The sequence below is a fragment of the Anaerobutyricum soehngenii genome (genome assembly GCF_009697165.1).
In the GTDB taxonomy this organism is placed as follows: domain Bacteria; phylum Bacillota; class Clostridia; order Lachnospirales; family Lachnospiraceae; genus Anaerobutyricum; species Anaerobutyricum soehngenii.
Window position 1 is genome coordinate 1 of record NZ_VULP01000020.1, and the last position, 54,572, is coordinate 54,572.

Consider the following 54,572-nt stretch of genomic DNA (forward strand, 5'->3'; position numbering starts at 1 on the left):
CTTGATTTGGGATCAAGAGGCCGCAGGTTCGAATCCTGTCACCCCGATATCTGCGGGTGTAGTTCAATGGTAGAACACTAGCCTTCCAAGCTAGATACGTGGGTTCGATTCCCATCACCCGCTTCTGTGTCTGTAGCTCAGCTGGATAGAGCAACGGCCTTCTAAGCCGTGGGTCGGGGGTTCGAATCCCTCCAGGCACGTTTATCAGATGGTTCTGATATGGTGGGTGTGGCGCAGTTGGTTAGCGCGCCAGATTGTGGCTCTGGAGGCCGAGGGTTCGAATCCCTCTACCCACCTTGTAGTTCCATTTTTATAAATATTTATATGGCGGGATAGCTCAGTTGGCTAGAGCACGCGGTTCATACCCGCGGTGTCGTAGGTTCAAATCCTATTCCCGCTACTTACATGGGATCTTAGCTCAGCTGGGAGAGCATCTGCCTTACAAGCAGAGGGTCACAGGTTCAAGTCCTGTAGGTCCCATATATGCCGGCGTGGCGGAACTGGCAGACGCACAGGACTTAAAATCCTGCGGGACTTATACTCCCGTATCGGTTCGATTCCGATCGCCGGCATACTTTAAAGAATTTGTGGGCATAGCTCAGCTGGATAGAGCGTTTGGCTACGGACCAAAAGGTCGGGGGTTCGAATCCTCTTGCCCACGTTTAATTACATATCATAATATAGCGCTATCGCCAAATGGTAAGGCACTGGATTCTGATTCCAGCATTTCCAGGTTCGAATCCTGGTAGCGCTGTTTTAGTAAAAAGACACTTCATGTGTCTTTTTTTGTTTACAGGAAAGAAAACTGCGTTCTTATAAAGAAAAAACACTCTGCGAAAATACGCATGCTCATTCTTTGATTTTATATTGAAAAAAGATTTCGGGAATACATGGAGTATTCTTTTATATTAAAATTGTTGTTTCAAAAGTATATTTCTTGAAAAATAAAAATTTTTTTTATTTTAACAAAGTACCAGTTGGAAGTACGGTAGGTGCAGGAGACAGTGTTATTGCAGCACTGGCACTTTCAGAAGAAAAAGGGATGAGTTTAGAAGAAACCGTTCGTCTTTCTACAGCAACGGGTGCGGCAAATGTAATGTGCAGTGGAACACAAGCTGCAGAGTATGAAGTAATCAGTGAATTGATTTCAAAAGTAGCAATGCATACAATGTAGTAAAAATAAAAAATATATTGCAAAATACTATATTTATTCGCTATCATAGGAAGGAGAATTATTTATGAAAGCAAAAGGTGTAAGACTTCATGGAGCTAACGATCTTCGTCTGGAGGAATTTGAACTTTCGGAAATTACAGATGATGAAATTCTTGTAAAAGTTATTTCAGATAGTATCTGTATGTCTACCTATAAATGTGCTATTCTTGGTACAGAGCATAAACGTGTTCATGGGGATGTGGCAGAGCATCCGGCAATCATGGGACATGAATTTGCCGGTGATATCATAAAGGTATGAATCCTTTATAAAATCTACTGCAATGCATCAGTCAGATCAGGTGATTGTTCTGATGGATTCATCTAAAGTTGGTAAAAAATGTTCCTATAAAATATGTGATATTTCAGATGTGGATCTCATTATTTCCGATGGAAAATTACCAGAAGATCTTTTAGAAGAATGTCAGAAGAATCAGGTAATCGTTTTATAAAAAAGTAAAATACAGTAATTGAAACAGCTATAGGAAAAAAGATATGGAACAAACATGGAAATGCAGTGGAAATGATTTAAGAAAGATGCCCTTACAGATCTGGGAGGAAGATCTATCTATTCTTTCAAATGCAGAGGCAATGAAAAGAGTCTTACTTGTATGGAAACAGATAGAAAACAGAAAAGAAATTGTTGTACCTCTTGTTCAGAATATAGAGGGAGCTGTTCTTGGAGCCGGTATTATAAAGAGAAAAAACTTTTGGACAACAGGAGAGTATCCATTTTCCAGTTTAGAGGAAATAAAACCGGAACAGCTTACACTAATGAAAAATCCTCATATAAAAGCCGTTATAGAGGTTATAAAACAGTTAAAAAATGAAACAGTTATTCTTGAAGCAGAGGCGCCATTTTCTATAGTATCGGCACTCATTAACCCGATGGAACTATATGCATCGATGCAGACAAAAACAGAACATTTAAATCATATATTAGAAAAAATCGCATTTGAGGAAGCAAAGTATTTAGAAGCCGCCATCAATGCAGGCTGCCATATAATTTCTTTAGCAGAACCGGTAGGAACAGCAGATATGGTCGGGGAAAAGTATTTTAGAGAATGTAGTGGGAGAGCGGCAGTTTTACTTTTAAAAGAAAGTGAGAGATTTCTACAAAACAGCGTAGTGCATCTTTGTGGTAAGTTATCAAACTCTATGCTTGCTTTACAGATGGCAAAGGAAGAAGAATACCTCGTAACCCGGGAAGAATATCTTGAGAGTTTAACAGAAGCGGCACATAATCCCTCTATACATTTTGTGGGACAGCATTGTATTCATCAAAAGAAAAATAGTACAAAAAAAATTCATATTCTTACAATTTAATTAATTTAACAGGGGAACAGACGAAAAAGAATTTCCTGCTATAACAAATGTAAAGGTATTATAAGAGATAGCAAATGAGTGTTATACTAATATTTGCTCAGAGTTTACATTTAATGTAGCAGGAAATTCTTTTTTGTTTTATCTCAGTCGAGAAGACTCCCACATCTTTCGGGTGGTGAGTGACGGCTGCTCGACTTGAATAAATCTTGATGAAATAAATGAAAGAGAGAGATCTTATAAGCAGGAAGTAAATAGTAAAAATCAGGAAAGCCGTTGGGTTGAGTTTTTTGCAGAAGAGGAATAAAATAGCAAAAGTAATAAAAAAGAGATGCAATAGATAGTAAAGGATGATGAAAGATATGAAATGTAGTATGTCAAAGCTTTTTAGAAGCTTTTTTATTTTTGTGTTAATCTTGATTATTGTTTTCCCTGCCACAGGATTTGCCGCAAAGACGAAAAAAAGCTCTTCTGCAGATTTAAAAAGTAATAAGAATGTTCAAAATACAGATATGACGAAAAAATATAAGAAGCAGATGAATAATATATTAAAAGCAACACAGCTTTTTTACAGTGTTCGTTTAAATTACAGCATGAAGAGCGGAGAATCAAAAAAGATAAAGCTTACTTCTCTCGAAAAGCAGAATATTGCAGCAGGAAGACAGATTTTAGAAGGACAGAGCCGTATTACAAATTTTGCATTTTCACAGAGAGTGCAGGAACTTTTTGGTGCGAATGCGAGAATTGCTTCGCTGCCTTTTAAGACAGAGCCGGATGTCCCGGAAGAATTAGTGGTGCGTTGTAATTCAAATTATGTAAAACTGGCAGTAGGAGAATGGGGAGAAGAGTCACCAGTATATAAGTTAAAGTCTGTGACAAAGAAAGGGAAAAAGTGGAAGGTTGTCTTTAAAGTTAATATGTACGACTCTTATACAGATAGCATGCAGCCACTTGGCAAAGTAATTCTCACATTGAAGAAGAATAAAAAATCTGTGTATGGATTTAACATTAAAGGAATTATATTAAAGAAAATGTAACTTTTTTCTGTTTTTTGTGCTATAATAACATTGTTAAAGTATAATCAATGCACCGTAATAGGGGGAGACGGAATATGGGATTATTTAGTTTTGAGAGCAAACAGGTCAAAGAATGGAAGAAGCTTGCAAAGTCCGGTGATATGGATGCACAGTATCATTTGGCGAGAGCCTATGCGAACGGAAAAGGTGCCAGTCAGAATATGAAAAAGGCAGTAGAGTATTGTGTGCAGTCAGCGGAGCAGGAATATGCTCCGGCCCAGACCTTACTTGCTCATTTTTATGGCTATGGGAAAGGTGTGGAGAAAGATTATGGTGAAATGATTCACTGGGGAGAAAAGGCTGCATTGCAAGGCTATGCAAAAGCACAGTATAATATGGGACGCTGCTATGAGATGGGTAAAGGTACAGAAGCAGATATGGAAAAGGCAAGAAGATGGTATACATTGGCAGCAGAACAGGGCAGACCGGATGCCGCTTATAAATTAGGACAGTTTTATGAGCATGGTATCGGAGTAGAGGAAGATATGGAAAAAGCGGAAGAGTGGTATCAAAAAGCCGCTGAAGAAGATGTTGAGGAAGAAATTTCCATAATCGAAGAAGAGAAGAAAGATACCGCTACCATAAAACAAGAGGAAACATCTTTTACACAAACAGGAAATGTAAAGATATCAGATGTAGATCACCGCAGAAAGTATCGTTGCCTTTCCGAAATGAAAGTAGGAGAAGCAATCTTCCTAAAAGAAGACGAACTGTTAGAAAGTCCATTCATATTAATAAAGTCTGAAAATCATGAAACAGAACTAGGATGGGGGAAAGCAAGAGCAATCTGTAATACGGCAGCACTGGTAAGTCTTATTACAGGGAAAAACAAAACAGCGATACTTTATTGTAATAATGGAAGCATGAGTAAGGAAGCTTTAAAAAGTATACAGGCACAGGTCGAGGATGAATATAACCATGAAACAGTAGCCTGGAATGAGCCACATCCAAGAATTCCTGTTGTATTAAAAAATGTACAGTATACCCATAAGCATAATGAGATATATATAATGACAGATATAAAAACACAGGAAGAATATGAAATGATCCCACAAGGCTGGGCAGTACCGATTCTTGATAAACTAGAATATAATACCATTGTAACGATTGCATATTATGAAGGAAAGTGGGTATTTGTCAGCAAAAAAGAAACAAAAGATATCGGGAAGTATAAATTTGATATCAGATAAAATAGCCTGCAAATAAAAAACCATGCCCTTCTGGAGAATTCCCATTTTTACCAACTTTGGATTTAAATTAGACAGAAAAAAGAAAAAATACGATATCCCAGATGCGGCTTCGGAGCGTGTTTAAAATGCGGATGAGCATTTTAAGCACAGCGACTACAGAGCAGATGGGATATCGTATTTTTTCTTTTTTCGTCTACATAAAATCTACAGATCAGAATTCTTTTACCAAAAGTGTCATCAAATCAACCATTTAGACACACCCTATTGAATTTTGGTGAAGAAAATGATACGCTATTCTTAAAATAGCAAAGTCTATATTTTAGAGCATGTTTGAAAAATCATCCCTGCAATCCACACATATCAATTTGTATTCTTGAATTTACCTTCATTCGGTTGACGTAGCTCGCTACGCCGTCATCATTTAGGTAAAATCTTCCACAAATTGTAAAGGAATCTTACGGAAAACATTTTTCAAACACGTTTAAGGGGAAAGTGAGGAAAGTCTATGAAAAAACAACGGAAACACATCAACCTATCCCGCATAACAGCATTTATTTTATCGGTAGCAATGCTGGCAGGATTCTGTCCACAGGGAGTCAGTTTCGCGGATATCCCGGTAACCTTGCCAAAGGTCAATGCGGCAGAGAATATAAGCAACCCAAGAATCGTAAAAGATTCCTCCATGGATGCCGGACAGAAGGTTACCTGGGACTGTGTGTACTTTGGAAGTTATCCGCAAAGCGAAGTGACATCCAAAGATGGTAATATTTATAATGCATTGAAAAATGCAACAGGATGGGATGACAATAATGATATTACGATTGGGGGAACAAAGTATCGCAGATTAAAGGGGGAAGATGCGACGTATGCTACCAGTGATGATGAGGAACAATATAACTGGAATTATAATTATAAAACCTACCATTATTTTAAGTATGAATCAATCAAATGGCGTGTTTTAAACAGGAATGGAAGTGATGCACTTCTTCTTGCGGACATCGCTTTAGATGATCAGAAGTATAATACGGATTATGCAAAAGTGACATGGGAAACGAGCAGTATGCGAAGCTGGCTGAATGGTTACGGAACATCTGTTAACCAGCCGGGGACGGACTACAGCAGAAAGAACTTTATTAATTCTGCTTTCACGTCTACGCAAAGAAGTGCCATAAAAACAACCAGTGTTGTAAATAACAATAATATTAATTACGGAACAGCCGGTGGAAAGAATACCTCGGATAAAGTATTCCTTCTCTCTGAATCAGAAGTCTATAACACAGCTACGGCAGCAGGCTATGGATTTGTAAAGGACTATGATACATATGATGAAGCGAGAAGAAGCCGATGTAGTACCTATGCTTATGCGATGGGGACGTGGAGACGTTATGATACAGATGCGGAGTATACAAAATACAATGAAAATATTTGGTGGTGTCTCCGTTCGCCGGGCAGTTATAATAGTGGTGCGGCCGCGATGGGCAGTATTGGCTGGGTCGATAGGAATGGTGAAGATGTCAACGATGATGATGACGGTATGCGTCCCGCTTTGCATTTGAATCTCTCATCCTCTAATCTCTACTCTTACGCCGGAACGGTATGCTCTGATGCTATGAAATCCGGGGAGAGCGGAACAGATAATCCAGTAAAACCAAGTGAACCAGGTGAACCCGATACTCCCGATGCCCCAGACCAGCCATCACAGCCCGACAAACCAGGAACGGCCACAGGAACCAGAACAGAGGAGAGTAATGTAGATATTGAGATTGACGGTGGTGTAGAATTTACGATTCCAGAGAATATTCCAATCCTTGGTGGTGGGGATATTTCTCTTGATTATGGAACGATTCCAGTTACTTTTAAGAGGGAGGACAATACATATCGAATTGGAATCGGTGTTCAGGATATGAATAAGGAGGACTGGACAACGTTTAAAAAGTTTGTGGAAACGCAAAATGAATCCTATAGAAAAGGAATTAACTCTCTTTTGGCCTCTAAGTTTGGAACCGCGTCTATGGGGATGAGCGTAGAACCGGAAATGAAGGCTTATGGATATGTGGAAGGAACAATCACGAAGACAAACGGAGTCGAATCTGCAGGAGGAAAGCTAGTTGTTGAAATAAAAGGAACGGCAAGCCAGGAATGGCAGACGGTTGTGGTGGTTGTTCCGGTAGTGATTAAAGTAAAGGGAACGGCTGGTGCTAAAGCGGATTTTTCTGTAGGATTTGATTTTAATAAGAGTAAAGTGTATACCAAAGGGGAAGTAGAGCTTACTATTCCGAGTGTACGTCTTACGGGAGGTATCGGTGTTTCTTATATTGCAGATATTTCTGTTTATGGAGAAGCAAAGAACCTTGTTACAGTAGAATCAGATGGGAAGGATAATGATATAACAGCCTCTTTAGAGGGAGCGTTGGGAGTTAGTGCAAAGGCGTTATGCTTTTCTTATGAAAAAGAGCTTCTGAGTGGTTCATTGGATTATTATTCTTCAAAGAAGAAGTCAAAAGCCAGAATGTATGCCAGAGTATTGCCGAAGTTAAAACCGGAGGCGAAAGATTATGAAATACAAAGAGTAGATTCTTCTTCGTGGGATGGTTCTGCCGTTGCAGAACAAACAGCGAAGCCACGTTCGATAAAGCGTGCTGCTTCTGCAAAAAATATATCTGGAAGAGTGACAACATTGCTGTCTGATGTGTATGCCAGTGCAAAGCCGCAGCTTTTGCAGACGGCAAGTGGAAAGAAACTCCTTATTTTTACAACGGACATGGGTGACAGAACAACAGGGAATCATACAGCGGTAGTATATTCTATTTACAATGAACAAAATGGGTGGAGTATACCTAAGATGATTGACGATGACGGAACGGCAGATTTTGATGCGGTAGCAGCAGTAGATGGGGAGAATATATACGTTACATGGATTAATGCAAAGCGGATTTTTACACCAGAAGAAGCGGAAGCTGAAGATTTTATGACAAAGCTTACAGCCGAGACCGAAGTTCAGGCAGCAAAAATCGCATTAAATGGAAATACAGGAACAGTGACAAAGTATCCGGCTATTACGGATAATGCCATTGCGGATTTACATCCGTCTATTACAGTGAAAAATCATGTGCCATATATTGCATGGAACAGCAATAGTGCGAACGATATTTTAAAGGGAACCGGAACAAATACAGTTTATCTTGCATCTTTAAATGGAAATGCATTTACAACAAAGAAGTTATCAGAAGAGAATAAACCGGTACAGTCTGTTGCTATTGGCAATTTGGATAATGATGTAGTGACAGCTTATACGTTGAATTCTGGTACCGAGGAAAATCCGCAGGTACAACTGACGGCGGTTAATGCAAAAGGACGAACAACCATTGCAGCAAATGGCCAGAATCTTTCTCCTTCTTTTGCAAAAATAGATGGAAGTTCCGTTCTTTTATGGTATGCACAGGATGCGGAAGGCAGTTCCTTAAACTATATTGATGCTATAGATGGAGCGGTAGAAAGCTATATAGAAGACGATGCGGTTATTTCCGCAGATTATACGGTAGTAGATGGTGAGGATAGCCAGCTTCTCATCTGTTCATCGGAGAAAGAAAATGCAGAAGAAACAGGAAGGAATCTGTATGCCTACGTAATACGAGATGGAGAAGTTTACGAACCAGTTACTTTAACAGATTTAGAAGGTTATGCAGCAGTGCCGAGTGGTATCTGGAATGGGACGGCGTATGAATATTTATTTACAAGAACCGATGTAGATATTACAGAGAATACTGTGACAGAAAATACAGATTTATGCATCACTTCTGTTGTTCCACAAAGCAGACTTGTTATCGGGGATATTGATTACACACAAGAGGAATTGATGCCGGACAAGGATGCCTCTATTACAGTGCCAGTAAAAAACAATGGATTAATGAACAATAATGAGGGAAGTATTCAGATTGTCTATAATGGCGAAGTCATTGGACAGACAAATCTGGATGGCGGAATGACACCGGGAGAGACAAAAAACGTTACGGTGAACTTTACGGTACCTAAGACTATGGCAGCGAAAGAAACATTAAAAGTGGAAGCAATGTCTGGTGAAAATACAACAGCAGATTCTACAAAAAGTATTCAGTCAGCTGGCAGTGAACTTGCACTTTCTGTTAAACAAGAAGAAGATAATATTACAGCTGTGATAGATAATAACAGTGCCTTTGATACGACAGCAGCACTTACTTTAAAAGCTGGGGATGCTTCTGGTAAAGTATTAAAAACAATAAATCTTGGAAATGTGGAATTCTATAATTCGGTAGAAAAAACATTTACAAAAGAAGAATTGAAAAAACTTGGAAGCGATACGGTTTACATGGAAGTTAGCGGAGATGCAGAAGAAAGCATAAAGTCTGATAATACAGCATTTGTTTATGTAGGAACAGAAGAATTAAAAACATTGGATTATCTCACCGCAACAAAAACAAAGGTTACTTATACTAAAGGCGAGAAGCTAAATATGGATGATTTGGAAGTGACCGCAGTATACACTGATGGAAGCAAGGCAAAAGTAACAGGTTATACAACAAATGTGAAAAATATCGATATGTCTAAAACAGGCAAAAAGCAACTGGAAATTCTTTATGAAGAAGTCGGTATTGGACGAAAAGTAGTTATGCCAATTACGGTAGAAAATGTAAAAACGGACAATACGAAAGCAAATACGGATACAAATGATAATATGAAATCAGTGTCATCAATCCGCCTCTTTGCAATCTCCAAAAAAATTGCCGCAGGCAGAAAAATTACTTTAAAAGCGACTGTTTTACCAGATAACGCATCCAATAAAAAGCTGATCTGGAAGTCCAGCAATCCAAAGGTTGCAACGGTAAACCAGCGTGGAGTCGTTACAGTGAAAAAGAAAACTGGCGGTAAGAAAGTAACGATTACTGCAACAGCAACCGATGGAAGTAAGAAATATGCTTCCTGGAAGATTACATCCATGAGAGGTATTGTAAAGAAAGTTAAGATTACAGGAAGTAAGCCAGTAAAAGCAGGAAAGAAACTTAAACTGAAAGCCAAAGTAACTGCCACAAAGAAAGCCAATAAAAAACTTCTCTGGACATCGAGCAACAAAAAATACGCTACCGTAAATGCGAAGGGAATCGTGACAACTAAAAAGGCCGCCAGAGGAAAAACAGTTAAAATCACAGCGATGGCAACGGATGGCAGCGGAAAGAAACATACCGTAAAAATTAAAATAAAAAAATAGTAATTTGTATTATAAAAAAAGAAAAATTACAAAAGGATCGGTAGTATCAAGATATTGATTATTTATTCGGTCAAAAAAGCAGAACCCTGGACAGGAGGGGATTATCCTAAATGCAGCTGCAAGGCAGATAGGATAGTGCTCCCTTATCCGGGGTCTGTCTGTTTAAAGAACCATCAATATTCTTGAAATCTTCCCTTAATTGTGTTACTCTAATCTTTGACTTTATTTGCAACAAAGTATTCTCGGAAGGTTTTTGTAAAATGATTTTCCGAGAGTACTTTCTTAAAAAAGAAAGGAGCTTTTATGGACTTTAAGAATGTAATAGCGATTGATGCGATGGGTGGAGACAATGCACCGGGTGAGATTATTAAAGGTGCGATTGATGCGATTAATGAGAGAGCGGATATCAAGCTTCGCCTTTTTGGAGATAGGGATAAGATTGAAGCAGAGCTTCATAAGTATACTTATAATAAGGAACAGATTGAGATTACGCATACGACGGAGGAGATTAGCTGTAATGAAGCACCGGCTATCGCAATTAAGAAGAAGAAGGATTCTTCTTTAGTTGTAGCGATTAAGTCTGTGAAGAACGGTGAGTGTGATGCGATTGTTTCTGCAGGCAGTTCAGGGGCGATTCTTGTCGGAGGACAGGTACTGATCGGTAAGGGAAAAGGTGTGAAGAGAGCACCGCTTGCACCGCTTACACCAACAGAGAAGGGAGTTTCTCTGTTGATTGACTGTGGTGCGAATGTAGATGCCCGCCCGGAACATCTTTTACAGTTTGCCCAGATGGGTTCTATTTATATGGAAGATGTTGTTGGTGTGAAGAATCCTCGTGTTGCCATTGTAAATATCGGTGCGGAAGAAGCGAAGGGGAATGCGCTTGTAAAGGAGACATACCCACTGTTAAAGGCTTGTAAGAATATTAATTTTATCGGAAGTATTGAGGCCAGGGATATTCCAAAGGGTGAAGCAGATGTTATCGTAACAGAAGCTTTTGTTGGTAATGTAATCTTAAAACTTGAGGAAGGTCTTGCAAGTACATTGATCCAGATAATTAAAGAGGGAATGATGTCTACAACGAGAAGCAAGCTTGGAGGTCTTTTAGTAAAGCCTGCATTAAAAGAGACATTGAAAACATTTGATGCGACAGAGTACGGCGGAGCGCCGCTTCTTGGTTTAAAGGGACTTGTTGTAAAGATTCATGGAAGTGCGAAGGCAAAGGAGACAAAGAAGGCAATCTTCCAGTGTGTTACATTCAAGGAACAGCGGATTAACGAGAAGATCGTAGCGCATCTTGCAGAAGAAATCGAACAGGCAAAAAAAGAAAAGGCAGGCGAACAGGAATGATTAAGGCAGAACGATTTAAAGGATTAGAAGAGAAGATAGGGTATTCTTTTACGAATAAACGGCTTTTGGCATTGGCGATGACACACAGCTCTTATGCGAATGAGCAGAGAGGACGCAGAAAGGCGAATAATGAGCGTTTGGAGTTTTTAGGGGATGCTGTTTTAGAAGTTACGATTTCCGATTATGTATTCAGGGAATATCCATCTTATAATGAAGGCCGTCTTACGAAGCTTCGTTCCAGTCTCGTTTGTGAGTATACATTAGCGATCTGTGCAAGAGACGTAGAACTTGGAAAGTATATCCTTTTAAGCAGGGGAGAAGATGCTACGGGAGGAAGAGAAAGGGATTCGATTCTTTCAGATGCATTTGAAGCATTGATCGGTGCGATTTATATAGATGGCGGTATGGATAAGGCGAGATTTTTTATTCATAATCACCTGTTAAAGGATGTAGAAGATAAATCGTTATTTTACGATGCGAAAACGATTTTGCAGGAAATGGTACAGGCGGGACCGGATTCTCGCTTACAGTATGTGCTTACAAGAGAAGCAGGGCCAGATCATGCCAAGGAGTTTACTGTTGAGACTAGAATTGGTGGCAAGACGTATGCAATCGGAAAAGGAAAAACGAAAAAAGGAGCGGAACAGATTGCCGCTTATCAGACCATACTACTGTTAAAAAAGCAGCGGGTGTAGCATGTATTTAAAGAGTATTGAAATTAATGGATTTAAATCCTTTGCCAATAAGATCGTTTTTGAATTTCCACAGGGAATTACAGGTATTGTAGGACCAAACGGAAGCGGTAAGAGTAATATTGGAGATGCTGTGCGCTGGGTTTTAGGAGAACAGAGTGCAAGACAGCTTCGTGGAGCGAAGATGGAAGATGTCATTTTCTCAGGAACGCAGAGCCGTAGACCGATGGGGTTTGCTTATGTAGCGATTACCTTTGAGAATGCGAATCGAATCATCCCTCTTGATTATGAAGAGGTTACGGTAGCAAGAAGGGTATATCGTTCCGGGGAGAGTGAATACCTGATTAATGGAAGTTCCTGTCGAAGAAAAGATATCGTAGAGTTATTTTATGATACCGGTATCGGTAAAGAAGGTTATTCAATCATCGGACAGGGTCAGGTTGAGAAAATCTTAAGTGGTAAGATCGAAGATAGTCGTGAGTTGTTTGATGAAGCAGCAGGTATCGCAAAGTATAAGAAGAATCGTACAGTTACGGAAAAGTCGCTAGAGCAGGAACGTCAGAACTTAGAGCGTGTCACAGATATTTTAGCAGAGCTTGAAAAGCAGGTTGGTCCGTTAGAACAGCAAAGTGCAAAAGCAAAAGAATATTTAAAGCTTCGTGATGAAGAAAAAGATATTGATACACACCTCTTTTTATATGATTATGAGCGTCTGAAAAAGGAACAGGAAGAAAATGAGAGGCAGTATACGATTGTTTCTGGCGATTTAGAAGAGACAAAGAAGACTTATGAAAAGATTAAAGAAAAGAATGGAAAGCTTCAGGAACAGACACAGGCAGTAACAGATAGTCTTGAGACAAAAGAATCTGAGAAAGAGGAACTTCGTCGAAAGAAAGAAGAAAAAGATAATGAGATTCTTATTCTTTCTCATAAAGCAGAATCCAATACGCTTCTGATTACGCATTATGAGGACTTAGAGAAACAAAGTCTGGAAGAAAAAGAGAAAAAGATCGAAGAAGTCGGACAGTTAAAGAAAACGATCACAGAAAAAGGACAAGAGATAGAACAGGGGCAGAAAGCCTTAGATGCTCTTGAGGAATCTATCGTTGTAAAAAGAAAAGAACAGGAGTCTTGTGAGAAAAGAATTTCCGGGGAGAATGATCGGCTCTTTTCCATTATGAACAGTAGCTCTGATACAAAAGAGAAACTCAGTCGGTATGCGGCAATGGAGGAACAGCTTGAGATTCGTAACGCAGAGTATAACAGCCGTTACATTTCTTTTAATTCAGAGTTAAAAGAATATAATGAAACAGCAGAAAAACTGCAAAAACAGCAGTCTGAGGCAGAACGAGTGTTTAAAGAGCAGGAAGAACGGTACCAAGAGCTTGAAGAGAAAGGAACGTCTCTTCAGAAGAAGGAGCAGAATTATCAGGATGAGATGGGAAACTTAAATCAGGAGTACCTTCGAACAAAGTCTCGTTATGAGACACTTGTCAATATTTCAGAAAGATACGATGGATATAATCAGTCGATTCGCCGTATTATGGAACAAAAAGGTGTAAATCCAGGCATAATCGGTGTTGTTGCTGATATTCTTGCTCTTCCGGAAAAGTATGAGACAGCGATTGAGATCGCTCTTGGAGGCGCTTTACAAAATATCGTTACGGAAGATAACGAAACAGCCAAAAAAATGATTCAGTTTTTAAAGAAGAATCGGTTTGGCCGAGCGACTTTTTTACCGCTTACGAATATCCGCCGAAGAAACAGTACGATTTCTCCGGCTGTTTTAGAGGATGAAGGTGTAATTGGAATTGCCAGCACGTTAGTACAGGTAGAAGAACGATTCCAGGCATTAGTAGAATCTTTACTTGGAAGAACGGTTGTTGTAGATACCATAGATCACGCACTGGCATTATCGAGAAAGAATAATTTCAGTCTTCGTCTGGTAACACTTGACGGGGAGTTACTTAATCCCGGTGGTGCGATCACAGGTGGAGCTTTCCGGCACTCCGGTAATCTGCTTGGGCGAAAGCGTGAGATCGAAGAATGTAAAGAGACGTTAAGAAAGGCAAAGGCTGCCTGGGAAGAAAGAAAGAGTTCTCTTGCAGATCTAAAAGAACGACAGCAGAAACTAGAAGAAGAGAAGCAACGGAAAAAGGCAATGCTTGATGAGGCATCCCTTGTTCTCCATGACCTGAATAATCAGATTCCGGATATGGAGAGGAAAAAGGAAGAGCTGAAAGAACGAATTGCTTCGTTAAAGGAAGAACATCGGGTTTTAAAAGAACAGATTGATGATATTCGTTCTCAAAAGGAAGCACTCTTAAAAGAGCAGGAAGATAACGAGCAGATTCATGAAAAGAATCATTCGGTTCTTGATTCACTGAAAGAAAAGCTTGCAGAGATAAAAAAAGAAGTTTCTGATGTAGAAACAGAAAAGAATGAACTTCGTCTTTCTCTTTCAAAAAAACGTCAGGAGCTTGCGTATCTGCAAAACGATCAGGAACGTATTGAAAAAGAAACAGAAAGTCTCCAGAGTTCTTTAGAAGAAAATAAAAAAGAAACGAGCCGTCTTACAGAAGAAAATATTTCTTATGAAAAAGAACAAAAGTTGTTGCAAACAGCGTTGCAGGAGATTACTATACAGATGGAGGATATTTCCGGTAAGCTTGAAGAGTTAAAACAGCAGCGTTCTACTGCTATGAAAAAGCAGAATCAGATTTTCCAGGAACTAGAAAGCGAGAATGATAAGCTGTTGATTCTTGAGAAAGAAGCTTCAAAGTTATCTTCCAGACAGGAGCGCATGAAAGAAGATTTAGAAAGTAAGATAGACTATATGTGGGAAAGTTATGAGCTTACTTACAATCAGGCGCTTACATTAAAGCATTATGAATTAAAAGCAGAGGATGCAGCGGAGCACCGCAGACAGAAAAAAGAACTGCAAAAACAGATCAAAGGCCTTGGAAATATTAATGTCAATGCGATTGAAGAGTATAAAGAAGTTGGCGAGCGATATGAATTTTTAAAGGGACAGTATGATGATATCAAAGAAGCGGAAGCAAAGCTTCTTACGATGATCGATGAACTGAATCTGGCAATGAAGGAACAGTTCACAAAGGAATTTGGAAGTATTCAGCAGATGTTTACTACTGTATTTCAGAATCTGTTCGAGGGAGGAACGGCTTCTCTTGAATTGATGGATACGGAAAATATTTTAGAGTGTGGTATCCGCATTATTGCACAGCCACCGGGAAAGAAACTGCAAAACATTATGCTTCTTTCTGGTGGGGAGAGGGCATTGACAGCGATTGCCTTACTTTTTGCGATTCAGAATTTAAAACCATCGCCGTTCTGTCTTCTTGATGAGATTGAGGCGGCTTTGGATGATGCGAATATCGTTCGTTTTTCCAAATATTTAAAGAAGTTATCGAAAGATACGCAGTTTATTGTGATCACGCACCGAAGAGGAACAATGAACGCGGCAGATGCCTTATATGGAATCACTATGCAGGAAAAGGGTATTTCTACGTTAATCTCTGTAGATTTGATCGATAAGGATCTGAATTAATTTCCAGTATTTTTTGCAGGTTATGAGAGGAGTAATTATGGGAGAAAAGAAGGGCTTTTTTAGCCGGTTAGTCAGTGGGCTGACAAAAACAAGAAAGAATATTGCATCAGGTCTTGATTCTATTTTTCATGGATTTTCTAAAATAGATGATGATTTCTATGAAGAATTAGAAGAAATTCTGATTATGGGAGACCTTGGAGTAGATACGACAATGAACATTATTGAAGATTTACAGGCAAGGGTGAAGGAGGAACACATTAAAGAACCGGCAGAGTGTCGTCAGCTTTTAATTGATATTATTAAAAAACAGATGGCAGTAGACGAGACAGCGTATGAATATGAAAACCGTACTTCCGTTGTTCTCGTGATCGGAGTAAATGGTGTAGGAAAGACAACAACGATCGGTAAGCTTGCCGCACAGTTAAAGTCACAGAATAAGAAAGTAATTATGGCGGCAGCAGATACTTTTCGTGCGGCAGCGATTGAGCAGCTTACGGAATGGTCTAACAGAGCTGGGGTAGATATTATCGCACAGCAGGAAGGTTCCGATCCGGCAGCGGTTATTTACGATGCTTGTCAGGCAGCAAAGTCAAGACATGCCGATATTCTCTTATGTGATACAGCGGGAAGACTGCATAATAAGAAGAATCTTATGAACGAGCTTTCTAAGATTCGGAGAGTCATTGAAAGAGAATTTCCAGAAGCCTATCTTGAGACATTAATTGTTCTTGACGGAACAACCGGTCAGAATGCTTTAGTACAGGCGAAACAGTTTAAAGAAGTATCGGATATTTCCGGTATTGTTCTTACAAAGCTTGATGGAACCGCAAAGGGTGGTATTGCTATTGCAATTCAGTCCGAACTTGGTATTCCAGTAAAATATATTGGAATCGGAGAAAAGATTGAAGATTTACAGAAGTTTGATGCAGATTCTTTTGTAAACGCACTTTTTGAAAAACCAGAGGAAGATGAATAAAAACAATTATTTTTATATAGATCATTGTTTAAGAGATATGACCGATACTGTTATAACATCATGGAGGGATACATAATTATGATGGAAAAATTATCATTAGATAAATTTGAAGAAGCTTATGAGAGAGTGCAGGAAGTTGTTTTACCTACCAATCTGGTGCAGAGTGATTTTTTCTCACAGATGACAGGAAATAAAGTTTATTTTAAACCGGAGAATCTTCAGCTTACCGGAGCGTATAAGATTCGCGGAGCTTACTATAAGATCAGTACATTAAGTGATGAAGAAAAGGCAAAGGGACTTATTACTGCTTCCGCAGGTAATCATGCACAAGGTGTTGCTTATGCAGCAAGAAAGTTTGGAGCGCCGGCCATCGTTGTTATGCCGACAACAACGCCTTTATTAAAGGTGAACCGTACAAAGGAACTTGGGGCAGAAGTCGTTCTCCATGGAAATGTTTATGACGAAGCATGTGAGAAAGCAAAAGAATTGGCAGCAGAGCATGGCTATACTTTTGTACATTCGTTTGATGATTTAGAAGTGGCAACCGGACAGGGTTCGATTGCCATGGAAATCGTAAAGGAACTTCCTACCGTAGATACGATTTTAGTACCAGTTGGTGGTGGCGGACTTTCTACAGGTGTTTCTACCCTTGCAAAAATGTTGAATCCAAAGATTAAAGTAATTGGAGTAGAACCGGCAGGGGCAAATTGTCTTCAGGAATCTTTAAAGGCAGGTCATCCGGTAACACTTGAAAATGTAAATACGATTGCAGACGGTACTGCAGTAAAGACACCGGGTGAGACGATTTTCCCATATCTTCAGGAGAATCTTGATGATGTCATCACGATTGCAGACGATGAACTGATCGTTGCTTTCCTGGATATCTTAGAAAACCATAAGATGCTTGTGGAGAATTCTGGACTGCTTACAGTTGCTGCATTAAAGCATTTAAAACCAGAAGGAAAGAAAGTGGTTTCGATTTTAAGTGGTGGAAATATGGATATTATCACTTTGGCTTCCGTTGTTCAAAACGGTCTGATCCAGCGTTCCAGAATCTTTACCGTTTCTGTTTTACTGCCGGATGTGCCGGGACAGCTTAACAAAGTATCGAAAGTAATTGCAGATGTGCAGGGTAACGTTATTAAACTTGAGCATAACCAGTTTGTCAGCGTAAATCGTAACAGCTCTGTAGAACTTACGATTACAATGGAAGCGTTTGGCCATGAACATAAACAAAAGATCATCGAAGCGTTACGTTCTGCTGGTTTTCAGCCAAAAGAAAGAACAACCAGAGGGGTATACCAATAAACGATAGATGAAAAAATAACATATCTTACAGCCTGTTTCATATATTATAGAAACAGGCTGTTTTTTTCTTTATACAGCTATTTTTGAGAGGAGCGCAGTTGTGAAAGAAAAAGTTGATCAGGAAGAATTGCTTCGGATTTTCCCCGGAAAATTAAGAAAAAGAATAGAAGAAAAGGTTTCCTTTGAAGAGGTAACAGAAATTCGTCTCCGGACAGGACTTCCGATTTCCATCGTGACGGCAGAAGAATCTTATTTTTTACAAAAACAAGAAGGATGTGGAGAAAGAGAAAAAGAAGAAAAACAAGAAGAATACTGGATTTTGTCACCGGAAGAACTAAAAATTATTTTTGAAAAGTTAAGCCAGTATTCTGTGTTTGCTTATAAAGAAGAAATCGGGGAAGGATATATTACGTTAAAAGGAGGACATCGGGCAGGTCTGTGTGGAAAATATTATTATGATGGTATAGAAAAACCACAGATAAAAAATATCTCTTCTATAAATCTTCGTGTGGCAAGAGAAGTGAAAAATTGTGCGTTGCCAATCGTTCCATGGTTATTTGAAGGAGAAGAATTTTGCCATACATTACTAATTTCTGCTCCGGGATGTGGAAAAACAACGTATTTACGAGATCTGATTCGTTTATTATCTGATGGCACAGGAAGTATTTCCGGGAAAAATGTATCCGTTGTCGATGAACGGAGCGAAATCGGAAACCGCACAAGGATGGGAGAAGGATTTTATCTGGGAAAACGGACTGATTTACTGGATCATTGTCCAAAAGCGGAAGGGATGTTAATGTTGCTTCGAACGATGACACCGGAAATTCTTGCGGCAGATGAAATTGGGGGAAAAGAGGATATGAAAGCATTAGCTTATGTGAGAAATTGCGGATGTAAACTTTTAATGACGATTCATGGCAGTTCTCTACAGGATTTATTTTTTCGGCCGGTAGTTGGAAAATATTTGAAACAATTTCCTTTTGAACGGTACATATATTTAGAAAAAGGAAAAAAAGCAGAGAGAAGGATTCGTATATATGCGAAACAAGGAGAGGAGTTGTTATGGCAAAATTATTAGGTGCATGTTTTATCCTTATGGCTTCCTATCTTTTTGGAGTAAAGATTATGGAGCGTGATGCAGAACATATCCGGCTTTTAGAAGAGGGGGAATTATTGTACAGAATTCTTGAATCGGAAATCCGAAATACAAGAACACCATTGCCCCTTTTATTTGGAGAATTGAGTGAACGTACCGACAGTCTCTGGCATAATTTTTTTTTGAACTTTCTCTTGCGTTATCTAAAAATATAGAGGAAAGCTTTTTTAATATTTATGAAAAAATATTAGAAAAAGTATGGAAAGAAAAATTATCCAAGGAAGAGCAAAGAATGTTTTTGAATGCAGGAAGGAATCTCCTTTCGGATGATATGTACTATCAGCAGGAAGAAATGAGACAGCTGTCTGTATTTTTAAATGAAAGGATTTGTCAAATGAAAAAAGAATATACCGGAAAAAAGAAAGTTGTCCTTGTTTTTTGTCTTTGTATGGGAACATTGGCAGTAATCTTACTTTTTTAAAATCGATGTACTCCGGGAGTCATTTCTTCCTTTGATTTTGTGAGTACACAGAAAGAAAAGGAGAAAACTATGACGATTGAATTGATTTTTAAAATAGCTGCGGTCGGAATTCTTGTAACGATACTGGGACAGGTTTTGAAACATTCCGGCAGAGAAGAACAGGCATTTCTTGTATCACTGGCAGGACTTTTTATAGTGATCTCATGGATCATACCATGCATCAGCGAACTTTTTTCTGAAATATACAGTCTGTTTGAGTTGTAAAGGAGTGAGATGACATGCTTGTTTTTAAAATCGTGTTAATCGGTATCGCAGGGGCGATTCTTGTGATGATTACAAAGCAATTCAAGCCAGAATACAGTATTCCTGTACTTTTAGGAATCTGTCTTTTTCTGATAGGGTATCTGACAACTGGATTAGAGGAAGTTTTAAAATTTGTGCAGAGTTTACAAAAAGAAATACCGATAAATAATATGTACATAAAAATATTATTTAAATTGCTGGCGATTGCATATATCTGTCAGATTGCTTCAAATATATGTGAAGATCTGGGGTACCGTTCTATTTCCTTTCAGATAGAAACGATAGGGAAAGTATCGATCTTACTGTTAAGTATTCCAATTATCCAATCATTACTAGAGACTGTAGAATATCTCCTAGTATCTTCTTAAGTAGTTAAAAAACAAGGAAAGCAAAAGAAGAAAGGCAGGTGAGCATTTGGAAAGAAGAAGTGTCTATAAAAGTTTTCAAATTGTCGGAATTCTTTTTTTTATCCTGTTTTTCACCAGCATTTCGGTCCTTACTCTTCAGGCACAGACAACCCAGAAAGAAGAGGAAATTGATATTACCGCCCTTTCAAGAAAAATCGAGCAGCTTGACGAGAGGGACTATCCGGACTTTACTTCAATTTTTCAAAAGCTTGTTTCCATGCGGTTTACAGAGGCGGCACAAGAAATAGGACAGTGGATGACGGGAGCAGTATTGCAGGAGATTTTCTCATCAAAGATATTCATCGGGGAACTGGCAGGAATTCTTTTGTTTGCTTCTGTATTTTCGAATATTTCATCCGCGTTTCAGTCTTATGGCGTATCCGACAGTGGATTTTTAATTTCTTATTTTCTTGTCTTTTCGATAATTTTTACAAATTTTACAGTTATGATAGCGATGTTTAAAGACACCGTTGTTTTGCTTTCTTCTTTTTTAAAAGTATTGCTGCCGGTATATACCCTGGCAGTCTCCCTTTCAGGGAATCTTTCTACAGGCATTGTATTTTATGAATACTTTATGATCGTAGTGCTTTTTTTAAACTGGATATTTTTAAATGTATTTCTTCCGTTGCTTCAATACTATTTTCTATTAGAATTAATCAGCCATTTCTCTCAAAAACAGAATATTTCAAAATTGTGTGAGGGATTATATTTTCTTTTAGCAAAAGGAATACAAGTCATATTTTTTCTTCTTTTTGGATTTCACTTACTAGAAACAATGATAGCACCGTCTTTTGATGGCGCGAAAAACAGTATACTTAATAAAATGATCGGATTGATTCCGGGAGCAGGCTCTATCGTTCAAAGTGTGGCAGGCACAGCGATCGGTTCTTCTCTTGTTATAAAAAATGCAGTAGGAGCGGCAGGAATCTTGTTTTTGCTTATTATTTTATTGCTGCCGCTCGTAAAATTATTCATCTATATTTTCTTATACTTCCTGTTATCTGTTGTACTTGAACCGATAGCAGATGAGCGATTTATATTATGTATTAATGCGGCAGTGAAGTGTGGAACATTAATGATAAAAGTCTTATGCATGTCTTCTGTGTTGTTTATTGTTGTGATTGCACTTACTTCCCTGACAACGAATTATACAGGGTAATGCCGAAGCGGGTAAGAAAATAAAAAGCAAAAAAGAGAGAAATAAGAAGTAAAAAAAGAAGTGAAAAAGAAAAAAATAGGAGAAGAAATAGGAGAAAGTGGAAACATGGAGTATATAAAGAGCTGGTTAAAAATAATTTTATATATGAATATCCTGTTGCTGCTCTGTGATAACCTGATGCAAAAAACTGCTTATGAAAAATATTATCGTTTTTTCTCAGGCTTTTTATTAGTGTTGTGCTTATTAAAACCTGTCATAGATTTCGCTGGCACAGAGCCGTATTTTTATGCTTCCTTTTTACAAAAAGAATGGCAAAGTGAACGGAACCGGATGAAATATTCTAAAGAATTGAGTGAAGTAGAAGCAGTTGTACAAAAGGAATGTGAGGCGGCTTACAAAAAGCAGATTGAAGAGGTGGCGGAGCAGTATGGGATTTCAGTAAAAAAAGTAACATTTCGCTGGGACAGTGCGAAAGAACATATCAAAAAATTAGAGATAGAAGGTAGTTTGAAAACTTTACAAAATGAAAAATATAAAAAATCTGAGAAACAGATTGGGTCTGTACAGACAGAAACTGTAGAAAAAATCAAAAAAATAATGATGCAGTTATATAATCTTAAAAAGTCTGATATTCAGATAGAGGTGGAATAGAGATAGAATAGGGATGGAATAGAGGTGGAATAAATATGGGAGAGAAAGTACCGAAAAAAATGAATTTAAAAGAAATAGGAATAGAAAAAATCATTTTAATAGCGATTGCCGGAATTATCTTATTGCTGGCAAATTTTTCTGAATGGAAAAATGCAATTTCTGAAAAAACAGAAAAAAAAGAAGAAAAGACGGTACAGACAGATCAAAATGATGCATATGTGAGTGCCCTTGAAAATAAATTAGTACATATCCTTGAAAATGTGGATGGTGTAGGAAGAGTGGAAGTAATGATTACTTTAAAATCTTCAAAAGAGTCTGTTTTAAATAAAGATCTGTCGGAAGAGAGGCAGACGGAACAGGAAAAAAACAGTGATACGCAAAAAACAAATAAAAACGAGAAAAGGCAGGAAGAGACGATTCTTTCGGACAGTGTGGGGAATTCTGCTCCCTATGTTGTAAAGGAACTGGAACCGGAAATCGCGGGAATTATCATTTCCTGTGAAGGGGCGGAAAATAAAGTGGTAGCAGCATCGGTTCTTGAGGCAGCGCAGGTGCTGTTTGGGGTTTCAGCAAATCATATCAAAGTGTTAAAAATGGAGGGTGCAAAATGAAAAAAGTATTTCAAAAAAATCAAATTGCCATTACGGCGTTAGCGATTATGATTGCGGTAGCAGGCTATCTGAATTTTACAGAGCAAAATGCATCAAAAGACGGGGATCAAAAGTCTGGAAGTTCGGTGGAAACGATTGATACTATGGATATTTCAGATGGGGATTCTCTTATAAAAGAAAAAGCAGAAAGTTCCCAAAACGCAGCGGAGAAAAATTCAGATGAAGTATCAGAAGAATCACAGACTGCCGGCAGTACAGAAACAATAGGAGGAGCAGTTCTTACACAGGCACAGGTCAGTGAGTATGTGGCAGGAGCAAGAATGGAAAGAGAGCAGACCCATTCAAAAACAAAAGAATCACTTAATGAGATTATCAATAGTGATTCTGTAGGTGAAAGCGCCAAAAAAGAAGCAGTAGATAAATTGGCAGAACTTGCAGATATCATGGAAAAAGAAGCAGCAACAGAACAGCTTTTGGCCTCAAAAGGATTTGAGAATGCGGTAGTATCTATTGGAGCTGACAGTGTGGATGTTGTTCTTAATTATGAAGAACTTTCTTCTGCAGATCGCGCGCAGATTGAGGATATTGTAACAAGAAAAACAGGGTACAGTGTCAGTCAGCTGATCATCAGCAAAATGCAGACTACAGAAAGTTAAAAGATTTCTGTTGCAAAAACAGGGATGTCTGTTATAATTATAGAATAAATCGATATAAAATTGTTTACATTTTATTAAGAGACTTTCCATGTGTTTTTTATGCACATGGAAGGTGCTTTTCTATGAGCTGTAGACAAAAGGAGGTTTCCATGGGAAAAGAAAAAGATACAAAGATAAATCATACGGTTTATAACATAGAAGATGTTGGACAGGTTCAGATCGCAGATGAGGTTGTTGCAGTAATCGCCGGTCTGGCGGCAACAGAAACAGATGGAGTTGCCAAGATGTCCGGGAATATTACGAATGAGATTGTTAGTAAGCTTGGAATGAAGAAGCTGTCTAAAGGCGTGAAAGTTACGATCACAGGAACACAGGTAGATGTTACTCTGAATCTTGTACTGAATTATGGTGTGAGCATTCCGAAGACTTCTCAGGAAGTACAGGATAAAGTAAAGAGTGCCATCGAAACGATGACAGGACTTACGGTTTCTGAAGTGAATATCCGTATAGCCGGAATCCAGATGGATTATGAATAGACTGACTACAAGAATACACTGAAGATAACGGAGGTTTGACACATGAAGATGTCCAGAAGAAAGGTAAGAGAAACTATTTTTCTTTTACTGTTTCGTATAGAATTTAATACACAGGAAGAATTGCAGGAGCAGATGAAGTGGTATTTTGAAGAAAGACCGGATGTAGAAGCGAAAGATCAGCTCTATATCGAGACAAAGATCGGAAGCATTTTAAAGCGTCTGCCGGAGATTGATGACAAGATTCATTCTATTTGTGAAGGCTGGAGACTCGAACGACTTGGAAAGCCGGAGCTGGCTATCCTGCGTCTTGCAGTATATGAGATTACAAATGATGCGAATATTCCTACGGGAGTTGCCATCAATGAGGCCGTAGAGCTTGCGAAGATTTATTGCAGTGAGGAAGCTCCCCGCTTTATAAATGGAGTTCTTGCGAAGCTGGCATAGCGAATAATTCGTGACCTGTACCTGGATAATTGAAAAAGAATGAGGCGGCAGGAAGAATTCTCTGCCGCTTTTTTACTTTTACGAAGAACGGTGTTCCGGTAATATAAAAAACGCTCTGCGAGAATGGAAACTGCGGAGTACATTGAGGTGGTTTATATTAATGAAGCATATTTTTTCTGTAACACAGATCAATTCTTATATTCATCGTATTTTTGAAAGTGACTATGCACTGAAGAAGATTTATTTAAAGGGAGAAGTTTCAAACTGTAAGTATCATTCGTCCGGGCATATTTATTTTACTTTAAAAGATGAAAAGAGTACACTGCGCTGTGTTATGTTTTCCTCTGACCGGTTTAAAGGACTTGCTTTTCATCTGGAGGATGGGCAGCTGATTGAGGCTTGCGGAAATATTTCGGTGTATGAACAGGCAGGTACCTATCAGTTATATGTCCGAAAGATCGAACTGGCAGGAGCGGGGGAATTGTATGTCCGCTATGAAAGACTCAAGCAGGAGCTTGCCGAAAAAGGTTATTTTGATTTTGAAAGAAAGAAACCTTTACCTGCTTACCCGGAAAAGATTGGAATTGTTACGGCGCTTACCGGAGCGGCAATCGAAGATATCAGGAGTATTGCAAGAAGAAGGAATCAGACGGTACAGCTTTACCTTTATCCGGCAAAAGTGCAGGGAGAAGGAGCATCGGCAGAGATTGCGAGAGGAATACGATATTTTGATAAAGCTGGTGTAGATATTATTATTATTGGCCGCGGCGGTGGTTCGATAGAAGATTTGTGGGCATTTAATGAGATGCCGGTGGCGGATGCGATTTATGAGGCAGATACGCCGATCATATCAGGAACTGGTCATGAAGTTGATATGACGATTGCAGACTATTGTGCGGATGTTCGTGCAGCAACCCCTTCTGCAGCCTGTGAACTTGCGATTCCGGATATGCAGTCTATTTTTACAAAGCTTTCAAATTATCGTGAGGCATTGGATATGCAGGCAGAACAAAGGTGTGCGCAGTTACGGCAGCAGATGATTCTGTTACAAAGACAGCTTGAAGCAGGAAGACCGGACAGAAAGCTTTTAAAACATAAATTGCTCTATGAGCGCTTGGAGAATCGTTTATCACAGGCCATAAAAGAAAAGTACAGGAGTCGTCAGCAGATGTTTTCAAGATACGTAGATCAGCTTTCCGGGCTTGCTCCAACGAATCGATTAAAGGGAGGCTATGCATTTGCACAGACAAAAGATGGCCGGCCGGTTGCTTCCATAGAACAGCTGGAGAAAGAAGTTCCTTTTTTCCTTACCTTTTCAGATGGAGAGGCAGAAGTAATACCGGTTCATCTGAAGAAGAATAAAAAGTAAAGAGGTTGAAATATGGCAAAAGCGAAGTTTTCAATAGAAGAAGCCTTTGAACAGTTAGAACACATTATTGAGCAGCTTTCCGAAGAGGAAGTCAGCTTAGCAGATTCGATGGACCTTTATAAAAAAGGAGTAAAGCTTTTAGATAAGTGTTCGCAGACATTAGATAAAACACAAAAAGAGATAATTATCTTACAGGAGGGACAAAATGAAGCCATCCATAAAGGAACAGCTTCCGAAGAAGATTGAACAGATTGAAAATATGATCTATCCGTTTCTTCCGGAAGAAAAAGGATTGCAAAAGACAGTATTAACTGCAATGAATTATAGTGTAAAGGCAGGAGGAAAGCGTCTCCGTCCGATGCTTATGCTGGAAACTTACAGGATGTTTGGAGGGGAAGACCTTAGCGTAATAGAACCCTTTATGGCTGCAATCGAGATGATTCATACGTATTCCCTGATTCATGATGATCTTCCGGCGCTTGATAATGATGATCTTCGAAGAGGTCTTCCGACAGCTCACGTAAAGTTTGGAGAAGCGATGGCGATTCTTGCCGGAGATGCCTTATTAAATTATGCATTTGAAACGGCATCAAAGGCATTTTGTGGGGACGCACAGGATATAACGACAGCAAAAGCAATGCAGATTCTGGCGAAAAAGCCAGGAATTTACGGTATGATCGGTGGTCAGACAGTGGATGTGGAAGAAGAGAATAAGGAAATAAGTTTTGATACGTTGATGTACATCCACAACAATAAAACAGCAGCCCTGATCGAGTGTGCAATGATGATCGGAGCGGTATTAGCCGGAGCATCAGAGGTTGAAGTAGCAATCATAGAAAAGATTGCAAATAAAGTTGGGATTGCTTTTCAGATAGAAGATGATATTCTTGATGTAGTGAGTACAAGTGAGACATTAGGAAAACCAGCAGGGAGCGATGAAAAGAACGGAAAGAATACATATGTACTTTTTCGTGGCTTAGAACAGTCCAGAGAAGATGCGAAGCAGTATACAGAGGAAGCATTACAGCTTTTTGATGCTTTAGAATATAAGAATGACTTTTTACGAGAACTGCTATTATACTTAGTTGGAAGAAAGAATTAAAAATATGTACTCTCGGAGGATGCGTAATGGGACGTTTATTAAATCAGATAAAAGAACCAAATGATATTAAAAGGATTTCTCCTAAGCTCTACCCGGTTTTGGCAGAGGAAATCAGAGATTTTCTTTTGAATAATGTAAGTCAGACAGGCGGACATCTTGCTTCGAATCTGGGAGCAGTAGAGATTACGATGGCGCTGCATATCTGCCTTCGTTTTCCGGAGGATAAAGTTGTATATGATGTGGGACATCAGTCTTACGTTCATAAAATATTAACAGGGAGAAAAGACGAATTTTCAACATTGCGGCAAAAGGATGGACTTTGTGGCTTTCCTAAAAGAAGTGAAAGTGAATGTGATGTGTTTGGAACAGGTCACAGTTCTACATCGATTTCTGCAGCACTTGGTTTGGCAGTGGCAAGGGACCTCGAACAAAAAGATAATACCGTTGTAGCAGTGATCGGGGATGGCGCGTTATCTGGTGGAATGGCGTATGAAGCGTTAAATAATTTATCTATTCTCCGAAAAGAAAAAAAGAATATGATTATTATCTTAAATGATAATAAGATGTCTATTTCAGAAAATGTCGGCGGGATGAGCCGTTATTTAAATGATCTGCGATCCAGAAAGAGTTACAGTGAATTTAAAGAGAATGTAGAAAGTGCACTGAACAATATTCCGGGAGTAGGAAAGAGCGTAGCCAGAACGTTAAAGAAGTCCAAAGATTCCATTAAGCAGTTATTTATTCCGGGAATGTTGTTTGAAAATATGGGAATCACTTACTACGGACTTGTAAACGGGCACGATATTTATGAACTGATCCATGCGATTAACCGGGCGAAGCAGCATGAGGGACCGGTATTGATTCACGCGATTACCAGAAAGGGAATGGGCTATAAGAATGCCGAAAAGAATCCGGAAAAGTTTCATGGAATCGGACCATTTGACAGACAAAGCGGAGAGCTTTTAGCAAAGAAAACGAAGAAGACATATACAGATGTGTTTGCGGATAGTCTGGTTGCCTTAGCAAAAAATAATAAAAAGATTGTAGCAATTACTGCCGCTATGCCATCCGGAACTGGATTGAAAAGTTTTAAAAAATATTATCCGAAACGGTTTTTTGATGTAGGTATCGCAGAAGAACATGCTGTTACCTTTGCCGCAGGTCTTGCGGCACAGGGAATGCATCCGGTATTTGCTGTATATTCTTCTTTTTTACAAAGAGGATATGACCAGATTCTCCATGATGTGTGTATACAGAAGTTACCAGTGTTTTTCTGTATTGATCGTTCCGGTCTTGTAGGGGCAGATGGAGAAACACATCAGGGTATTTTTGATATTTCCTATCTTAGCCATATTCCGAACATGGTACTTATGGCTCCTAAAAATGGCAGGGAAATGCCGGGGATGATGAAGTTTGCTTTAGAACATAACGGACCAATTGCTATGAAGTATCCAAGGGGAAGTGTGTATGAGGGACTTTCTGAATACAACGCTCCTGTAGAACTTGGAAAAAGTGAAGTTATTCATGAAGGACAGGATGTCGTGATCTTATCTGTTGGAAGTATCATGGAAGAGTGTGAAAAGGCAGTACAGCATCTTCAGGAAAAAGGATATAATCCGGGTCTTGTCAATGTTCGTTTTATTCGGCCAATGGACGAAGACTTATTACGAGAGCTTGCGGCAAAGTATCCGCTTATTGTTACCGTAGAGGAGAATGAATTAATTGGAGGATATGGTCAGATGGTTTCTGCCTTCCTTCATAAAAATAAATATCATAATGATCTGCTGTCACTGGGAATATCAGATTATTTTGTGCGTCATGCCACTGTGGCACAGCAAAGAGAACAGGCCGGAATCGATGCCGATTCCATCGTAAAGTCAATAATAGATAGGATGAATTAAGATGAAACAGCGTTTGGATATATTATTAGTAGAACAGGGATTAGCTGCATCCAGAGAAAAAGCAAAAGCAATGATCATGTCGGGAGTTGTTTTTGTAAATGGTCAAAGAGAAGATAAAGCAGGAAGTACTTTTGATGAAAAGGCAGCAGCAACGATCGAAATCCATGGCTCCACATTAAGATACGTGAGTCGTGGAGGATTAAAACTGGAGAAAGCCGTAGAACAGTTTGGATTTTCTTTAAAAGATAAAGTGTGCATGGATGTTGGCGCTTCTACCGGAGGATTTACGGATTGCATGCTGCAAAACGGAGCAGCAAAAGTATTTTCTGTAGATGTAGGAAGAGGACAGCTTGACTGGAAGTTACGGAATGATGAACGTGTTGTCTGTATGGAAAAGACGAATATGCGTTATGTGAAGCCGGAGGATATCGGAGAGCTGGTCGATTTTATTTCTATTGACGTTTCCTTTATCTCACTTACAAAGATTTTGCCACCGGTAAAGGCATGTCTGAAAGAAGGAGGACAGGTTGTCTGCCTCATCAAACCACAGTTTGAAGCAGGCAGGGAGAAGGTTGGTAAAAAAGGTGTCGTAAGAGACCGGGCCGTTCATGAAGATGTAATAAAACAGATTATGGATTTTGCTGCGGCACTTGGGTTTTCTTTGTTGCATCTTGACTATTCTCCGATCAAAGGACCGGAGGGCAACATAGAGTATTTATTGCATTTATTAAACAGACCGGAGGAAAGCCAGATTGATGAGAAGACGATACCGGATGTCGTTACCGCATCCCACCAGTCTCTTTCTCATCGTGATGCGGCAAAATAGACACCATGAATAATTTTTTTATTATTGCAAATAAGCAAAAAGATATTAATCTTGAAATTACAGAACAGATCAGACATCATATTTCAAGATTAGGTGCAGTATGTAATATCTATGACCAATATGACAGAGATGTCTCTTCAATTGATATACCAGAAGGAACACAGTGTATTTTAGTAATCGGAGGGGATGGAACTATTCTTGCGGCAGCAAGGATGCTGGTTGGAAGTAATATTCCGTTACTGGGAATTAATCTTGGAACACTTGGATTTCTTGCAGATGTGAACCTTGCAGATTTGTCAAAGACTCTGGATTTACTGCTCCAGGACCAGTACCAGGTAGAAAATCGCATTATGCTCACTGCAGAGGTGTATAAACAGGGAGAAAAAGCAGCAACATATATTGCATTAAATGACTTTAACATTAATCGCTTTGGAGCATCCAGAGTTATTGGATTAAAGGTAGGCATCAATGGTTCAGTCATTGACCGTTATCGTGCAGATGGAGTGATCGTTTGTACTCCAACCGGTTCTACCGGATATAATTTATCCGCCGGTGGTCCGATCATCAATCCGACCTGTAAAAACTTTGTGATCACTCCAATCTGTCCGCATTCCCTGACCGCACGAAGTATCGTCCTCGCAAAGGAAGATATTGTAACAGTGGAAGTAGAACAGATCAGAAGTAACATCAAGGAAGAGGCAATCATTTCTTTTGATGGAAGAGAGGGTCTTTCTCTATTTCCTGGGGATCAGGTGAAAATATATAAATCGCAGGAGGTAACTCCGTTTATTAAAGCAACGGAAGTCAGCTTTGTACAGATTTTGAAGGAGAAGCTTTTATAACAGAAGTGGAGATAATAAATGAAGGGAAAACGACAGGAAAAAATACTGGAGATTATCCGGACAAATGATATAGAAACACAGGAAGAACTGACGAAAAAATTGTCAGAAGCAGGATTTTCTTCTACGCAGGGAACCGTTTCGAGAGATATCCGCGAATTAAAACTTACCAAGGTTACCGGTGCAAATGGAAGACAGAAATATGCACCGATTCAAGCAGAGGATATTCATGTTTCTAGTAAGTATAAAAGAGTATTGTCAGAAGGAATCCTTCACATGGACAATGCGGAAAATATTTTAGTACTGAAAACTGTTCCAGGCATGGCGATGGCATGTGCGGCGGCAATAGATTCTATTTCTCTTCATGGAGTGCTGGGGTGTATTGCCGGAGACGACACGATCATGTGTGTGGTGAAAGAAACTTCTATGGTGGAAGAAGTCATGAAGGAAATTGACACAATTATGAAAGGACATCGTTAACATCGGAGGTTGCTATGCTCATAAATTTACACGTTAAAAATCTGGCACTTATCGAGGAAACAGAAGTAGATTTTACAGATCATCTGAATATACTTACCGGAGAAACCGGTGCAGGTAAATCAATCCTGATCGGGTCGATTCAATCTGCACTTGGTGCAAAGATTCCAAAGGATATGATAAGAAATGGCTGTGATAGTGCATTAATTGAACTGATCTTTCATACGAAGAGCGAGGCTGTACGAAAAAAGATGGAAGAATTTGAAATTCCATTTGAAGATGGTGAGATTATCATATCAAGAAGAATTACCAATCATCGTGTGATTAATAAAGTAAATGATATCAGTGTAACAATCGGAAGATTAAAAGAGCTTTCACCGCTTCTTCTTGATCTTAGCGGGCAGCATGAAAATCAGCTTCTTTTAAAACCGCAGAATCATTTAAAGATCATTGACAGTTACCACAGGAATCTGATTACGCCAATAAAGGAAAAAACAGCATCTCTTTATCATGAATACCAGGAACTTAGGCAAACGCTTTCTGAACAGAATATGGGAGAAGAGCAGAGAATCCGGGAGATGGAGTTTTTAAAATATGAGATTCAGGAGATTGAAGAGGCCAATTTACAGTCAGGAGAGGATGAGACATTAGAAGCGCAATATCAGAAAGTGTCTCATGCGAGAGAAATTCTTTCTGATTGTTCAGCAGTACATGAAATGACAGCAGGACAAAGTGGCTGCGCAGGAGATTTAATTGGTTCAGCAGTACAAAAGTTATATACGGTAGAAAGCATGGATGCCGGGGCGAAGGGACTAACGGAACAGCTGCAAACGATAGATTCATTGCTTAATGATTTTAACAGAGAGCTGTCCGGATATATAGATTCTATGGAGTTTGATGGAGAGCAGTTTGCTGAACTGGAAGATCGGTTAAATCTTATTAATCATTTAAAAGCAAAGTATGGAGATTCCATAGAAAAAATACAAAAATATCATGATGACAGCGTTGAAAAATATGAAAAACTTTCCAATTATGAAGAGTATATTTCCAAGATAAAAAGGGAATTATCTAAAGTGAGAGAAAAGCTGGATATACAGTGTGATAAACTGACTTCTTTGCGAAAAGATGCGGCAATTCCTTTAACGCAGTTGATTAAAGAAGCGCTGCGCGATCTTAATTTTTTAGATGTGGAATTTGAAATTGCCTTTGAGCAGTCAGCACAGTACTCTCCTCATGGAAGAGATACGGTTTGTTTTATGATTTCTACGAATCCTGGCCAGGCAGTCAGACCGTTGCATGAAATCGCATCTGGAGGTGAACTTTCCCGAATCATGCTGGCAATTAAGTCGATTCTTGCAGATGAAGAGGGAATAGAAACATTGATTTTTGATGAAATTGATACCGGAATCAGCGGACGAACAGCGCAGAAAGTTTCGGAAAGGCTTGCCTGCATCGCGAAAAAGAGACAGGTAATCGCTATTACGCATCTGCCTCAGATTGCGGCAATGGCAGATGCACATTATCTTATCGAAAAAACAAGTGATTCTAATTCTACGATCAGTAATATTTATTTACTTACCGAAGAAGAATCTATAAAAGAACTTGCCAGAATGCTTGGTGGTGTTCGTATTACAGATGCCGTTTTACAGAATGCAAGGGAAATGCGTACCCTGGCAAAACAGTAAAATATGTCTGTTTGAAACAGCAGTATGCCTGCCATACTAAGTGAAAACTTAGATATGGGGGCATTTTTTATGAGGAAAAATTTAAAAGGGTTCTATATTGTCTTGTTGGTTTTCATCTTGTCAGTCATAGGAAAGTACGGGTCTTATCTGCAATCAGAAGATGTATTTTCTACGCAGATACAAAGGCAGAACAAAAAGTTATCCCAGAAGGAGAAGAATACAAAGGTTTATGCGTCAGGTGTTCCGATTGGTATTTATGTAAAGACAGAAGGAATTCTTGTTCTGGGACTACAGCAGGTAGAATGTCAGAATGGAAAATCTGTTTGTCCGGCCGCCTGTAAAATAAAAGCAGGAGACTATATTCTTACTTTAAATGGACAGAAAATCACGACAAAACAGCAATTTATACATTTATTACAAAAAAATAGGGAAAAAGAAATTGTTTTAACCATTAAAAGAAAAAATAAAATAATAAAAATAAAAATAAAACCAGTGTATTCAGGTAAAAATAATTGTTATCAGATTGGGGTATGGATAAGGAATGATACACAGGGGATAGGAACGATTACTTTTATCAGAGAAGATGGAACTTTTGCGGCGCTTGGGCATGGAATTAGTGATGGAGATATCGGAGTGCAGTTTCTGATAGAAGGAGGAAGTGCTTACCGGGCCGATATCGCCTCTATCCTAAAAGGAAAGGCAGGTAAGCCGGGTGAAGTAATTGGAACGATCAATTATGTGCCGCAAAATTATCTGGGAGAAATATATGCGAATACAACAGGCGGTATATTTGGAAAAATGATAAAAAATAAAAAAGAATTTTGTGTGGGTGAAAAACTTCCTGTCGCAAAAAAATCAGAAATACAGACAGGAAGAGCATATTTAAGAAGCAGTATCAGTGGAAAAAGTAAAGAGTATTCCATAGAAATAGAAAAAATCTTTCTTCATGAAAAAGATTCTTTAAAAACTCTAAAGATAAAAGTGACCGATCCGGAACTGATCGCACTCACCGGTGGAATCATACAGGGACTCAGTGGCAGTCCTATTTTACAAAATGGAAAGTTAGTTGGAGCAGTGACCCATGTTTTAATTGATAATCCTAAAATGGGTTATGGTATATTTGCAGAAAGTATGCTAGAATAAAAAACAGGATTTGGCGATGACAGATATTGCAAAAATAAGGACAGGTAAGGTAAAAGGAACGATGAACAGTAACAATTTAAGTGATTATTATTATAACCATTCTTTTATGGAAAGGCTTCGGAAGCGACTTCCGGAAATTCTTCCGAACACATATTGCATAGTAGCAATTGATATTGAACATTTCCGCCTTTTTAATAAATTGTATGGGAGAAGTTCAGGGGATGAAGTCATTCGTTATATTTATACCTGTCTGAAACAAAGTGCGTTAGAATATGACGGAATTGATGCGTATTTAGGTGGAGATAATTTTGTAGCTTTTTTGCCGGATGATGATGAAGTACTTAATCGTATCCGTCAGAAGATTGTAAAGAAGCTTAGTAAGTGGAATAACACATCTGCCTTTTTCCCTCTGTTTGGCGTATATACAATAAAAGATACTACGGTTTTGCCGGAATTGATGTATGATCATGCAATGCTTGCGTTGTCTTATGCCGAAGAAGATTATAAGTGGCATATTTGTCGATATACGATAGAAATGGAATCCAGCTTAGAAGAAGAAGTTTATCTTTTAGCAGCAATCGAAGAAGGGTTAGAAAAAGAAGAATTTACTTTTTTTGCGCAGCCACAATGCAATATTGCAACCGGACAGATTGTAGGAGCGGAGGCCTTAGTACGTTGGCAAAAGCCAGATGGAGAAGTTCTTTTACCGGGAGGATTTATCCCTGTATTAGAAAAGAATAAGATGATAGATCAATTAGATCGTTATGTCTGGGAGAAAGTTTGTCAGTGGCTGAAAGGCTGGATAGACCAGGGATATTCTCCTGTTCCGATTTCTATTAATGTATCTCGTATCGATATATTTGAAATGGATGTTCCAAAGTATATTTTTTCCTTGCTTGAGAAGTATCAGATTCCAGAATATCTCATTAAGATTGAGATTACGGAAAGTGCCTATACAGAGAATAATAACAGAATATCACATGCAGTAAATACTCTTCGAAACAGAGGGCTGGTTGTTATGATGGATGATTTTGGCTGTGGCTATTCTTCTTTAAATATGTTAAAGAATATACCAGTGGATGTGTTGAAGCTGGATATGCGCTTTTTGCAATTTAAGGAAGAGGAGAAACAAAAAAGTGCTAATATTCTGGAAGCAATCGTAAACATGGCTGGGCTTTTACATCTTCCGATTGTTGTGGAAGGGGTAGAGAATGAAAGTCAGGAGAAGTTCGTACAGAAATTAGGTTGTCGCTATATACAGGGTTTTTATTATTATAAACCACTGCCAATTAAGAAGTTTGAAGAATTATTAAGAGATAAAAGACAGATTGATACCCAGGGGCTTGTTTACAAACAGGTTGAACCGATGCATATTCGTGAGTTTATAGACACGAATTTTGTCAGTGACAGTATGTTAAATAATGTGTTAGGACCGGTAGTTTTTTTTGAAGTATTGGGTGGAGATATTAAAGTTATCCGCGTAAACGAACAATATTTCCGAATGATCGGAGAACAGCATTTTGAGGAAGATATTCAAAGAGAATTCTTAAAGAGAATACCGGAAGAGGAACGATGTGCGTTCCACCGAATGATAGAAAAAGCATTTGAAAATCCGGTGCTTGGTGCGGATGGAATGATTCATCTTTTACGTGAAGGAGAGCAAAAGATGTCTGTATATACCAAAGTATTTTATCTGAGAGAACGAGAAGGATACCGGCAGTACTACTGCTCTTTGATGGATATAAGCAGAGTAATCTAAAAATACAAAATAGAAAGTAAAAAGGAATAGTATCAATCGATAGCAGATCGTAGATACCATTCCTTTTTTAATGTTGATATTCAATTATTCTATGTTCGTCTTTACATGTTTTTTGATTGCTTCAAAGCTTTCTTTACTGATAATATGTTCTATCTTGCAGGCATCCTTTTCTGCAATTTCTGCGGAAACACCTAATTTCTCCAAACAGGATGTAAGTATCCGATGTCGTTCATAGATCATATCAGCAATTGCCTTTCCGGATTCTGTAAGATAGATATATCCGGCATCTGTTACTGTGATGTGATTCTTCTCACGAAGATTCTTCATAGCAATACTTACACTCGATTTTTTAAAGTCAAGCTCATTGGCAATATCAACGGAACGAACAACAGGAAGTTTTTTGCTGAGAACTAAAATCGTTTCTAAATAGTTTTCAGCGGATTCGTTGTATTTTTCCTTCAATATAATCACCTCAATAAATATATAAATTCAATTGATAATATCATAACATATTGAAAGCAATTTTTCAAATAAAGCTGATGAAAAAATTTATCTATCTCTTTAAAAAGACGAAAGAAGATGTTAAACTGTAACGGGGCATTCTTGAATTTAACAGAAAGGACGGAAAGAAGAATTTTTATGAAGAAATTATTATACTTTATGAAAGACTATAAAAAGGAAAGTGTTCTGGCTCCTTTATTTAAAATGCTAGAAGCCTTTTTTGAATTATTTGTACCTTTAGTTGTTGCTTCAATCATTGATGATGGTATTATTTTAAAGAATCAGAGCCATATTATAAAAATGTGTCTGTTACTTCTTCTGCTGGCGGCAGTTGGTCTTACCTGTTCAATTACGGCACAGTATTTTGCAGCTAAGTCGGCAGTAGGGGCCGCGACCGGAATTCGATATGAGCTTTTTACGCATATTCAGACACTTGGATATGAAGAAATGGACACGATAGGTACTTCTACACTGATTACCCGTATGACAAGTGATATTAACCAAGTACAAAATGGTATCAATCTTGTACTCCGGCTTTTTCTGCGTTCTCCGTTTATCGTATTTGGAGCAATGATCATGGCCTTTACAATTGATGTAAAGGCAGCGATGATTTTTGTTGTTGCAATTATCCTGTTATCTATTGTGGTTTTTGGCGTTATGTTTATTACAAAGCCACTTTATAAGAAAGTACAGGCAGGATTAGATACGATTCTTGGAACAACGAGAGAAAACCTTACAGGAGTAAGAGTAATCCGGGCATTTCATCAGGAACAGGCAGAATATGAGAAGTTTTTCAGTCAGAATGAACAGTTGACTTTATTACAAAAACTAGCAGGTAAAATATCCGGATTAACGAATCCACTTACATTTGTGATCATAAACTTTGCAATTCTTGTCCTTATTCATACGGGAGCAGTTCGTGTCAGCCTTGGAACATTATCACAGGGTCAGGTAGTAGCTCTTTATAACTATATGTCACAGATTCTTGTGGAACTGATCAAATTAGCAAATTTAATTATATCCGTTACAAGGGCAATGGCTTGTTTTAATCGTATTCAGGATGTTTTTTCTATCGAACCATCCATGAAGGAAGGAAATGAAAAATCTACCAATATTAGAAATGATGTTCCGGCAGTAGAATTTAAAAATGTATCGTTTACTTATGCCGGAGGCGGAGATCATGCAATAGAGAATATTTCTTTTAAAGCAATGGCGGGGCAGACAATTGGAATTATTGGTGGTACAGGTTCCGGAAAGTCAACGCTTGTAAACTTGATTCCAAGATTTTATGATGCTACAGAAGGAGAAATAGATATCGCAGGAGAAAATGTACGGGAATACACGTATGAGTCACTTCGAAAAATGATTTCTGTTGTTCCGCAGAAAGCGCAGCTCTTTGCAGGAACAATACGAGATAATCTGATGTTTGGCTGTCCTGATGCTACGGAAGAACAGATAGAGGAAGCACTTGTTATTTCTCAGGCAAAAGAGTTTGTGGATACAAAAGAAGGCAGATTGGATGCTGTTGTAGAACAGGGAGGAAAGAATCTTTCCGGTGGACAAAGACAACGTCTTACGTTGGCAAGAGCATTAGTACCACAGTCCGATATCCTTATTATGGATGACAGTGCCTCAGCACTTGACTATGCAACAGATGCAAAACTTCGAAAAGCAATTCAAAATATGAAGCGTAAACCAACGGTGTTTATTGTTTCGCAAAGAACGTCTTCTATTCAGGATGCCGATAGTATTCTTGTACTTGATGATGGAAAGATTGCAGGAAAGGGAACACATGAAGAGCTGATTGCTTCCTGTGATATTTACCGCGAGATTTATGAAACACAGTTTAAGAAGGAGGAAGCGTAGATGGCAGAGCAGAAAGCAGCTGGCAAAAGAAAAAGCACGATGAAAAAAGTGTGGTATTATTTAAAGAATTATCGTTTTCTCCTTATTGTGTCTGTTGTGATGGCAGCAGTCACTGTTGCAGGAACCTTGTATGTTCCGATTCTTGTTGGAGATGCGATTGACTATATCATTAAAAAGGGACAGGTAGATTTTATGGCGATCGCAGGCATACTTGAAAAAGGCGCGGTTGTAATTGTTTTTACCGGAGCTGCACAGTGGATTATGAATGTCTGCAATAATCATATTACTTTTCATGTGACAAGAGACATTCGAAACGAAGCAATGAAAAAGATTGAGAAGCTTCCATTAAAATATATAGATGGACATTCTTACGGAGATGTAGTAAGCCGTGTTATTGCAGATGTCGATCAGTTTGCAGACGGACTTCTCATGGGATTTACGCAGTTTTTTACTGGAGTAGTTACAATTTTAGGAACGCTTGGATTTATCTTTTCTATCCATTTGGGAATCGCTCTGTTAGTTGTCTGTCTTACACCGATTTCATTACTAGTCGCTCGTTTTATTGCTACACATACTTACTCCATGTTTAAATTGCAGTCTGAGACAAGAGGAGAACAGACAGCATTAATCGAAGAAATGATCGAGGGAGAAAAAGTTGTAAAAGCTTTTGGTTACGAAAAAAGAGCAGCAGAACGTTTTTCTAAAGTAAATGAAAAATTACAGGGATATTCTTTAAAAGCAATCTTCTTTTCTTCTATTACAAATCCTTCCACTCGTTTTGTAAATAGTATTGTATACGCAAGTGTTGCATTAAGCGGTGCACTTACAGCAATTAGCGGAGGACTGAGTGTAGGACAGCTTACCTGTTTATTAAGTTATGCAAATCAGTATACGAAACCATTTAATGAAATATCCGGCGTAGTGACAGAACTACAGAATGCTTTAGCCTGCGCTGCACGTATTTTTGAACTTATTGAGGAAAAACCAGAGAGTGATGATAAAAAAGACGCGATGATCTTAAGGAATCCAGAAGGTAATGTTACGCTTTCTCATGTTGCATTTTCTTATACAAAAGAAAAACAACTGATAGAAGATTTTAATCTCAAGGTAAAAAAAGGACAGCGCATTGCGATCGTTGGACCTACCGGCTGTGGAAAAACAACAATTATCAATCTTCTAATGCGTTTTTATGATGTGAATCAGGGAAAGATTATGGCAGAAGGAACAGATATTCGTGATATCACAAGAGAAAGTCTTCGAACTTCCTATGGAATGGTTTTACAGGATACCTGGCTTCGAAGTGGAACAATTCGTGACAATATCACAATGGGAAGAGAAGGCTTTACGGATGAGCAGATTATTACTGCTGCAAAAGAAGCACATTCCTATAGTTTCATTAAAAAGATGCCAAAGGGTCTTGATACGTATATTACGGAAGATGGAGCCGGAATGAGTCAGGGACAAAAACAGCTTCTTTGTATTACAAGAGTCATGCTTGATCTGCCAGCTATGTTGATTCTTGATGAGGCAACTTCTTCGATTGATACCCGTACAGAACAAAAGATTCAAAATGCTTTTGCAAAAATGATGGAAGGACGTACCAGCTTTATTGTAGCCCATCGTCTCTCTACCATTCAGAATGCCGACGTGATTCTCGTTATGCAGGATGGACATATTATTGAGCAGGGAAATCATGAGAATCTGTTAAAGAAAAATGGTTTTTATGCAAATCTTTACAATAGCCAGTTTGCGAATTAGAGAAAAAGAAAGAAAAATAGAAAAGGCTGTTTGCGCAAAAACATGTATTGTTTTTTATAAAATACAAGAAAATGAGTAATATAGAGGTAATTTGAGAAAGAATCGTAGTTTACTATCTTGTATACTTGAACTAAATTTTATATAATAGGAACTGTGCCGCAAGGGTAAAATGTGGCAGTTGCAAAGGAAACAGGTTTATCTCAGTCGAGAAGACTCCCACCTCTTTCAGGCGGCAGCTCGACTTGAAAATAATCAAAAAATATGAGGTGATTATATGTTTAAAGTTACAGAAGATATCATTTATGTTGGTGTGAATGACCATGAAGTAGATTTATTTGAAGGACAGTACGATGTACCAAATGGTATGTCTTATAATTCCTATGTTGTTCTTGATGAAAAAGTAGCTGTATTTGATACAGTAGATGCTCATTTTAAGGATGAATGGCTTGCAAATCTTGAAGAGGCTTTTTCCGGAAGAACACCGGATTATCTGATCGTACAGCATATGGAACCAGACCATGCAGCCAATATTGCAAATTTTGCAGAAAAATATCCAGAAGCAAAAATTGTTGGAAATGCAAAGACATTCCCTATGATGAAACAGTTTTTTGGTACAGACTTTGCTGACCGCCAGATTGTCGTAAAAGAAGGAGAGACATTAAGTACAGGTAAACATAACCTTACTTTTGTAATGGCTCCAATGGTACATTGGCCTGAAGTTATGATGACTTATGATACAACAGATAAGATTTTCTTCTCTGCAGATGCCTTCGGTAAGTTTGGAGCATTAGACGTAGAAGAAGAATGGGACTGTGAAGCACGTCGTTATTATATTGGTATTGTTGGAAAGTATGGACCAATGGTACAGAAGTTATTTGCTAAAGTTGGATCTCTTGAGATCAAGGCAATCTGTCCGTTACATGGTCCTGTTTTAACAGAGAATTTAGGACATTACCTGAATCTTTACACTATCTGGTCTTCTTATCAGGTAGAAACAGAAGGAACAGTCATCGCATATACTTCTGTTTACGGTAATACAAAGAAAGCAGTAGAACTCTTAGCAGAGAAATTAACAGAAGAAGGCTGCCCAAAAGTTGTTGTTACTGATCTTGCAAGAGATGATATGGCCGAAGCAGTAGAAGATGCCTTCCGCTACGGAAAGTTAATTCTTGCAACAACAACATATAATGGAGACATCTTCCCATTTATGAAGGAATTTATTAATCATTTAACAGAGAGAAGCTATCAGAATCGTAAAATAGGTTTTGTAGAAAACGGAAGCTGGGCGCCAATGGCAGCTAAGATTATGAAAGCAGCTTTTGAAAAGAGTAAGAATATTACTTTTGCAGACACAACAGTAACGGTTCGTTCTGCAGTAAATGAAGAAAGTGAAGCACAGATCGCAGCACTTGCAAAAGAAATGAAATAATAATTTGATTTATCTGAAAAACGGATGAAAATAAAAACTCGAACTTATAACAGATGTAAAGAGAGTCGCAACATGGAAAGGTATGTTTGATATTTTTACCTGCTCCGATATTATATCTGCCATAAGTTCGAGTTTTTATCTTTTGTTTGTACTATATTTTTAAATTTGGTTATTGTTCTTTGTGTACAGGCATAGGTAGAAAAACTTGGTGGAAAGGCAGTAATGCGAAAGAGCGGTGCAAAGGCAGGCTTTGTTATCAGTGATAATGGAAATTACATAATGGATACTGATTTTTCTGATGTAGCTGCATTTGTTCTTTGTGTATGTGAGGATGAAGTAAAAGTCATCGAAAAATAATAAGATATTAAGTATTAGAGAGCGTTTGAAAAAGTGTTTTATATAGAAAGGAAGTCGATTATATAATGAAAAAGTTAAACTGGGGAATGCTTGGAACAGGCTGGATCGCTCATGAAATGGGTGAGGCATTACAGCGTGTGAATGGTGAAATCTATGCCTGCTGTGCAAGAAGTATAGAAAGTGCAGAAAAATATGCTAAAGAATTTGGTGTAAAGCATGTTTACGGCAGTGTGGATGAGATGCTTGCCGATGAAAATATTGATATCGTCTATATTGCGACACCACATAATTCTCATTATGAATTTTTAATGAAGGCATTACAAAGTGGAAAGCACGTTTTTTGTGAGAAGGCAATTACAGTGAATGATACACAGCTTGAGGAGGCAGTAAAGCTTGCGGCAGAGAAGAAGCTTGTTATCTGTGACGGCATGACTTTATATCATATGCCGATATTTAAGAAGCTGAAAGAGATTGTGGACAGTGGTAAGCTAGGACCGGTCAAGATGATTCAGGTAAACTTTGGAAGTTGTAAGGAATATGATGTGACAAATCGTTTCTTTTCTAAAGAATTAGCAGGAGGAGCTTTACTTGATATCGGTGTGTATGCGACAAGCTTTGTAAGATTTTTTATGAAGAGCAAACCGGATACAATTCTTACAACTGCTAATTATTTTGAAACAGGAGTAGATGAGACTTCAGGAATCATTCTTCGAAATCCAGATGGACAGATGGCGGTAATGGCACTTACAATGCGTGCGAAGCAGCCTAAAAGAGGAGTTGTTGCCTGCGAGGATGGATTTATTGAGATTTATAATTATCCAAGAGGAGATAAAGCGACGATCACTTATACAAGTGATGGACATACAGAAACCATCGAAGCAGGAGAAACTGCATACGCATTGGATTATGAAGTAGAAGATATGCAGAATTATGTTTTAAACGGTGGAAGTGAAGAATATCTCACTTACAGCCGCGACGTAATGAGTGTGTTAACAGATATTAGAAAGCAGTGGGGAATGATTTATCCTTTTGAATAAAAAAAAGAACAAAAAAGGGGTGCAGGGAATCTTGCATCCCTTTTTGTATCGCAGTATAATAAAAAATTACGTAAAAAATTTTAAATAATGAAGGAACAGTATATAAATGACAGAATTAATAAAACAGAAAAAACAAATACCGGAAAGATTATATAGTAACCGAAAGTTAGCAGCATTATTAATTCCACTGGCATTAGATCAGCTTTTGAATTCTTTTATGGGAACGATTGATACATTAGTTGTTAGTAATCTTGGTTCTGCAGCGATTTCTGCGGTATCATTGGTTGATGCAATTAATATTTTAATTGTGCAGGCATTCTTTGCACTTGCTTCTGGTGGAACCGTAGTGTGTTCTCATTATCTTGGATGTAAAAATGAAAAAAGTGCAAAAGAAGCAGCAAGGCAGCTTGTATTTATTACGTTATTATTATCGGTGATCATTGCCGGAGTTTGTCTTGTATTTAATCAGCAGCTTTTGCATTTGATTTTTGGAAAAGTAGAAAAAGATGTTATGGCGGGAGCAAAGCAGTATTTCTTTTATTCGGTGCTGTCTTATCCGTTTATCGCATTGTATAATGATGGCTCCTGTATTTTAAGAGCACAGAATAACAGCAGGTTCCCCATGCAGATTTCTATAGCATCTAATTTTTTAAATGCATTTTTGGATATTCTGTTTGTTTGGGTATTCCACTGGGGCGTTGCGGGGTCAGCGATTGCGACAGCAGGCTCCCGTTTCTTCAGCATGAGTATTGTATTATGGAAGCTTAGAAACCCTTCTCTTGAAATACCATTCAGAGATTACTTTTCTATTCGGCCAAATTGGAGAGAGATTAAAAAGATTTTAAATATCGGAATTCCTTCCGGTATCGAAAACAGTATGTTTCAGTTTGGAAAACTGGCAATCCAATCTACAGTTTCTATGATGGGGACAGCAGCAATCGCAGCCCAGGGAATGACAAATGTAATTGAAAATTTAAATGGAATCCTTGCGATTGGCATCGGAATCGGTCTGATGACCGTTGTAGGTGAAACTTTAGGAGCAGGAAAAAAAGAGGAAGCAGTCTATTATATAAAGAAGCTTTGTATTATTGCGGAGATAACTTTAGTGATATCCTGTCTTGTTTTCTATCTTTTGGTACGTCCAATCACGTATTTTGGAGGAATGGAACCAGAAAGCGCAAAGCTGTGTATTTACATGGTAACATGGATCAGTATTGTAAAACCGATTGTGTGGATTATGGCATTTATTCCGGCCTATGGCCTTCGTGCGGCAGGAGATGTAAAATTCTCTATGGCAGTCTCTGTACTTTCTATGTGGTTTTGCAGAGTAAGTCTTGTTATTTTTCTTGCAAGAGCATTTCATATGGGACCGATGGCAGTGTGGATTGGAATGTTTGTAGACTGGACTGTTCGAAATATAATCTTTACCATACGATTCCGAAGCCGGAAATGGTTAAATCACGAAGTGATATAAATGTTCTGTGAGAATTATTCTCATGTAAAAATGTTGACTTCTTCCAATGAGTTATGATATTCTTATAGAAGTTAGTAATCCCTAACTAAAATGTGAGATAATTCATGTGATACTCTATTCGTCCCATTGAGCCGGGACGAAAGAGGTCCATGGGAAAGGATTGACGTTAAAAATGTTACATTTAGAAATTGAAAAAGTAGTAGGTAGAGAGATTATTGATTCTAGAGGAAATCCGACAGTTGAGGCAGAAGTATATTTAGCAGGCGGAACAGTTGGTCGTGGTGCAGCCCCAAGCGGAGCTTCTACAGGAGAATTTGAGGCATTAGAGCTTAGAGATGGAAATAAAGACAGATTTGGAGGCAAAGGTGTTTCTAAAGCTGTAGAAAATATTAATACAACAATCAATAAGGCATTAAAGGGAATTGATGCATCCGATATTTATGCAGTAGACGGTGCAATGCTTGCAGCAGATGGTACAAAAGATAAATCCAATCTTGGAGCAAATGCTATTTTAGCAGTTTCTATTGCAGCAGTTCGTGCAGCAGCAACTGCATTACAGATTCCATTATATCGTTTGCTTGGTGGAGTGAATGGAAATAGACTTCCGGTGCCAATGATGAATATTTTAAATGGAGGTGCACATGCTGCAAACACTGTAGATGTACAGGAATTCATGATTATGCCAGCCGGAGCACCAAGCTTCAAAGAAGGACTCCGCTGGTGTACAGAAGTGTTCCACGCATTAGCAGCACTTTTAAAAGAAAGAGGATTGGCGACTTCTGTTGGTGATGAAGGTGGATTTGCACCGGATCTTGGAAGCGATGAAGAAGCAATAGAGTGCATACTCGAAGCAGTAAAGAGAGCTGGCTATAAGCCAGGAGATGACTTTGTATTAGCAATGGATGCCGCTTCTAGTGAATGGAAAAGTGGTACAAAGGGAGAATATCTCCTTCCAAAGAGCGGAAGAAAGTTCACGTCAAAAGAATTAATTGAACATTGGAAACATCTTTGCGAGAAATACCCAATTTATTCTATTGAAGATGGATTAGATGAAGAAGACTGGGAAGGATGGCAGCAGCTTACAAAAGAACTTGGAGGTAAAGTGCAGTTAGTTGGTGACGATTTATTTGTTACAAATACAGAAAGACTTTCTAAAGGAATTAAGCTTGGATGTGGTAACTCTATTCTCATTAAATTAAATCAGATTGGTTCTGTATCTGAGACACTTGAAGCAATCAAGATGGCTCACAATGCAGGATATACTGCAGTAACTTCTCATCGTTCCGGCGAGACAGAAGACACCACAATCGCAGACTTAGCGGTAGCTTTAAACACCTGCCAGATTAAAACAGGTGCGCCAAGCCGTAGTGAACGTGTCGCAAAATACAACCAGTTATTAAGAATCGAAGAACAGTTAGGCAGCGCCGCTGTTTATCCTGGAAAAGAAGCATTTCATTTATAATTTAAGCTTATTATTCAATTACATATGCCAAAATAGATAATAATAAGAAGTAAAAAAGCCATTTTGCCGATAGCAAAAATGTTATCCGGCAAGATGGCTTTTTTATATCAGATATACGATGCTTATATAAGAGTAGGCAACAAAAAAACAACGTGATATAATAAAATAATAGTATAATAAGCTAAGTAAAAACAGAGGTGATTGCTTATGAAATTTTTAATAAAGCAAAGAGTATTTTCCTGGTCAGATACCTTTGATATTTATGATGAGTATGAAAACAAGAAGTACTTTGTCCAGGCAGAATTTTTATCATTAGGGCATCGTCTGCATGTATATGATATGAATGGGAAAGAGGTAGGACTGATCAAGGAGAAAGTTCTTACTTTTTTGCCAGAGTTTGAAGTAATGATAGGCAGGCATTCCTGCGGTATTATAAAGAAGAAGTTTACTTTTTTTCATCCACAGTATGAACTAGATTATAATGGCTGGCATGTAGAGGGAGATTTTCTTTCCTGGAATTATGATGTATATGAGGCATGCAGTGCGGTTATACATATTACAAAGGAGCCATGGCATTGGGGAGACACTTATGTAATTGATTTTCTTGAACCAAAGGACGAATTAATGGGGTTAATGCTTGTTCTTGCAATTGATGCGGCTAATTGTACGAATAATTAAAAGAGAGGGATTAGAATGATAAAGGGAAAAAAGATTGCAATAGTTACAGGGGCAACAGGTGGATTGGGACGGGAATTTGTCCGTCTTCTCTTAAAAGAAAAAAATGTTGACGAAATATGGGCTTTAGCTCGAAATGAAAAGAAACTTAGTCGTTTGAAAGAAAAGTTTGGTAAAAGGATTAAAATATATTCTATTGATCTCTCCAGTGTCCGCCAGATAAAATGTTTTGGAGAGGAGCTGCATGAGGAAGCCGGGCGGAAGAATCTGGAGATTTCCTATCTTGTTAATAATGCTGGTTTTGCAAAGTTTTGTTCTTATGGGGATTTAAGTGTTGAAGAATCTTTGAACATGATGCATGTGAATATGGATGCTGTTGTGGCGATGGGACTTGTCTGTATCCCTTATATGAAAAAAGGAAGTCATATGATTAATATTGCGTCTCAGGCATCCTTTCAGCCACTTCCGTATCAGAACATATATAGCTCTACAAAGTCCTTTGTAAGAAATTATTCAAGAGCGTTAAATGTGGAATTAAAAGAGAAAGGGATCTGTGTTACAGCAGTATGTCCCGGCTGGATAAAAACAGATTTATATAAGAGAGCGGAAATTGGAGCAAGGAAAGCAACAACGAAGTATGTAGGTATGGTCACGCCGGATAAGGTAGCAAAAAAAGCTTTAAAAGATGCGAAAAAATGTAAAGATATTTCCATCTACAGTCTTTTTACAAAAATCTCACATATAGCTGCAAAGCTTCTCCCACAGCGTATGATGATGAAAATTTGGCTGAAACAGCAGAATCTGGATGATGAATAGTCATATTGTAAATGATGCTATTTACAAATCACCAATATCTGCTATAATGAGAAGGCTATGTTGAAAACACAGGAGGAAGAAATATGTTTGGTTTTATGAACTCTGGAAAGAGTAAGCCAGTGAAAAAAGGATTGAAGATTATCATAGTAGGTTGTGGTAAGGTTGGAACAACATTAGTGGAGCAGCTTAGCAAAGAGGGACATGATATTATCATTATTGACAAGAATGCGAAAAAGGTTCAGGAAATTGCGAATATGTATGATATCATGGGTATTGTAGGCAATGGTGCCAGTTATAGTGTACAGATGGATGCAGGAATCGAAGAAACGGATCTGATCATTTCCGTTACAGAATCTGATGAATTGAATCTGCTTTGCTGTACTGTTGCAAAGCAGGTTGGTGATTGTGCGGCAATTGCCAGAGTACGTACACCGGATTACAGTAAAGAAGCGGGATATCTTCGTGAAAAACTGGGTCTCGCGATGATTATTAATCCAGAACTTGAAGCAGCCAGGGAAGCAGCAAGAATTTTATTCCTTCCATCTGCTCTTGAGGTAAACTCCTTTGCACATGGACAGGCAGAACTAATTAAGTTTGCTATTCCAGAGGGCAATATATTAGATGGTATTGAAATTGCAGAACTTCGTGCAAAGATACATACGAATATTCTTGTATGTGGAGTAGAGAGAGACGGCGAAGTATACATTCCTGGTGGTGATTTTATTTTACAAAGAGGGGATGTGATTTCAGTTGTTGCATCCAGAAAGCTTGCGAGAGAATTCCTTTCTCACATTGGATTTGAGACAAAACAGGTAAAGAATACGATGATCATCGGTGGAGGAAAGGCAGCCTATTATCTGGCTAAGAATCTTTTAGATGTGGGAATTGACGTAAAAATTATAGAGAACAATAAAGAACGCTGTGAGGAATTATCGGTTCTTCTTCCGAAAGCAATCATTATTAATGGAGATGGAACAGACCAGGAATTATTAAAAGAAGAGGGGCTTTCCTATGTTGAATCTTTTGTTCCATTAACAGGAATTGATGAGGAGAATATTCTTTTAACTCTCCACACAAGACAGGTTTCTAAGGCAAAGGTGATTACAAAGATTAATCGTATCAATTTTAAGGATGTCATTGCTAAGTTAGATCTTGGAAGTGTTATTTATCCAAGATACATTACATCGGAGGCAATTATTGCTTACGTTCGTGCAAGACGTGCTTCCCTTGACAGTAATATTGAGACTTTATATCATATGTTTGACCATCGTGTCGAGGCAATTGAATTTAGAGTGTATGAAGAATCTGAAATTACCAATATTCCTTTAAAGGATCTGGCATTGAAGAAAGATTTGCTTCTTTGCTTTATTAATCGAAACGGAAAGATTCTTCTTCCAAATGGTCAGGATTCCATACAGGTAGGTGATACGGTAATGGTTGTAACGACACATACGGGATTTAATGATTTGAAAGATATTTTAGCGTAAGGTACGGAGGAAGATATGAACAGTTCGATTATTCGTTTTGTATTAGGCTATGTATTAAAGGTGGAGGCAGTATTGATGCTTCTTCCTTGTATTGTCGCTGTGCTTTATCAGGAACGTACAGGATTTGCCTATCTGCTTGTTGCGGCAATCGCTATGACATTAGGAACATTAATGACAATAAGAAGACCGAAAAATCATGTATTTTATTTAAAAGAAGGCTGTGTGGCAACGGCACTTAGCTGGATTTTCTTAAGTTTTTTTGGTGCATTACCTTTTTGGATTTCTGGAGAAATTCCTTCTTTGGTCGATGCATTATTTGAGACAGTTTCCGGTTTTACTACGACAGGTTCCAGTATATTATCGGATGTTGAAGCATTGTCACATTGTGCTCTGTTTTGGCGGAGTTTTACACACTGGATTGGAGGTATGGGAGTTCTTGTATTTTTGTTAGCGGTAATACCACTTAGTGGAGGATCTCATATTAATTTAATGCGTGCGGAGAGTCCGGGACCTTCTGTAGGAAAGCTTGTACCAAAGATAAAATATACAGCACAGATTCTTTATGTCATTTATTTAGGTATGACAGTGGTAGAGATTATCCTTCTGCTGATTAGTAGAATGCCGGTTTTCGATGCGATCACGTTATCTTTTGGAACAGCCGGAACCGGAGGCTTTGGTATAAAAGGAGATAGTATTGCCAGTTATACCGCATTGCAGCAGTGGATCATCACGATATTTATGATTCTTTTTGGTGTAAACTTTAATGCATATTATCTGATTTTATTTAGAAAGTTTAAAAAAGCACTTCAAATGGAAGAGGTAAAAGCTTATTTTGGTATTATTTTTGTCTCTACAGCTATTATAACGGGAAGTCTTGTTATGGGAAATATGCAATTTGCAGATGCTCTTCGCCATGCTGCATTCCAGGTAGGATCCATTATTACTACAACAGGATATGCTACAATAAATTTTGATGCCTGGTCACAGACCTGTCGTACGATATTAGTATTGTTGATGTTTGTTGGAGCCTGCGCCGGAAGTACTGGCGGTGGTATGAAAGTGTCCCGTTTTATTGTTATGGTAAAAACAATGACGAAAGAGTTAAACTCTTATATTCATCCAAAAAGTGTTAAAAAGATTAAGATGGATGGTAAACCGATCGAACACGAAGTAGTACGTTCTATTAACGTATATTTGATTACATTTATGATTATTTTTGTTGTCTCCGTTTTTGCCATATCCTTTGAAGGACATGATCTTGTAACGAACTTTACAGCTGTAGCGGCGACAATTAACAATATTGGACCGGGACTTTCTATGGTTGGACCAGATTGTAACTTTGGATTTTTTAGTGATTTTTCCAAGCTTGTTATTATATTTGATATGCTTGCAGGACGTTTGGAATTATTCCCACTGCTTATATTATTCCATCCGGCAATCTGGAAGGAACTCTTCACACAGAAGATCACAATGAGAAAAAAATTAAAATTCTGATTAACTAAAGAAACGAAAAGCAGAAACTTTATATAAAATAAAATGTGAAGATAGTCGCGGCATAGAAAATGCCTGACCGGCATTTTTATTTGCTCCGACATCACATTTTATTTTATATAAAGTTTCTGCTTTTCTGTTCTTTGGCTCCAGATGGTATCAGGATTTTGTGTGGGAAAATAAGGGGTTTCCCCAGAAGTGAGTATCTTTCTACTGAATTGCATTGAGGTTTCTAAAGAAAAGAGAATTTTTATAAGTTTGATTTTATTTCGTTGCGTCAAACACTTCATTTTGCCTCAAAAAACGGAAACTTCAGAAGAAATGTGTCAGTCTTTTAGACTTTAGTTTCTCGAAAATCCTTAACCTTCTGGAGAATCCCCATTCTCACTAACTGTGGATTTAGAGTAGTCAGAAAAAGAAAACATATGTTTTCTTTTTTCGCCTGCACCAAATCTACAAATCAATATTGTTGATAATATTTCTCAATAAATATATTGACTTCTAATTATAATTAGGGTATACTAACCTGCGTAGAAAAGAAATTCATACAGACGCACTGGGTATTTCGGTGCTGTCGGGAAATTTGCTTTAGAAAAGGAGATGATTGTATGCCATTGTCGATGGTGAGAGCAGGAGAACCTAACGTTATTAAAAAAGTAGGAGGCAGGTCAGAAACGAAAAAGTTTCTTGAAAATCTCGGTTTTGTCGTTGGCGGCCTTGTGACTGTAGTATCGGAAATCAATGGCAGTCTCATTGTGAATGTTAAAGATTCCAGAGTTGCTATCGGAAGAGATATGGCTAACAAAATTCTTGTTTAAGGCAGGTTTTTTGTTCCGATGAATAAGTATGAATAAAAAGGGAGAATAAAGACATGAAAACATTAAAAGAAGTCGCTGTTGGTCAGACAGTAACAGTGAAGAAGCTTACGGGTGCCGGTCCTGTAAAGCGTCGTATCATGGATATGGGAATTACAAAAGGTGTTGAAATTTATGTAAGAAAAGTTGCTCCTTTAGGTGATCCTGTAGAAGTAACGGTAAGAGGATATGAATTATCTTTAAGAAGAGCAGATGCAGAAATGATCGAGGTAGAATAGCTCCTCTTTTTTTTGCCCTGCAAGTTAGTAAATGCTAATGAGTATTAGTAAATACATTATTATGTTAGCTTAAACATTTTAAAATAAGCAACTATAAACTTTAGTTTTGTCTTAAAAACATTAGTAAGCTTAGAATTTGAGGAAAAGGAGAAAAAAATGTCAGTAAAAATTGCATTAGCAGGTAATCCAAACTGCGGTAAAACGACATTATTTAATGCCCTGACAGGTTCTAACCAGTTTGTTGGTAACTGGCCAGGTGTTACTGTAGAGAAAAAGGAAGGAAAGTTAAAGGGACATAAAGATGTTGTCATTATGGACTTACCGGGTATCTATTCCCTTTCTCCATATACATTAGAGGAGGTAGTTGCAAGAAATTACCTTATTGGAGAAAGACCAGATGCGATCATCAATATCGTAGATGGTACGAATATCGAGCGTAACCTGTACTTATCTACACAGATTATGGAGCTTGGTATTCCGGTAATCATGGCAATCAATATGATGGATCTTTTAGAAAAGTCTGGGGAGAAGATTGATATTGCAAAGCTTGGTAAGGATCTTGGATGTGAAGTTGTTGAGATTTCCGCATTAAAAGGAACCGGAATTAAAAAAGCAGCAGAGAAAGCAGTTGCATTAGCACGTTCTAAACAATCTGCACAGGTTGTACATAGTTTTGATAAAAAGGTAGAAGATGCTATTTCTGTTGTAAAAGAGATGTTAGGTTCTCAGGTTCCGGAAGAACAGAAGCGTTTTTTTGCAATCAAGCTTCTTGAAAGAGATGATAAGATTGTAGAACAGCTTAGTACAGTTCCAGATGTGTCTAATGAGATCAATGCTCTTGAGGATGCATTTGATGATGATACAGAAAGTATTATTACAAATGAAAGATATGTATATATTTCTTCTGTAGTAGCAGATAGTTGCAAGAAGAACGGAGCGAAGAAGCTTACAACATCTGATAAGATTGACCGTATTGTAACAAACCGTTGGCTTGCACTTCCGATTTTTGCGGTTGTTATGTTCGTTGTGTATTATGTATCGGTATCTACGGTAGGTGACTGGGCAACGACTTGGGCAAATGATGGAGTGTTTGGTGACGGATGGCATCTCTTTGGTATTAAGTCTCTTTTCATCCCTAGTGTTCCTAGCATTATAGAAGGTGCTTTAAATGCTGTTGGGTGTGCAGATTGGTTATCAGGATTAATCCTTGATGGTATTGTTGCCGGTGTTGGTGCGGTACTTGGTTTTGTACCTCAGATGCTCGTATTATTTATATTCCTTGCATTCTTAGAGTCTTGTGGTTACATGGCCAGAGTTGCATTCATCATGGACAGAATTTTCCGTAAATTTGGTCTTTCTGGTAAATCCTTCATCCCAATGTTAATTGGTACAGGATGTGGTGTTCCTGGTGTTATGGCTTCAAGAACGATTGAGAATGACCGCGATCGAAAAATGACGATCATGACAACTACATTCATTCCTTGTGGAGCAAAACTTCCAATTATCGCATTAATTGCGGGAGCACTTTTTAATGGAGCATGGTGGGTTGCACCAAGCGCATATTTTGTTGGTATTGCAGCAATCATTTGCTCTGGTATTATTTTAAAGAAAACAAAAATGTTTGCAGGAGAGCCTGCACCGTTTGTTATGGAACTTCCAGCTTATCATATGCCAACTGTTTCTAACGTATTAAGAAGTATGTGGGAAAGAGCATGGTCTTTCATCAAAAAAGCAGGAACAATCATTCTTTTATCTACAATCATCTTATGGTTCCTTATGAACTTTGGATGGGTTGACGGAAACTTTGGAATGCTTGAGGCAGAACAGTTAAATGACAGTATTTTAGCAACTATCGGTAATGTAATTGCTCCAATCTTTGCACCTCTTGGATGGGGAGACTGGAAGATGGCAGTAGCAGCCGTTACTGGATTAATCGCAAAAGAGAACGTAGTAGGTACATTCGGTATTCTCTTCGGATTTGCAGAAGTTGCAGAAGATGGTAGTGAATTCTGGGGACAGCTTGCAAACAGCCTTCCGGCAGTAGCAGCATATTCTTTCTTAGTGTTTAACTTACTTTGTGCTCCTTGTTTTGCAGCGATGGGTGCAATTAAGAGAGAAATGAACAATACAAAGTGGTTCCTCTTTGCGATTGGATACCAGTGCTTACTTGCTTACGTTGTAAGTCTTTGTATTTTCCAGATTGGTACATTAATTACAGCAGGTACATTTGGAATTGGTACAGTAATAGCCTTTGCACTCATTATCGGATTCCTTTATCTTCTGTTTAGACCGTACAAAGAAAGTAATACATTAAATGTAAATGTTAAGAACGTTGTAAAAGCAAGATAGTGAAATAAGATGATTAAAAATGATGTATCTATCCGGGATGATAGGGTATAATCAGTTTCGGATAGATGCAGCAATATATATTGATACTTAGTTAGATTATTTTAGTAAAATCGTTATAGAAAGGATGTGTGGCAGATGGGAACAATAATTGTAGGACTGATACTCGTTTTGATCGTTGCGCTGATTATTCGAAGTATGGTGAAGGATAAAAAAAGTGGAAAGTCACTTCAATGTGGAGGAAACTGCTCACACTGTGCAGGACATTGCTCTGCCCCTGTGAACACTCCTTCTAACAAAAATGAATAACCATTTAGATTATTTTCTATTAGATTTAGATAAAGAACAGATAAAGTTAAAGAACAGATAAAGAAAGAAGTGTGGATATGCTGCAAAAATCCAATCAGAATCTTCCGATTAACTATGTGGGAATTCACAGAACACAGATGCAGAAAGATATGATATTGCAAAAGTTAAAAGAGAGTGGCTGTCGGATTACCAGACAGAGAAAGATGCTTTTAGATGTGATTTTGAATGAGGACTGTTCTAGTTGTAAAGAAATTTATTATAAAGCATCCATGAAAGATTCCGGAATCGGAACAGCTACAGTATACCGCATGATTAATATTCTAGAAGAAATCGGTGCATTAAGCCGTAAAAATATGTATAAGATTGCATGTGGTCCTGAATGTGAAGTAAAGAATGCCTGTGTGATTGAATTTGACGATGATACGATTATTGAACTTTCAGGAAAGAGCTGGAATCAGGTTGTACAATTGGGACTAAGAGCCTGTGATTACTCCAGTGGACACAAGATAAAAAGTGTAACAGCGAAGTCCTGTGAATTTTCCTGTTAAAAAATATAGCAGAGATTCCTTTGTGATATGGAATCCCTGCTATATTTTTGTTTTGCAGAAACTTGTGTTCCTGTAAATAAAAAACGCTCTGCGAGGATGAATTACAAAAAACAGAAAATTCTGGTCTCTTGTTTTTTGGTTATTATGAATAAAAAATAATGACTAATCGTCATTTTTTAAAGTAGATTTTTGAATTGTTTTTTGATATACTTTTATACGTTAAAAGATTTATAACAGGAGGATAGTCGATGAAGAAGGCATTTCAGATTTTCAGACGGGACATAAAACGACTTTTTCATAATAGAGCAGCACTTTTGATCGTAGTGGGGCTGTCGCACCAAAAACAGCCCTACCCTATGGCAGGGATTCATGCATTGCATGGAATCGCTGCCATATTTTTACGAACAAGCGTGGGACCTATGGCATAATCGCAGACGACTTGCGTTTTGATACTCAACTTTCGAACGTTTATGGAAACGCCATTCGCGCTAAACTCGCTACCGCTCAGACAACGCGCTCGGTGGCAGGTTCGTTCTCAAGTTT

Annotated in this window: 48 protein-coding genes, 8 tRNA genes and 3 pseudogenes; 57 read left to right on the forward strand and 2 right to left on the reverse strand. The window is 38.2% G+C overall.

What is annotated here, in order from left to right; translation table 11 throughout:
• The first annotated feature begins 52 nt into the window (after nt 1–52).
• The 14 genes and pseudogenes from FYJ25_RS09700 to FYJ25_RS09765 all read left to right on the forward strand — a co-directional run bounded on the left by FYJ25_RS09700 (nt 53) and on the right by FYJ25_RS09765 (nt 4,799).
• Nucleotides 53–123, forward strand: a tRNA-Gly gene (locus tag FYJ25_RS09700).
• A 3-nt stretch (nt 124–126) separates the two neighbouring features.
• Nucleotides 127–200 (forward strand) — tRNA-Arg (locus FYJ25_RS09705).
• 22 nt (nt 201–222) lie between these two features.
• Nucleotides 223–296, forward strand: a tRNA-His gene (locus FYJ25_RS09710).
• A 30-nt stretch (nt 297–326) separates the two neighbouring features.
• Nucleotides 327–400 (forward strand) — tRNA-Met (locus FYJ25_RS09715).
• A gap of 7 nt (nt 401–407) precedes the next feature.
• Nucleotides 408–480, forward strand: a tRNA-Val gene (locus tag FYJ25_RS09720).
• A 5-nt stretch (nt 481–485) separates the two neighbouring features.
• Nucleotides 486–572 (forward strand) — tRNA-Leu (locus tag FYJ25_RS09725).
• Nucleotides 573–587: 15 nt separating this feature from the next.
• Nucleotides 588–661 (forward strand) — tRNA-Arg (locus tag FYJ25_RS09730).
• Nucleotides 662–682: 21 nt separating this feature from the next.
• Nucleotides 683–754, forward strand: a tRNA-Gln gene (locus FYJ25_RS09735).
• Nucleotides 755–937: 183 nt separating this feature from the next.
• Nucleotides 938–1,174 (forward strand): PfkB family carbohydrate kinase, encoded by a 237-nt coding sequence (locus tag FYJ25_RS09740; protein ID WP_154581193.1) that lies wholly within the window; start codon nt 938–940, stop codon nt 1,172–1,174.
• A 64-nt stretch (nt 1,175–1,238) separates the two neighbouring features.
• Nucleotides 1,239–1,469: pseudogene (locus FYJ25_RS09745) on the forward strand (alcohol dehydrogenase catalytic domain-containing protein); the annotation flags it as partial.
• 10 nt (nt 1,470–1,479) lie between these two features.
• Nucleotides 1,480–1,662 carry a DeoR/GlpR family DNA-binding transcription regulator gene (locus FYJ25_RS09750; protein WP_330578330.1) on the forward strand — a complete coding sequence of 61 codons (183 nt, stop codon included), beginning with the start codon at nt 1,480–1,482 and terminating at the stop codon, nt 1,660–1,662.
• A 43-nt stretch (nt 1,663–1,705) separates the two neighbouring features.
• On the forward strand, nt 1,706–2,536 hold the full coding sequence (locus tag FYJ25_RS09755; RefSeq protein ID WP_154581195.1) for a uroporphyrinogen decarboxylase family protein: 831 nt from the start codon (nt 1,706–1,708) through the stop codon (nt 2,534–2,536).
• 359 nt (nt 2,537–2,895) lie between these two features.
• Nucleotides 2,896–3,570 (forward strand): hypothetical protein, encoded by a 675-nt coding sequence (locus FYJ25_RS09760; protein ID WP_154581196.1) that lies wholly within the window; start codon nt 2,896–2,898, stop codon nt 3,568–3,570.
• A gap of 74 nt (nt 3,571–3,644) precedes the next feature.
• Nucleotides 3,645–4,799 carry a tetratricopeptide repeat protein gene (locus FYJ25_RS09765; protein WP_167513810.1) on the forward strand — a complete coding sequence of 385 codons (1,155 nt, stop codon included), beginning with the start codon at nt 3,645–3,647 and terminating at the stop codon, nt 4,797–4,799.
• A 338-nt stretch (nt 4,800–5,137) separates the two neighbouring features.
• On the opposite strand, the gene FYJ25_RS15165 is transcribed toward FYJ25_RS09765, so the two are convergent.
• Complete coding sequence (locus tag FYJ25_RS15165; protein WP_408608969.1) at nt 5,138–5,242, reverse strand: DUF6783 domain-containing protein; 105 nt, start codon at nt 5,240–5,242, stop codon at nt 5,138–5,140.
• Between the two features lie 62 nt (nt 5,243–5,304).
• On the opposite strand from FYJ25_RS15165, the gene FYJ25_RS09770 reads away from it, so the two are divergent.
• From FYJ25_RS09770 to FYJ25_RS09900, 26 genes and pseudogenes are all read left to right on the forward strand, one after another.
• Nucleotides 5,305–10,041, forward strand: a complete 4,737-nt coding sequence (locus tag FYJ25_RS09770) for a DUF6273 domain-containing protein (protein WP_154581198.1) — start codon at nt 5,305–5,307, stop codon at nt 10,039–10,041.
• Nucleotides 10,042–10,344: 303 nt separating this feature from the next.
• Nucleotides 10,345–11,391, forward strand: a complete 1,047-nt coding sequence (plsX, locus tag FYJ25_RS09775) for a phosphate acyltransferase PlsX (RefSeq protein ID WP_096239777.1) — start codon at nt 10,345–10,347, stop codon at nt 11,389–11,391.
• Complete coding sequence (gene rnc / locus FYJ25_RS09780) at nt 11,388–12,086, forward strand: ribonuclease III (RefSeq protein ID WP_021907599.1); 699 nt, start codon at nt 11,388–11,390, stop codon at nt 12,084–12,086. Before plsX ends, rnc begins: the two co-directional genes overlap by 4 nt.
• A 1-nt stretch (nt 12,087) precedes the next feature.
• Nucleotides 12,088–15,651, forward strand: a complete 3,564-nt coding sequence (smc, locus tag FYJ25_RS09785; RefSeq protein ID WP_154581199.1) for a chromosome segregation protein SMC — start codon at nt 12,088–12,090, stop codon at nt 15,649–15,651.
• A gap of 37 nt (nt 15,652–15,688) precedes the next feature.
• Complete coding sequence (ftsY, locus tag FYJ25_RS09790; RefSeq protein ID WP_021907597.1) at nt 15,689–16,627, forward strand: signal recognition particle-docking protein FtsY; 939 nt, start codon at nt 15,689–15,691, stop codon at nt 16,625–16,627.
• An 81-nt stretch (nt 16,628–16,708) separates the two neighbouring features.
• A complete protein-coding gene (gene ilvA / locus FYJ25_RS09795) occupies nt 16,709–17,935 on the forward strand; it encodes a threonine ammonia-lyase (protein WP_334296212.1) in 1,227 nt (408 codons plus the stop codon).
• Between the two features lie 100 nt (nt 17,936–18,035).
• Complete coding sequence (locus tag FYJ25_RS09800; protein ID WP_154581201.1) at nt 18,036–19,013, forward strand: AAA ATPase domain-containing protein; 978 nt, start codon at nt 18,036–18,038, stop codon at nt 19,011–19,013.
• A gap of 47 nt (nt 19,014–19,060) precedes the next feature.
• Nucleotides 19,061–19,512: pseudogene (locus tag FYJ25_RS14665) on the forward strand (stage III sporulation protein AB).
• Nucleotides 19,513–19,581: 69 nt separating this feature from the next.
• Nucleotides 19,582–19,776, forward strand: coding sequence for a stage III sporulation protein AC (gene spoIIIAC / locus FYJ25_RS09815; protein WP_021907592.1), 195 nt, complete (start codon nt 19,582–19,584; stop codon nt 19,774–19,776).
• A 14-nt stretch (nt 19,777–19,790) separates the two neighbouring features.
• A complete protein-coding gene (locus tag FYJ25_RS09820; protein ID WP_096239784.1) occupies nt 19,791–20,183 on the forward strand; it encodes a SpoIIIAC/SpoIIIAD family protein in 393 nt (130 codons plus the stop codon).
• Nucleotides 20,184–20,229: 46 nt separating this feature from the next.
• On the forward strand, nt 20,230–21,381 hold the full coding sequence (locus FYJ25_RS09825) for a stage III sporulation protein AE (protein WP_154581202.1): 1,152 nt from the start codon (nt 20,230–20,232) through the stop codon (nt 21,379–21,381).
• 105 nt (nt 21,382–21,486) lie between these two features.
• The gene (locus FYJ25_RS09830; RefSeq protein ID WP_154581203.1) at nt 21,487–22,032 is read left to right on the forward strand and encodes a stage III sporulation protein AF; all 546 of its coding nucleotides are present in this window, start codon (nt 21,487–21,489) and stop codon (nt 22,030–22,032) included.
• 35 nt (nt 22,033–22,067) lie between these two features.
• Nucleotides 22,068–22,643, forward strand: coding sequence for a SpoIIIAG-related protein (locus FYJ25_RS09835; protein ID WP_096239790.1), 576 nt, complete (start codon nt 22,068–22,070; stop codon nt 22,641–22,643).
• On the forward strand, nt 22,640–23,299 hold the full coding sequence (locus tag FYJ25_RS09840) for a SpoIIIAH-like family protein (RefSeq protein ID WP_154581204.1): 660 nt from the start codon (nt 22,640–22,642) through the stop codon (nt 23,297–23,299). Before FYJ25_RS09835 ends, FYJ25_RS09840 begins: the two co-directional genes overlap by 4 nt.
• Nucleotides 23,300–23,448: 149 nt before the next feature.
• Entirely contained in the window at nt 23,449–23,835 is a 387-nt protein-coding gene (locus FYJ25_RS09845; RefSeq protein WP_021907586.1) for an Asp23/Gls24 family envelope stress response protein, read from the forward strand.
• A gap of 48 nt (nt 23,836–23,883) precedes the next feature.
• A complete protein-coding gene (gene nusB / locus FYJ25_RS09850; protein ID WP_096241570.1) occupies nt 23,884–24,279 on the forward strand; it encodes a transcription antitermination factor NusB in 396 nt (131 codons plus the stop codon).
• A 160-nt stretch (nt 24,280–24,439) separates the two neighbouring features.
• Nucleotides 24,440–25,648: an exodeoxyribonuclease VII large subunit gene (gene xseA / locus FYJ25_RS09855; RefSeq protein ID WP_096239794.1), complete on the forward strand. Its 1,209-nt coding sequence runs from the start codon at nt 24,440–24,442 to the stop codon at nt 25,646–25,648.
• A gap of 12 nt (nt 25,649–25,660) precedes the next feature.
• Nucleotides 25,661–25,894, forward strand: coding sequence for an exodeoxyribonuclease VII small subunit (gene xseB, locus FYJ25_RS09860; protein WP_021907583.1), 234 nt, complete (start codon nt 25,661–25,663; stop codon nt 25,892–25,894).
• The gene (locus tag FYJ25_RS09865) at nt 25,854–26,750 is read left to right on the forward strand and encodes a polyprenyl synthetase family protein (RefSeq protein WP_154581205.1); all 897 of its coding nucleotides are present in this window, start codon (nt 25,854–25,856) and stop codon (nt 26,748–26,750) included. The genes xseB and FYJ25_RS09865 overlap by 41 nt, the downstream gene beginning before the upstream one ends.
• A 26-nt stretch (nt 26,751–26,776) precedes the next feature.
• Nucleotides 26,777–28,651: a 1-deoxy-D-xylulose-5-phosphate synthase gene (gene dxs, locus FYJ25_RS09870; RefSeq protein WP_154581206.1), complete on the forward strand. Its 1,875-nt coding sequence runs from the start codon at nt 26,777–26,779 to the stop codon at nt 28,649–28,651.
• Between the two features lies 1 nt (nt 28,652).
• Nucleotides 28,653–29,477 (forward strand): TlyA family RNA methyltransferase, encoded by an 825-nt coding sequence (locus FYJ25_RS09875; RefSeq protein WP_154581207.1) that lies wholly within the window; start codon nt 28,653–28,655, stop codon nt 29,475–29,477.
• A 5-nt stretch (nt 29,478–29,482) separates the two neighbouring features.
• Entirely contained in the window at nt 29,483–30,319 is an 837-nt protein-coding gene (locus FYJ25_RS09880; RefSeq protein WP_021907579.1) for an NAD(+)/NADH kinase, read from the forward strand.
• Between the two features lie 18 nt (nt 30,320–30,337).
• A complete protein-coding gene (gene argR, locus FYJ25_RS09885; protein ID WP_021907578.1) occupies nt 30,338–30,796 on the forward strand; it encodes an arginine repressor in 459 nt (152 codons plus the stop codon).
• Nucleotides 30,797–30,810: 14 nt separating this feature from the next.
• Nucleotides 30,811–32,478: a DNA repair protein RecN gene (gene recN / locus FYJ25_RS09890; protein WP_021907577.1), complete on the forward strand. Its 1,668-nt coding sequence runs from the start codon at nt 30,811–30,813 to the stop codon at nt 32,476–32,478.
• A 69-nt stretch (nt 32,479–32,547) separates the two neighbouring features.
• Nucleotides 32,548–33,621 (forward strand): SpoIVB peptidase, encoded by a 1,074-nt coding sequence (spoIVB, locus tag FYJ25_RS09895; protein ID WP_167513811.1) that lies wholly within the window; start codon nt 32,548–32,550, stop codon nt 33,619–33,621.
• A 16-nt stretch (nt 33,622–33,637) separates the two neighbouring features.
• Complete coding sequence (locus tag FYJ25_RS09900; protein WP_154581209.1) at nt 33,638–35,380, forward strand: putative bifunctional diguanylate cyclase/phosphodiesterase; 1,743 nt, start codon at nt 33,638–33,640, stop codon at nt 35,378–35,380.
• An 84-nt stretch (nt 35,381–35,464) separates the two neighbouring features.
• On the opposite strand, the gene FYJ25_RS09905 is transcribed toward FYJ25_RS09900, so the two are convergent.
• On the reverse strand, nt 35,465–35,842 hold the full coding sequence (locus FYJ25_RS09905) for a metal-dependent transcriptional regulator (protein WP_021907574.1): 378 nt from the start codon (nt 35,840–35,842) through the stop codon (nt 35,465–35,467).
• Nucleotides 35,843–36,019: 177 nt separating this feature from the next.
• On the opposite strand from FYJ25_RS09905, the gene FYJ25_RS09910 reads away from it, so the two are divergent.
• The 17 genes and pseudogenes from FYJ25_RS09910 (at nt 36,020) to FYJ25_RS09990 (ending at nt 54,457) form a co-directional block, all read left to right on the forward strand.
• Nucleotides 36,020–37,747 carry an ABC transporter ATP-binding protein gene (locus FYJ25_RS09910; RefSeq protein WP_096241571.1) on the forward strand — a complete coding sequence of 576 codons (1,728 nt, stop codon included), beginning with the start codon at nt 36,020–36,022 and terminating at the stop codon, nt 37,745–37,747.
• Nucleotides 37,748–39,505, forward strand: coding sequence for an ABC transporter ATP-binding protein (locus tag FYJ25_RS09915; protein WP_154581210.1), 1,758 nt, complete (start codon nt 37,748–37,750; stop codon nt 39,503–39,505). It abuts the gene before it with no gap.
• A gap of 274 nt (nt 39,506–39,779) precedes the next feature.
• Nucleotides 39,780–40,934, forward strand: a complete 1,155-nt coding sequence (locus FYJ25_RS09920; RefSeq protein WP_154581211.1) for an FprA family A-type flavoprotein — start codon at nt 39,780–39,782, stop codon at nt 40,932–40,934.
• Between the two features lie 210 nt (nt 40,935–41,144).
• Nucleotides 41,145–41,291, forward strand: a pseudogene (locus FYJ25_RS09925) (ribose-5-phosphate isomerase); the annotation flags it as partial.
• Nucleotides 41,292–41,356: 65 nt separating this feature from the next.
• Entirely contained in the window at nt 41,357–42,328 is a 972-nt protein-coding gene (locus FYJ25_RS09930) for a Gfo/Idh/MocA family protein (protein WP_154581212.1), read from the forward strand.
• Nucleotides 42,329–42,434: 106 nt separating this feature from the next.
• Nucleotides 42,435–43,802: an MATE family efflux transporter gene (locus FYJ25_RS09935; RefSeq protein WP_154581213.1), complete on the forward strand. Its 1,368-nt coding sequence runs from the start codon at nt 42,435–42,437 to the stop codon at nt 43,800–43,802.
• A 172-nt stretch (nt 43,803–43,974) separates the two neighbouring features.
• Nucleotides 43,975–45,264, forward strand: a complete 1,290-nt coding sequence (gene eno / locus FYJ25_RS09940; protein WP_096239818.1) for a phosphopyruvate hydratase — start codon at nt 43,975–43,977, stop codon at nt 45,262–45,264.
• Nucleotides 45,265–45,471: 207 nt separating this feature from the next.
• The gene (locus tag FYJ25_RS09945; RefSeq protein WP_096239820.1) at nt 45,472–45,942 is read left to right on the forward strand and encodes an LURP-one-related/scramblase family protein; all 471 of its coding nucleotides are present in this window, start codon (nt 45,472–45,474) and stop codon (nt 45,940–45,942) included.
• 15 nt (nt 45,943–45,957) lie between these two features.
• Nucleotides 45,958–46,755 carry an SDR family NAD(P)-dependent oxidoreductase gene (locus FYJ25_RS09950; protein ID WP_154581214.1) on the forward strand — a complete coding sequence of 266 codons (798 nt, stop codon included), beginning with the start codon at nt 45,958–45,960 and terminating at the stop codon, nt 46,753–46,755.
• Between the two features lie 83 nt (nt 46,756–46,838).
• Nucleotides 46,839–48,242 (forward strand): Trk system potassium transporter TrkA, encoded by a 1,404-nt coding sequence (trkA, locus tag FYJ25_RS09955; protein ID WP_154581215.1) that lies wholly within the window; start codon nt 46,839–46,841, stop codon nt 48,240–48,242.
• A gap of 15 nt (nt 48,243–48,257) precedes the next feature.
• Complete coding sequence (locus FYJ25_RS09960) at nt 48,258–49,736, forward strand: TrkH family potassium uptake protein (protein WP_096239826.1); 1,479 nt, start codon at nt 48,258–48,260, stop codon at nt 49,734–49,736.
• Between the two features lie 605 nt (nt 49,737–50,341).
• A complete protein-coding gene (locus FYJ25_RS09965; RefSeq protein WP_021907253.1) occupies nt 50,342–50,551 on the forward strand; it encodes a FeoA family protein in 210 nt (69 codons plus the stop codon).
• Between the two features lie 53 nt (nt 50,552–50,604).
• A complete protein-coding gene (locus FYJ25_RS09970; RefSeq protein ID WP_096239829.1) occupies nt 50,605–50,826 on the forward strand; it encodes a FeoA family protein in 222 nt (73 codons plus the stop codon).
• Nucleotides 50,827–50,982: 156 nt separating this feature from the next.
• Nucleotides 50,983–53,175 carry a ferrous iron transport protein B gene (feoB, locus tag FYJ25_RS09975; protein ID WP_147608631.1) on the forward strand — a complete coding sequence of 731 codons (2,193 nt, stop codon included), beginning with the start codon at nt 50,983–50,985 and terminating at the stop codon, nt 53,173–53,175.
• 135 nt (nt 53,176–53,310) lie between these two features.
• Nucleotides 53,311–53,481 carry a FeoB-associated Cys-rich membrane protein gene (locus tag FYJ25_RS09980; protein WP_021907018.1) on the forward strand — a complete coding sequence of 57 codons (171 nt, stop codon included), beginning with the start codon at nt 53,311–53,313 and terminating at the stop codon, nt 53,479–53,481.
• Between the two features lie 77 nt (nt 53,482–53,558).
• Entirely contained in the window at nt 53,559–54,029 is a 471-nt protein-coding gene (locus tag FYJ25_RS09985; protein WP_154581216.1) for a transcriptional repressor, read from the forward strand.
• Between the two features lie 248 nt (nt 54,030–54,277).
• A complete protein-coding gene (locus tag FYJ25_RS09990; protein ID WP_154581217.1) occupies nt 54,278–54,457 on the forward strand; it encodes a hypothetical protein in 180 nt (59 codons plus the stop codon).
• Nucleotides 54,458–54,572: the final 115 nt, after the last annotated feature.

What these genes read in the sequence shown, in the direction of transcription:
- ilvA (WP_334296212.1), top strand. Translation starts at nt 16,709, where the DNA reads ATGGAAAAATTATCATTAGATAAATTTGAAGAAGCTTATGAGAGAGTG.
- FYJ25_RS09845 (WP_021907586.1), top strand. Translation starts at nt 23,449, where the DNA reads ATGGGAAAAGAAAAAGATACAAAGATAAATCATACGGTTTATAACATA.
- FYJ25_RS09865 (WP_154581205.1), top strand. Translation starts at nt 25,854, where the DNA reads ATGAAGCCATCCATAAAGGAACAGCTTCCGAAGAAGATTGAACAGATT.
- FYJ25_RS09950 (WP_154581214.1), top strand. Translation starts at nt 45,958, where the DNA reads ATGATAAAGGGAAAAAAGATTGCAATAGTTACAGGGGCAACAGGTGGA.
- FYJ25_RS09880 (WP_021907579.1), top strand. Translation starts at nt 29,483, where the DNA reads ATGAATAATTTTTTTATTATTGCAAATAAGCAAAAAGATATTAATCTT.
- FYJ25_RS09835 (WP_096239790.1), top strand. Translation starts at nt 22,068, where the DNA reads ATGGGAGAGAAAGTACCGAAAAAAATGAATTTAAAAGAAATAGGAATA.
- FYJ25_RS09930 (WP_154581212.1), top strand. Translation starts at nt 41,357, where the DNA reads ATGAAAAAGTTAAACTGGGGAATGCTTGGAACAGGCTGGATCGCTCAT.
- FYJ25_RS09765 (WP_167513810.1), top strand. Translation starts at nt 3,645, where the DNA reads ATGGGATTATTTAGTTTTGAGAGCAAACAGGTCAAAGAATGGAAGAAG.
- FYJ25_RS09965 (WP_021907253.1), top strand. Translation starts at nt 50,342, where the DNA reads ATGCCATTGTCGATGGTGAGAGCAGGAGAACCTAACGTTATTAAAAAA.
- spoIVB (WP_167513811.1), top strand. Translation starts at nt 32,548, where the DNA reads ATGAGGAAAAATTTAAAAGGGTTCTATATTGTCTTGTTGGTTTTCATC.
- trkA (WP_154581215.1), top strand. Translation starts at nt 46,839, where the DNA reads ATGTTTGGTTTTATGAACTCTGGAAAGAGTAAGCCAGTGAAAAAAGGA.
- FYJ25_RS09840 (WP_154581204.1), top strand. Translation starts at nt 22,640, where the DNA reads ATGAAAAAAGTATTTCAAAAAAATCAAATTGCCATTACGGCGTTAGCG.
- feoB (WP_147608631.1), top strand. Translation starts at nt 50,983, where the DNA reads ATGTCAGTAAAAATTGCATTAGCAGGTAATCCAAACTGCGGTAAAACG.
- FYJ25_RS09915 (WP_154581210.1), top strand. Translation starts at nt 37,748, where the DNA reads ATGGCAGAGCAGAAAGCAGCTGGCAAAAGAAAAAGCACGATGAAAAAA.
- FYJ25_RS09980 (WP_021907018.1), top strand. Translation starts at nt 53,311, where the DNA reads ATGGGAACAATAATTGTAGGACTGATACTCGTTTTGATCGTTGCGCTG.
- FYJ25_RS09970 (WP_096239829.1), top strand. Translation starts at nt 50,605, where the DNA reads ATGAAAACATTAAAAGAAGTCGCTGTTGGTCAGACAGTAACAGTGAAG.
- FYJ25_RS09935 (WP_154581213.1), top strand. Translation starts at nt 42,435, where the DNA reads ATGACAGAATTAATAAAACAGAAAAAACAAATACCGGAAAGATTATAT.
- smc (WP_154581199.1), top strand. Translation starts at nt 12,088, where the DNA reads ATGTATTTAAAGAGTATTGAAATTAATGGATTTAAATCCTTTGCCAAT.
- FYJ25_RS09960 (WP_096239826.1), top strand. Translation starts at nt 48,258, where the DNA reads ATGAACAGTTCGATTATTCGTTTTGTATTAGGCTATGTATTAAAGGTG.
- ftsY (WP_021907597.1), top strand. Translation starts at nt 15,689, where the DNA reads ATGGGAGAAAAGAAGGGCTTTTTTAGCCGGTTAGTCAGTGGGCTGACA.
- FYJ25_RS09985 (WP_154581216.1), top strand. Translation starts at nt 53,559, where the DNA reads ATGCTGCAAAAATCCAATCAGAATCTTCCGATTAACTATGTGGGAATT.
- FYJ25_RS09875 (WP_154581207.1), top strand. Translation starts at nt 28,653, where the DNA reads ATGAAACAGCGTTTGGATATATTATTAGTAGAACAGGGATTAGCTGCA.
- xseB (WP_021907583.1), top strand. Translation starts at nt 25,661, where the DNA reads ATGGCAAAAGCGAAGTTTTCAATAGAAGAAGCCTTTGAACAGTTAGAA.
- plsX (WP_096239777.1), top strand. Translation starts at nt 10,345, where the DNA reads ATGGACTTTAAGAATGTAATAGCGATTGATGCGATGGGTGGAGACAAT.
- argR (WP_021907578.1), top strand. Translation starts at nt 30,338, where the DNA reads ATGAAGGGAAAACGACAGGAAAAAATACTGGAGATTATCCGGACAAAT.
- xseA (WP_096239794.1), top strand. Translation starts at nt 24,440, where the DNA reads ATGAAGCATATTTTTTCTGTAACACAGATCAATTCTTATATTCATCGT.
- dxs (WP_154581206.1), top strand. Translation starts at nt 26,777, where the DNA reads ATGGGACGTTTATTAAATCAGATAAAAGAACCAAATGATATTAAAAGG.
- FYJ25_RS09820 (WP_096239784.1), top strand. Translation starts at nt 19,791, where the DNA reads ATGCTTGTTTTTAAAATCGTGTTAATCGGTATCGCAGGGGCGATTCTT.
- rnc (WP_021907599.1), top strand. Translation starts at nt 11,388, where the DNA reads ATGATTAAGGCAGAACGATTTAAAGGATTAGAAGAGAAGATAGGGTAT.
- FYJ25_RS09990 (WP_154581217.1), top strand. Translation starts at nt 54,278, where the DNA reads ATGAAGAAGGCATTTCAGATTTTCAGACGGGACATAAAACGACTTTTT.
- FYJ25_RS09830 (WP_154581203.1), top strand. Translation starts at nt 21,487, where the DNA reads ATGGAGTATATAAAGAGCTGGTTAAAAATAATTTTATATATGAATATC.
- FYJ25_RS09770 (WP_154581198.1), top strand. Translation starts at nt 5,305, where the DNA reads ATGAAAAAACAACGGAAACACATCAACCTATCCCGCATAACAGCATTT.
- FYJ25_RS09900 (WP_154581209.1), top strand. Translation starts at nt 33,638, where the DNA reads ATGACAGATATTGCAAAAATAAGGACAGGTAAGGTAAAAGGAACGATG.
- spoIIIAC (WP_021907592.1), top strand. Translation starts at nt 19,582, where the DNA reads ATGACGATTGAATTGATTTTTAAAATAGCTGCGGTCGGAATTCTTGTA.
- nusB (WP_096241570.1), top strand. Translation starts at nt 23,884, where the DNA reads ATGTCCAGAAGAAAGGTAAGAGAAACTATTTTTCTTTTACTGTTTCGT.
- FYJ25_RS09920 (WP_154581211.1), top strand. Translation starts at nt 39,780, where the DNA reads ATGTTTAAAGTTACAGAAGATATCATTTATGTTGGTGTGAATGACCAT.
- FYJ25_RS09760 (WP_154581196.1), top strand. Translation starts at nt 2,896, where the DNA reads ATGAAATGTAGTATGTCAAAGCTTTTTAGAAGCTTTTTTATTTTTGTG.
- eno (WP_096239818.1), top strand. Translation starts at nt 43,975, where the DNA reads ATGTTACATTTAGAAATTGAAAAAGTAGTAGGTAGAGAGATTATTGAT.
- FYJ25_RS09910 (WP_096241571.1), top strand. Translation starts at nt 36,020, where the DNA reads ATGAAGAAATTATTATACTTTATGAAAGACTATAAAAAGGAAAGTGTT.
- FYJ25_RS09755 (WP_154581195.1), top strand. Translation starts at nt 1,706, where the DNA reads ATGGAACAAACATGGAAATGCAGTGGAAATGATTTAAGAAAGATGCCC.
- recN (WP_021907577.1), top strand. Translation starts at nt 30,811, where the DNA reads ATGCTCATAAATTTACACGTTAAAAATCTGGCACTTATCGAGGAAACA.
- FYJ25_RS09945 (WP_096239820.1), top strand. Translation starts at nt 45,472, where the DNA reads ATGAAATTTTTAATAAAGCAAAGAGTATTTTCCTGGTCAGATACCTTT.